A 57,671-nucleotide genomic window follows, 5' to 3' on the forward strand; every position below is an offset into this window, starting at 1 on the left:
TTTGTTTTTCAAGCAGAAGTGGGCATACGAGATTCCACTACTTCTCGTGGGCTCGGAGATGTGGATAAGAGTCAGCCCTCCCTCCAACCGACAAGAGCCGCACCACGATGAAGGCATTTCTAATTGATCGCTATGGCAAGAATAACGGGCGCATTGGCGAAGTGCCCGCCCCCGTGGTGGGCGCCCACGACGTCTTGATCGAGGTACACGCCAGCAGCGTCAACGTGCTGGATTCGAAGATCAGCAAAGGCGAATTCAAACTGATCCTGCCCTATGCATTTCCGCTGGTGCTGGGCAATGACCTGGCCGGCGTAGTGGTTCGGATTGGAGCACAGGTGACGGGGTTCAAGCCGGGAGACGAGGTCTACGCTCGCCCGCCTGAAGCACGGATCGGAACGTTCGCCGAATTGATCGCTGTGGACGAAAACGCGGTTGCACGCAAACCCGCCAATACCACCATGGCACAAGCCGCGTCCCTCCCCTTGGTTGCACTGACCGCCTGGCAAGTGCTGGTCGAAACCGCCCAACTGAAAAAGGGCCAGAAAATACTGATCCACGCCGGCTCCGGCGGCGTCGGCACCCTCGCCATCCAGCTCGCCAAACACCTCGGCGCCTTTGTCGCGACCACCACCAGCACCGCGAATGTCGAATGGGTGAAGGCACTCGGGGCCGATGCAGTGATCGACTACACACAGCAGAACTTCGAGAGTGTCCTGTACGACTATGACGTGGTGTTGAACAGCCTCGGCGCCGATGTACTGGAGAAGTCACTCAAGGTCCTCAAGCCCGGCGGCCAGCTCATTTCCATCTCAGGCCCACCCACTGCACAGTTCGCGCAGGAGCAAAGGTTGTCCTGGCCATTGCAGCAAGTCATGCGCCTGCTGAGCCTTGGCATTCGTCGCAAAGCGCGCAAGCAGGATGTCAGCTATGGGTTCGTGTTCATGCGGGCCAATGGCGCTCAACTGCAACAAATCACCGCGCTCGTTGAGGACGGAATCATCAAGCCTGTGGTTGATCGCTCCTTCACCTTTGAATCAACGGCAGAGGCGTTGAAGTACGTCGAGCAGGGACGCGCCAAGGGCAAGGTCGTTGTTACGCTCAAATGACGACGCCACAGATCGATGAGCTAACCGCAGGGGCTGAGCAACTTTCACTGCCTCAGCGGTCATCATCCGAGGTGAACATCGAGGCCAAGGCACCTTACTTCCCGAGAGTCTCTGAGCAACGTTGGTTCCGACCGCGATCAACTCAGTTCAATGGCCAAGCAGGCCCGCGAGGCGATAGTGTCAGAAACGTTGTCGGTAGTGGCGGACCGAGGTTACTTCAAAAGCGAACAAATCCTCGCTTGTCACGATGCCTGCATCACCGCCCATGTGCCCAAACCGATGACCTCTGGAGCCAAGGTTGACGGGCGCTTCAATAACGATGCCTTCATCTATGACGCGGCAAAAAACGAATACATTTGCCCCCCTGGCGAGGCGCTGATCTGACCCTACTCCTACGTTGAAAAAAGCCTGAATCTGCACCGTTACTGGAGCTCGAAATGCCAGGGCTGCACGTTGAAAGCACAGGATCCAAGACGATGAAGACCATGAGCGTTTTTACACACTCTGGGCCAGTAGCATCCATTCAGGCCACCAGCAATGCTTCATCGATTTCAACCGAAGAAGCCATCCCCTCCCGATCTACTCGCAACGCCTCCCCTCTGAGCCGCCGTCAGCTTGCGATCAAATGCAATCCATCAAAATCGATGCCCACAGTTGAGATGCCAGGTTCTCACCTTCTACCCCATGCCCGATTCACACCTCACATCCCTCGTTAAAAGCCATTTCACGCGTCTTTCCAACCCCACAAACCGCCTCTCGACTTCACCCCAGATAATTAACTTCAAGTAAACAGTGTAATAACCAAGACCCCATTCAATCCTTTTAGCTCAGCTGATAATTTTAATTCAGCGCCTTAACCACATTCATTATATGGAATTGCCCCTTGGGCATGCCGGCGTCCTTTCGCACAACCAAAAGCTCCAAAACAAAAAAACAAGCCTTGAGATGCAGTGAGGAAACCAAAGTGGATAAAGACTCAGCCGTTGATTCGCTGACTGATGTGATGGCCAAGTTCACGGCCTATATCGGCAAGCGCCTGCCCACCGACGTGAAGAAAAAGACCGCCCAGTTGCGCGCAGCGGAAACCAATCCATTGGCCATTGCTGTCTATGACTCCATGGCCGAGAACCAGGACTACGCCGACAAGCTGGATCGGCCCAGCTGTCAGGACACTGGGGTGATTCAGTACTTCATCAGCGCTGGCGCCCGGTTCCCGCTGTTGGGCGAGCTGGAGAGCATCCTCGAAAACGCCACGCGCGAGGCCACCATCAAGGGCCCCCTGCGCCATAACGCAGTGGAGACCTTTATTGAGAAGAACACCGGCACCAACACTGGCTCGAAGATTCCGTGGCTGGACTGGGAGATCATTCCGGATGCCGACTATGCCTTGATCGATGTGTACATGGCCGGTGGCGGTTGCACGTTGCCTGGCTCGGCGAAGGTGTTGATGCCTGGTCAGGGTTATGAAGGCATCACCGAGTTTGTCTTTGACGTCATTACGTCGCGCGGCGTCAATGCCTGCCCGCCGCTGTTGGTTGGCGTGGGCGTCTCGACGTCGGTGGAGACGGCTGCCCGTTTGTCCAAGCGGGCGATTCTGCGCCCGGTGGACTCCAGCCACCCGAACGAAAGCGCGGCACTCATGGAGCAATTGCTGGAGGAAGGGTTGAACGAGGTGGGCATCGGCCCACAGGGCCTGACCGGTAACAGCAGTGTGATGGGGGTGAACATCGAGTCATCGGCGCGTCACCCTTCCACCATTGGCGTGGCCGTGTCCACCGGTTGCTGGGCACATCGGCGCGGCAAGATCCGCATCAACGCCGACCTGTCCTACGACATCCTCTCCCATGAAGGAGTAGTACTGTGATCAAAGTCCTTAATACCCCTATCAAGGACGAGGACCTGGCCGGTCTGAACGTCGGTGACGTGGTGTACCTCACAGGCCAACTGGTGACCTGCCGTGACGTGGCGCACCGCCGCCTGATCGAGCTCAAGCGCGAGCTACCGGTAGACTTGCGCGGTGGCGCGATATTCCATGCCGGCCCCATCGTGCGCAAGAAAGATGATGGCAACTTCGAGATGGTGTCCATCGGGCCGACCACCAGCATGCGCATGGAAAAATTCGAGAAGCAGTTTATCGAACAAACCGGGGTCAAACTGATCATCGGCAAAGGCGGCATGGGGCCTGAAACAACCGCTGGCTGCCTGGAAAACAAGGCGGTGCATGCGGTGTTCCCGGGTGGTTGCGCGGTATTGGCCGCCACCAAGGTGGAGGAAATCGAGCGCGCCGAGTGGCAGGACCTGGGCATGCCGGAAACCCTTTGGGTGAACCGGGTACGCGAGTTCGGCCCACTGATCATTTCCATCGACACCAAGGGCAACAACCTCTTCGAACAGAACAAGGTGCGCTTCAACGAGCGCAAAGGCTCGATCATCGAGAAGATCAACGCCCAGGTACGCTTCATTAAATGATCCGCGGGTAGGTAATTTTGTTCACTTAAGTACAAACAGATCACCTGTGGCGAGGGAGCTTGCTCCCTCGCCACAGGTTGTGCTTCCCGATCCCCCGTAATGCCCTCAGCAACACCCTTTCCTGCAAATGCCCTGAGCCTTCCTGGCACTCCTGGACTGCACGTCCTTCAACCACCCTCCTCTGCGGAAAAACCAGGCCCGCGATCCTCACGGCTCGTGCCCGGCCAATCGCTCACGCCTGCGAAAACGGCATAGACACAAAGGCTTTTCGCGCAGGATCGGCTGGAGTATATGTATTGAAACGCAAGCGATGGTTTAGCGTAAAACAACGCGATAATTAATCTGGAGTCATGAATGACGAACACCCAGGACTTGGGTTTTTTCTTCCTGCTGGCTAAACAGGGCAGCCTGGTCGCCACCGCCAGGGAGCTTGGCGTGACGCCACCGGCCGTCAGTAAACGCCTGGCTTCGCTGGAAGCACGGCTGGGGGTTCAGCTTGTCAACCGCACTACCCGCTCCATGAGCCTTACCCCCGAGGGTGAACTGTATTACGCGCATACCGCGCGCATTCTTACCCAGGTCGACGAAATGGAGCAGCTGGTCTGCAGCAGCCGCGCCACACCCAAGGGGCTGATCCGGGTGAACGCATCGCTGGGTTTCGGTCGCCGGCATATCGGTCCTGCGCTGGCGGCTTTCTACGCCCGTTATCCGGAGGTGGAAATCCAGCTGGAAATCAGTGACCACCCGTTGGATCTCGCCACCCACGGCTTCGACTTGGGCATTCGCTTCGGCACGCTGCCGGACGCTGCGCTACATGCCCGCAAAATTGCCTCAAACCGACGCTTGCTGTGCGCTTCGCCGATTTATCTGGATAAGCATGGGACCCCGGAGAAACTCTCCGACCTGCAAAACCATAACTGCATTTTCATTCGACAGAACGAATCTCCCTACGGTGTATGGAACTTCAACAACGGCGGGCGGACCGAGAGCATCAAGGTTCGCGGGGCCCTGGGTTGCAACGACGGTGAGGTCGCCCTGAACTGGGCGCTGGAGGGTTACGGTGTGCTGCTGCGCGCCGAGTGGGACATCGCCCGCTATGTGCGCAGCGGGCGGCTGCGTCTGGTGATGGAGGACCATACCCCCACCCGCGCAGACGTGTATGCGGTTTACCCGCAGCAACTGCACCTGTCAGCCCGGGTACGCAGCCTGATCGACTTTCTGATCGAGCGCTTCAAGCAGATCGATAACATCGAAGACCGCGGATAAAAAAAGCTGTCGACTCCACGGGGAAATCGACAGCTCAATGACGACCTTTCGATCAGATGTGGGAGGCTGTTTTCACACCACCCAATGGATGGGCATTTTCAGGCTGCAAGGTGAAGCTCGGGGCCTTGGCGGCTGCCACCTCCTCCACCACCTGCTCTTCACCATCGAGTACCCGTTTCAGCCGCGCTGTATCCAGCGCCCCCACCCACTTCGCAATGGCCAGGCACCCTACCCCGTTGCCGATGGTATTGGTGATGGCGCGGGCCTCGGACATGAATCGATCGACGCCCAGCAGCAGCACCATGCCTGACACCGGAATGTTGCCCAGGGAGGCCAGCGTCGCGGCGAGGATGATGAAGCCCGAGCCACTCACCCCCGCCGAACCCTTGGAGGTAAACATCAACACCGCCAGGACAATCAACTGGTCGGTCAAGGTCAATGGCGTGTTGGTCGCCTGAGCGATGAAGATGGCGGCGATGGTGTAGTAGATGGCCTGGCCGTCCGGGTTGAAGCTCAGCCCGGCGGGAATCATCATGCCGGCCACCGGCTTGGAGCACCCTGCCTGTTCCATTTTGGTGATCATCTGTGGCAGCACCGACTCCGAGGAACTGGTGCCCAGTACGGTGAACAGCTCTTCCTTGATGTAGCGCAGGAACTTCCACAAGCTGAACCCGCTGTAGCGGCAGATCGGCCCTAGCACGAAGATCACGAACACCACGCAGGTCAGGTACACACAGGCCATCAGCTTGCCCAACGAGAACATCGAGCCGAAACCGTATTTACCGATGGTGAAAGCAATGGCCCCGAACGCGCCGAGGGGCGCCAGACGCATCACCATGTTGACGATGTTGAACATGCCGCGCATGAGGCTGTCGATGACGTCGATGAAGATCCTGGCGCGGGGACCGGCATTGGCCAGGGCTACGCCGAGCAGGATAGAGAACAGCAGGATCTGCAGCACATTCCCCTTGGCGAAAGCATCGACGATGGTGTCCGGAATGATGCTCAGGATGAAATCCATGAACGAGTTGTGCGGTGCCTGGGTGGTGTAGGTGGCAATGCTGGAGGTGTCCAGTGCCTTGGGGTCGATGTTCATGCCGGCACCAGGCTTGAACACATCCACCACGATCAGGCCGATGGCCAGGGCCAAGGTGGACACCACTTCGAAGTAGAGCAATGCGCGCACGCCCACGCGCCCCAGTTCCTTCATGTTTTCCATGCGTGCGATGCCGCTGACCACTGTCAGGAAGATCACCGGGGCGAGGAGCATCTTGATCAGTTTGATGAAGCCGTCGCCGATGGGTTTGAGCGCTGTCCCTGTTTCGGGAAACAGCACCCCGACGATAGCGCCGAGTACGACGGCGATGAGTACTTGTACATAGAGTTTGCCGAGTATGCGTTTCATGGCGGACCCTGAATTTTTATTGTTGTCAGGAAATGCCCGGGAGTCCGGTTCGAGTGACCGGCCCCCGTGGCGCAATAGCACGATCAGGAAGTGTTTAACGCCGCAGCAGCGCAATGACTGCATCGGTCACCTGGCGAGTGGTGGCCGTGCCGCCCAGGTCAGGGGTATGCACGCCCGCCTCGGTCACGGCTTCGATGGCCGACATCAACTGACGCGATGCCTGCACCTCGCCCAGGTGTTCGAGCATCATGGCGGCGGTCCAGAAGGTCGCGATCGGGTTGGCCACGCCTTTGCCGGTGATGTCAAAGGCGGAGCCGTGGATGGGCTCGAACATCGACGGGAATTTCTTGCCCGGGTTGAGGTTGGCGGTGGGCGCGATGCCCAGGCTGCCCGACAGCGCAGCAGCCAGGTCCGAGAGAATGTCGGCGTGCAGGTTGGTGGCCACGATCACATCCAGGGTGGATGGCTTGAGCACCATGCGGGTGGTCACGGCGTCTACCAGCTCCTTGTCGATTTTCACGTCAGGGAAGTCCTTCGCCACTTCGTAGAAAATCTCATCCCACAGCACCATGCCATGGCGCTGGGCATTGGATTTGGTGACCATGGTCAGGTGCTTGCGTGGCCGGGTACGCGCCAGCTCGAAGGCAAAGCGATGGATTCGCTCGACACCGGCACGGGTAAACACCGAAACCTCGGTAGCCACCTCTTCCGGCAAGCCCCGATGCACCCGGCCACCGTTGCCGGAGTACTCGCCTTCGGAGTTTTCGCGGATCACCACCCAATCGATCTCGTGGCCGTTGTTCAGTGGGCTTTTTACACCCGGCAACACGCGAGCCGGACGCACGTTGGCGTACTGGTCGAAGCCTTGGCAGATCGGCAGGCGCAGCCCCCAGAGGGAGACGTGGTCCGGCACATTCAGCGCCCCCACGGCGCCAAAGAAAATGGAATCGAATGTCTTGAGTTCTTCCAGGCCACCTTCGGGAATGTAGTGGCCGTTTTTCAGGAAGTTGTCAGAGTTCCAGTCAAAGTGCTTGAAGTCCAGGGCAAAGGTACCCAGGCATTCGGCCAGTGCCTTGAGCACTTCAACACCCGCGTCGATCACCTCCACGCCGATACCGTCACCAGGAACCGCTGCAATTTTGTAAGTGTTCATCGTCAACTCCACCTTTTATTTTCGTGCGCCTTCGAAGGGAGATCAGCCGGCGTGTGGCTGGAATATACGAAGTGAGCAACAGGCGTTGGTTAACTCAAAATCACTACATTATTAAATTCAATTCATTAATTCCTGTTGGGCTTGCTGGTTTATTCAGAGTGACTGCGACAGGCAGCTCTGGGTCCAGGCAGCCCGTACGTCAACGCAAGTTCCAAGGCCGGTAACAAGGGGTATAACTATCAGAACAAAAGGCGGGTCACCCGGAACAGGCCCTCCAACGGCAGCGCCCGGACCGAGCGCCCCAAGCCTGATCGGCGCCTGCGGCGCGGAGCGATGTGATGAGTTGCAGAGCATGGCGATGGGCTTGCAAGAGCCTTCTTGGCTGCATCGGGCTGACCTTGCTGGTCGCTCCACTGTGCGCCAGCGCCATGTACAAATGCCAGGCCAGGGACGGAGCCATCAGCTACAGCAGCCAAGCCATCGCCAGCGCCCGCTGCACTCGCCTCAATGGCATGGCGGGCACGGGTGTCGGCGCCAAGGCAAAGGCCCTGCCACGGGTTGTGCGGGACGATAACTCAGACGCGGTGCGGGTTCGGGTGTTCACCTTCATCCACAGGGGTGTTCGTCAATATGTGAGCCGCCGCCCCGTCGGGATTTCCGCACGGGTCGATGTCATCGATCTCTATTTCATCAAGGGCTGCTACCTGTGCAAGGCGCCGAAGGATTTCAAGGTCGCCTCACTGCGCCTGGACACCCAATCCTATCGGCGGGAGATCGAAGCCGCTTCGGGCCTTTATGGTGTCGACCGGGCGCTGGTCCGCGCAGTGATACATGCCGAATCGGCGTTTCGCCCCTACGCCATTTCCGAAGCTGGCGCCCAGGGGCTGATGCAGTTGATGCCTGCCACCGCCGCGCGTTTCGCCGTGGACGATCCGTTCGACGCACGACAGAACATTCGTGGCGGCGTGCGCTACCTGGCCTGGCTGCTCAAGCGCTTCAACGGCAACCAGGTGCTGGCGTTGGCAGGTTACAACGCCGGCGAAGCGTCCGTGGTCGAGTACAACGGGGTGCCCCCCTACGCCGAGACGCAATCCTACGTCACCCTCGTGCAGTCCTTGACCGAACGCTATCGCAACCATCGCTAGTGCCCTGGGGCGCATAACCCGCAACAGGTAATACGCCGGGCGGGGGAATGGCTCAAGCGAATCTTCTCGATCAGCGGTCGCTATCGGCTGTGGATTCAACCGGTCGTTGCAACAGATTGGCTGAATCGTTCAGCGGGTGTTTCGCAATTCCGTGTTTTCCGAGGGCGGCTATTGAGCTGCCTTGATTCTCCATCAGCAATTGCGATGAATAGAGCTACGCTTGTCTGCAATGGAGGGACTTTGCGCAGTCCTTCATAGGGCAGCGGAGCCAAAAGACATGGGAATTGAACAGGATGTTTATCCTGCGGCCACCGTTCTGGTGGTCGATGACACACCAGACAACTTGATGCTGATGACCGACCTGCTCAAGGACAGGTATAGGGTCAAGGCCGCCAACTGCGGCGAAACGGCGTTGCGCGTGCTGCAAAACAATCCACTGCCGGATCTGATCCTGCTCGACATCATGATGCCGGGGTTGTCGGGTCATGACGTCGCCCGGCTGCTGCAGCAAGATCCGCGCACCCGCCATATTCCGATCATTTTTCTCACTGCCCTGGCGTCAATGGAAAACGAAATCCAGGGCCTGGAGCTGGGCGCGGTCGACTACATCACCAAGCCGATCAGTCCGCCATTGGTCCTGGCCCGGGTGCAGACCCAACTGAAGATCAAGGCCGCGGCTGACTTCCTTCGCGATCAGAACGACTTCCTCGAACAGGAAGTCCAGCGCCGTACCCGTGAGGTGGTAGCCATTCAGGATGTCACTATCCAGGCGATGGCTTCGCTGGCAGAGACCCGCGACAACGAGACGGGCAACCACATCCGTCGTACCCAACACTACGTCAGGCTGCTGGCTGAACTGTTGCGCGATCATCCGCGTTTCAATCCGTTCCTGGACGATGACAGCATCCGCCAGCTGTTCAGGTCGGCACCGCTGCACGATATCGGCAAGATCGGCATTGCTGATCACATCCTGCTTAAACCGGGGCGATTCACCCCGGAAGAATTTGAAATCATGAAGACCCACACCACCCTGGGGCGCGATGCCATTCAGCGTGCCGAGGATCAGTTGGGCCTTTCGGTGGACTTTCTGCGCATGGCCAAGGAAATCGCCTACAGCCACCAGGAGAAGTGGGATGGCAGCGGCTACCCGCAGGGACTGGTTGGCGAAGAAATCCCTATGAGTGCCCGATTGATGGCGGTTGCAGATGTCTATGACGCACTGATCAGTCGTCGTGTGTACAAGGCTGGAATGCCGCATGAACAGGCCGTGGAGATCATTCGGCAGGGGCGCGCGAGCCACTTCGACCCAGACGTCTGTGATGCCTTCCTTGCCAACGCCGAGCAATTCCATGTCATTGCCGAGCGCTTTGCCGACAGCGATCAGGACATGGCCATGCTGGTCGACCTGCAACGCACTCTCCAGAAACCCTGAACGGTCAACGCGCCGGTTTTTCATCAGCGGGAATTGCCATGACCCGAGTACTCGCTCAACTTGAACGTCTGCCTCTTCGTATCAAGCTGATCCTCGGCTTCGCGACGCTAGGGGCGCTGGTTCTGGTGCTCGGCGTGCAGAGCCTGCGTACCCAGGATTTGTTGAAAGCGGATATGCAGAGGCTGTACCAGCATGAGTTAGCGGGTATTGAACCCTTGCAGGAAGCGCGGGTGCAGATGTCGCATCTCATGCAGGGATTGCAGCATGCCGTCGGCAGCAGCAGCGAAGATGATCGTAGCAAGGGCGTCGAGCAATTTCGTGAGGCTCGACAACATCTTCAAGAAGCGTTGCTGCAAACACAACCGACCCTCTGGCGCGAGGAAAATCAAGAGCGATTCGCCACCTTCGAGGTTTTGTTGAAGCGTTTGCTGCACGACGGTGAGACAGCACTGGAACTGGCCGATAAAGGGGAGCAAGCGCAAGCCTTGCGGCTGATCAATAGCATCGGGTTCCAGGGGGTGGATGAGCGAGGGGACAACTTGCTCAAGCAGATGGCGCAAATCAAACAGGCGTCCATTCATAATACGGCCAAACAGATCGCAGAATTTGCCGGGCGCAGCACCCGGCTCACCTATCAATTGCTGCTCGGCGGCCTGACACTGGCGCTGTTGATGGGCTGGTTGATCAGCCGTTCGATTCGCCTGCCCCTTTACCGGGTTCGCGCCGCCGTTGACGAGCTGACCGCCGGCCGACTGGACGGGACGATTCCCCATACCGATCTGCAAAATGAAACCGGTGATCTGGCGCGTGCAATCGCGACGCTGCAGACCGAGTCGCAACAATTGGAACGCCAACGCTGGGTCAAGGCGCAAACCGAGCAACTCCAGGCTGACTTGCCACAAGCGGAAACGCCACGCGAGCTGGCCCAGGTCTTTTTGCGCCATATGGCGAACATGCTCGGCATCTGCCGGGGCGTGCTCTATAGCGTGCAAGAGCAGGATGAAAGCCTGCAGCTGATTGGCGGTTACGCGACCGATCCCGATTACCCGCCGGCGCCGACGGTGGCTCTGGGAGCCGGGCTTCTAGGGCAATGCGCGCTGGATCGAGCGCCCCGTGAATTGCAGGGGCTGACGCAGCCGCTCGGACGGTTGCATTCGCAGTTGGGTGAAGTGCCGGCCAGCTATCTGCTGGTGCAGCCGGTATTGCGCGGTGAACGTCTGCTCGGTGTGCTCGAGCTGGCGGGTCATCAACCGCTGGGGGCCCGTGAACAGTCGCTGTTGCAGGAGGCCATGCCACGCCTGGCCGGAGCCATGGCGGTGATGGAGCGTCATCTGGCGGTGCAATCCTTGCTGAGCGAGACCCGGCGCCAGGCCGACGAAATGGGTCAGCAGGCCTTGCGGCTTGAGCTTCAATCGAAGGAGCTGGAGGCACAACAGACTGCGTTGCGTGCCACCAAGGCCTGGTATCGCGCGATCCTCGAGGCGGCACCGGACGGCATGATCGTCATCAATGCCGAGGGCGAAATCCTGATCACCAACCCGCAACTGGACACGCTGTTCGGTTATGCCACGGGTGAGTTGGTGGGCGAGACCATCGAGCGGCTGGTGCCTGATGCGGCGCGCGGCCGGCATGTGACGTTGCGCAATGGCTTCATCGCCCATGGCAGCACCCGGCAGATGGGCGCGAAACTGGATGACCTCAAAGGCCTTCGCAAGGATGGCAGCCAGTTTTCCGTGGAGATCGGCCTGTCGCACTTGCCGCTTCTGGAGGGGCGAGGCACCTGTATCTGCGCTTCGGTTCGTGATGTCAGCGAGCGACGGCAGATGCAAGCGGCACTCAAATCCAGCGAAACGCAGTTGCGTGCAGTATTGGACAGCAGTCCGGTGGCCATGCTGATCCGTGGCGATGATGGCCGCCTGAGCTACTGCAACCCGGAGCTGGAGGGCCTGTTCGGCGTCAGCCGCGAGCAACTTGGCGAGATGGACGAAAGTCGCTTCTGGTGCGATGCACAAGCGCGCGGCCGCTTCCTGGACGCGGCCGCCAAGGGCGCGGTTTTAAACTTCGAGGCCAGCCTGCAGCGCGATGGTGGAAAGCGTTTCGAGGTCTTGCTCTCGGCCGTCCCCCTGACACTCGGTGAGCGCAACATCAGCGCCAGTTGGTATTACGACATCACCGACCGCAAGGCCGCCGAGGCGCTAGTACAGCACGCCCGGGAGATCGCCGAAGAGGCGACACGGGCCAAAAGCGAATTCCTCGCCAACATGAGCCATGAAATCCGCACGCCGATGAATGCCATTATCGGCATGAGTCACCTGGCGCTGCGCACCAACCTCGATAACCGGCAACGCAACTACATTGTGAAAGTGCATCGCTCGGCGGAGAACCTGCTGGGGATCATCAACGACATCCTCGATTTCTCCAAGATCGAAGCCGGCAGGATGGACCTGGAGCGTATTCCGTTCCGCCTGGAAGACGTGCTGGAGAATTTCACCAACGTGGTGGGCCTGAGGGCCGAGGATAAAGGCCTGGAGCTGCTCTACAGCACGGTTGCCGATTTGCCGACCGCACTGATTGGCGACCCGTTGCGGCTGGGCCAGGTCCTGGCCAACCTGGGCAACAACGCGACGAAGTTCACCGAACAGGGTGAAATCGTGCTGGGTATCGAGCGCCTCGGGAGTGACGAGGGCAAGGCCGAGCTGCATTTCTGGGTGCGCGACACGGGCATCGGCATGAGCGAAGAGCAATGCCAGAGAATTTTTCAGTCTTTCATCCAGGCCGATAGTTCCACGACTCGCAAGTACGGAGGGACCGGCCTGGGACTGGCGATCTCCAAGCGCCTGGTGGAGATGATGGGAGGCCGCATCTGGGTCGAAAGTGTGCTGGGAAGTGGTTCGACGTTTCACTTTTGCGTGAGTCTGGACATGCAGGCAGATGCTCCTGCGCGACGCATGTTCACCGCCGATGAGCTGCTGGGCATCCGCGTGCTGGTGGTCGATGACAACGCCAGTGCCCGGGAAATTCTTTCGGGCATGGCGCACAGCTTCGGTGTCGAAGTGGACGTCGCCGAAAGTGGTCGCATGGCCTTGCGCATGCTGGCGCAGGCCGAGAAAGATTCACTGCCTTTCGACCTGGTCCTGATGGACTGGCGGATGCCGGGCATGGATGGGGTGGAGACGGTCCGCCAGATGCGCTGCGCCAACCTGGCACGCACACCGTCAGTCATCATGGTCACCGCCCTTGATCGCGAGGAGTTACTTGAACAGGCCAGGCACCAGGACGTCCATCTGCCGGTGGTGCTGACCAAGCCGGTCACTCCGTCCACCTTGCTGGAAGCCTTAGGCACAGTGTTCGGCAAAGTGCCGCAAACCGGTACCCGCGCCCATGAGCGCAACGAGCAGAGCGCTGACAACATGGCACGCCTGAAGGGTGCGCGCCTGCTGCTGGTGGAGGACAACGAACTGAACAGGGAGCTGGCGTGCGACTTGTTGCAAGAGGCAGGCATCGAGCTCGAGCTGGCAGATGATGGCCAACAGGCACTCGACAGGTTGGCCCGGGACGGCGATTTCGACGGTGTGCTGATGGACTGCCAGATGCCGGTGATGGACGGCTATACCGCGACCCGCAGGATTCGCCAGCAATCGGACTTCGCGGCGTTGCCGATCATCGCCATGACCGCCGACGCCATGGCCGGGGACCGCGAACGCGCCCTGGCCTGCGGCATGAATGACCACCTGTCCAAGCCATTGGACGTAGACGGCATGTTCGCCACGCTGGCCAGGTGGATCAAGCCACGGCCCGGGCGTGGCGGCCGGGCGCGGGAGGTGACCGTTGCCGAGACATCCGGACAGTTGCCCGCCGAGCTTGCAGGTATCGATCAGGTCGCCGGACTGGCTGCCTGTTCGGGCAAGACGGCCCTTTACTTGCGACTGTTGCGCACATTCCATGGGACCCAGAAGAACTTCGTCGAACAGTTCAAAACGGCAATCACCGATGCCGATCCGACGGCGGCTGTTCGAATGGCTCACACGTTGCGTGGTAACGCGGGGAACATCGGCGCCAAGGCGCTGGCACAGGCTGCAGCACGGCTGGAGCAAGCGTGCCGGACTGGCGAGCCGAGCGATGGAGTGCAAGCTCACTTGACCGAGGTCAGGCGGTGTTTGATCCCCGTATTGAGCGCGCTGGCCCTTTTGCCCGAGGAACAAACGGCTTCAGGGGCGCAGCCGCCGCAGCCCGAGGCGGAGCTCAGTGACCGGCTCACCCGGCTCGAGCAATTATTGGCCGAGAGTGACACCGCAGCCATTGAGGCGCTTGATGAGTTACGGCGGCTGTCTCTCGGTGATGCATTGGCCAGGCGTCTGAACCGGGTGGCGCAGCAACTTGAGCGCTTCGACTTTGATCGGGCCCTGGCGTTGCTGCAAGGGGAAATCGAACGCTCCGCCCTGCCCCCTGAATGACCGTCGCTTGGGAACTCCGGGGTTTGAATCAATCACCTTTTGCAGGCATCAAATGGCTGACTGCCATGGTCGTTTTCAGTCCCTCACGACAGGCAGCTGTCGGCCAGGAACTGTCGCCGACGAGCGGCAGCCTTGCGGTGGCCCAATGCGCTAGCCTTTAAACGCTTGCCCGAGCAGCCAGCGAGTCCATTGGACGGTGCATGCCGCCTGCAGGCATCACGACCGCCATCAATTCCCGGAAGAGGCACCGTGGCCAAATACCTGATCTCTTTTCCAAGCGCGGCGATGGTTGTGCCCGATGGCGAATGGGGAGCGGTGCGCCGCGACTCACACGCTGTGATTGATGAGGCGAAAACCGCCGGTGTCTACGTCTTCGGCGGCGGAATCGACGACGGCGTACCGCCCATACTCGTCTCGGCTGACGGCGCGGTTGCAATGGGCGGCTATCCTTGGGCGCCCACGCTCGACGGCGGTTTCACTGTGCTGGAACTGACTTCGCGCGATGAAGCCATAGCGTGGGCAGCGCGCCTCGCCAAGGCCTGTCGCTGTGACCAGGAACTGCGCGTCTTCGGGTTCGACCCGCAGTCCTGAGGGCAGCACTGAAACCGGCAAGTGCGGCCTGACACTTCATTCATTGCAGATCATCACAGGTACGCCCCACCATGCGAAATCCACTCAAGCATTCAAGAGTTCGTTCTGGTTTTTTACTGGGTGTTATCTCAATGGGGCTGACCGCTTGCACCAGCGACGAGAACATGACTGCAGCGACTAAAGAAATTACTCGACCACCTGTCGATGACAGCGAGACGTCGTCTGTGCGAATCACAACCAGTTGGCTGCAACACTCACTTAGCCAAACGGGTTGCCTTCAGCACGCCAGAGCGGCTCTTACAAAAGCGAGATATTTTGTTGAAGCAGGAGACAGATCAGTCTATGGGTTGCGTGAAGGCATGACTTTTGCGATTCGCTGCGACTACGAAGGCGTTGCTTTTCTCGCCGTAGCTTATCGCCACAGGCCAAGTACTCAAACCCAGGATCGGATCCTGAATGAAATCACCAGGCTGTTTTAAGGACTGCAGACGAGCGCTACAGGGGCTCGCCCGCAGGGTGGCCAATGCCGGTCCTCTTCCCTGAGGCAAAGCATTGGACTTACCCTTCCCGGACGGTACCTGGAATAGTCATCGAGGGATTCTTGCGTCACTTGCGATCGGTTGAATCCACAGTCAATCGCCCTGTTCACAACAGACAGCATTCGGCCAATGGCTGTCCTTTATGAACGGCAGCAATGGTCAAAGGACAATCGTTTGCGGTAATGCGATGCCAAGGGCGGAAATAACACGTTCGTCGATAACCCGCCCGATCAGAGCGTTGCCTTGGCTGATGTTCCCTGAAGATAATGCCTCGCGATCGCTTTCATCTGCTCGGAGGACATTGCCGCGCCATGCCCTCCGTGAATGCACTGCACCTCCAGATCGATCAAACGTTGCATCGTCTGACGGTAAAGAGCCTGATTCGAGCAGGGCAGGTTATCGACCAGACCACCGATATAGATGACGTCACCACTGAAAAGTACACCTGCCGATTCGTCGAACAGGCCGATGGAACCATGAGAGTGGCCGGGTAAATGAAGTACCCGCAGCTGTTTGTCTCCCAGATCGATGATGTCTCCCTCCTCCACAGTTTGGGTCAATGGAGCCGGCCTGATGCAATAGTGCTCAGGCGTCCAGTTCAGGCACGGTGATTGCTGCACTGCGCCAGGCAAGCTGCGAAACACATGAGCCAAAGTCTCCTGATCAACCATCCGGGCAAAATGTTCCGCCTCGGCAGGGTGCCCGAGTCGTGTTTCGAACTCATGGAAACCGCCGATATGATCGGCATGAATATGGGTAGCCACCGCAACAAGCCGCTTACCTTCTTCCAGAGTCAGGGCCGGTCGCAAGGGAACCAACCCCATGCCAAAATCAATCACCAGATCTGCATCGCGCCCTCGCACGTGAAAGAGGTTGGCGGCAAAGTAGCGGTGCACATGAGGCTCGCTCAAGCGAGTGATGCCATTGCCCAGGTCCTGCCTTTCGTACCATTCATCCCTCATGGGCCACCTCAATGCAGAAGCTGGCCAAGAAATCGCTGGGTGCGTTCGTGGCTTGGCTGGGTGAATATCTGATCAGGGGAACCGCACTCGACGATTTGACCTGCGTCCATGAAGACAACCTTGTCGGCCACCTTGCGAGCAAATCCCATTTCGTGGGTAACACACACCATGGTCATCCCCTCTTCCGCCAGTTGAACCATGGTGTCGAGCACCTCTTTGATCATCTCCGGGTCCAGCGCCGAGGTCGGTTCATCGAACAGCATCACCCGGGGATTCATGCACAAGGCTCGTGCAATGGCGACTCGCTGCTGTTGGCCTCCCGAGAGTTTGGCGGGATAGCAATGGGCTTTGTCCGGGATGCGTACCCGCTCCAGGTAATGCATGGCCAGCTCTTCTGCTTCTCGGCGAGACATCTTGCGTACCCAACGTGGCGCCAGTGTGCAGTTCTCAAGGATAGTGAGGTGGGGAAATAGATTGAAATGCTGAAACACCATACCCACTTCACTACGCACCCGGTCGATGCGTTTGAGTTGGCCGGTAAGCTCCACACCGTCGACGACGATTCGTCCTTCCTGGTGTTCTTCAAGGCGATTGATGCAGCGAATCAGGCTGGACTTTCCGGAGCCGGAGGGCCCGCAAATGACCACACGTTCGCCTTGCTGGACATCCAGATCAACGTTTTTCAGTACCTGGAACGCTCCGTACCATTTGCCAAGCCCCCGAATTTCCACCGCAGTAGGCTGAGTCTTGGCAAGCTTGACTGGCGTATCAATGGACAGTTTCATGGTGTCTCCTGTTTTGCCGAAAACCGCTCTTAGCGGTAGCCGTTGGAAAGAACGCGCTCGACGCGCATCTGCATGCCCGTCAATACCGAGACCAGCAACATGTAGTAAACCAGCGCGGCGCTGTACCACTCCAGGAACTGAAAGCTCGTGGCAATTGCAAACTGGGTGGTGGTCATCAACTCATTCAAAGAGATAATGGTCGCCAGGGAAGTGGCCTTGAGCAGTGAGATGAACTCGTTAACCAAAGCGGGTAGCGCAATACGCAAGGCTTGCGGCAACACCACCAGCATGAACACTTGCCATCGATGCAAACCCAATGCCGCTGCGCCTTCGCGCTGGCCGCTGCTCACCGCAGCAAATGCACTGCGAAATATCTCGGTCAGATAAGCGATCTGTATTAGCGTTAGAGCAATGAATGCCGCCAGAAAAGGCGTGAACCAGCCGCCACGAAAACTGGGGATCAGCTGCGGTAGCCCATTCCAGATAAACAGCAAGACCAGCAACGCCGGAGCACCACGGAACAACCACACATAACTGGCCATCGACCAGCGCACGCCGCGCCGCGACGAAGTTGCACAGGAGCCGGTGAACAGCGAAACCACCATCGACAACGCCATCACGCCAACCGACAACACAAGGGTCAACAGCGCCCCTTTAGCCAGCGGCCAGCCGAATACGGCGCCCAAAAATAACGAAGAATCAAACACCATGACGCTCACCCTTACTGCTGAGCCAATTGGACGTCTGTCGACTGGGTCGGCAAATTCCACTTGGTGAGCAGCGTTTTCAGCTCACCACTTTGCTGCAAGGCACCCAGCGCATTGTTGAGTTGTTGCAAATCGGCAGGGTTCTTGCGCAGGTAAAGTCCAAACAGTTCAGCGTCTGGATAGGTATAGGTAATCTGTAGTTGCCCTGGCACCTGGGTACTACGATAAGCCGCTGTTGTATCCTGGGTGATCGTCGCCGTTGCTCGCCCTACGAGAACCTGCTGGATCACCGCCGAAGCCGACGGGTACGTCTGCATGCTGATGGGCTTACGACCGCTTTCTACCAGTTGTTTGTTGAGAGCCTTCACCGTTTCCTCGTAGGTGGTGCCCGCCTCGATAGCGATCACCTTGCCGCTCAGATCCTCCGGTTTGCGGGTTTGTTCATCCCGTGCCGACGTCACCATGACCTTGGACGATTTGAAATAGCCAACACCGTCGTAGCGCTTCAAACGTTCGCTGGTAAGGGTCATGCCGCTGGCAACGACATCACAGCGTTCTGAGTCGAGAGACGGCAACAAACCTTTGAAATCGCCCACAACCAACTGGAGTTTTACGCCCCAGTGTTTGGCCAGCGCAGCCATGACATCCACCTCAAAACCAACCATCTGGGTGTCGCCGGGCTTGGCGTAGAACTCCATCGGTGGAAACTCGCCGGCAGTACAGACTTTTAATGTGTCGCCCTGAACGAACGAAGGTTTCGTGCTGCTCAAATCAGCTGCAACAGCCAAGCTGCTGGCCATACCCAAACCCAGGAAAACTGCGGCTACTTGGTTCATGACATTTCTCTTGTTGTTTTGATGGTTTAGAGGAGCAATGCGGTAACGCAGCGCAATGGTGCTGGCGACAAAGAGGGCAAACAAGCTAAACTTTTTATAAGATTATTATTTAGAAAAACTAAAACACAGGTATAGCAATGGCGCTCCCTCCCCTCCATAGTTTTCGGGTATTCGAATGTGTCGCACGACTGGGCAATATCGCCGCGGCGGCAGTGGAGTTGCATGTCACCACGGGCGCAATCAGTCAGCAGCTTCGGGTTCTGCAAAGTGGGCTGGGTAAGGAGTTATTCGAGAAGAAAGGTCGACGACTTGTCCTGACCGACAATGGCCGTCTCTTGCAACATCGGGTAGCCAACGCGATTTGCGAAATCCAGGATGGGGTGCGGCAGCTGTCCAGTAAACATCCAGGAGAACGGCAGAAAATCGAACTGACGCTTTCTATCCCCAGCGTGCATGGCGTAACTTGGCTTGCCACGCGGCTGTTCGCGTTCATGGATGAAAATCCACACATCAAGTTGAATGTCATCACCGCAAGTTACTTCAATACAGTCGATTGGCGACGCGCCGATCTGGCGGTGATTTACGGCGTCCCTCCCTGGCCTGGCTTCTGGTGGCGATTAGTGCATGGGATCCGCATGACACCGGTATGTAGCCCCCAACTATTGCGTGGCCCCAAGGCCATTCGAAGCGTGTCCGACCTGGCTCATTATCGTTTACTTCATGAAGACGATGGCGCGCAGTGGCGCCGCTGGCTTTCCGAGGCCCGATTTGGGCTATCGAGTGACTCGGATATTTACTTCGATGATTTCGGCATGGTTCTGCAAGCTGCTCGCGATGGGTACGGCGTGGCACTCAGTGATGAGGTTGTGTCCGCCCGCGATCTCGATGAAGGCCGACTGGTACAGCCTCTCGCCCTTGCCGTGCCGGCTTTGCAGAACTATTACTGCGTGTGCAGCGAAGGCAATCGCGATCGTGAGGAAGTAAGCAATTTCATCGAGTGGCTGATTGCGCAGTCGCGGCCACCTGTAACACCTCAGGCGTAAACAGCCTTTAGCAGGGAGCTGGCACATTCGACAACATGACGGCTCCCCCCCTGAATTCGAGTGTGACCGTCAGCTTTGGGTCCAGAATGTGTAAAAACGCTTCGCCAATATTGAAGTGGGCGCATCTACGTTAAATCTGAAATTTATCGACACGTCAGCAGATGGGGATTTCGCGTAGAGGCGCGATTTCCAGTCCGGTTTTGAGTACCGGTCGCACTCAAAAACGTTTTTACACACCCTCGACCCATAGCGCCCCGTCACAGCGTCTGGAAAACCTGACGCTACTCATCCACGCTGACACCCGATCCGCCTGATTCGCTGGGGACATCCTTCAGCTTGGGCAACCCATCCTTGATGCGCAGCCTGGCCTCCTGATAGTGGACATGAACGCCTGGCGAATACACGAGATCCGGGATGACGGCGGCATACACGTCGATGAGCCCCATCCCCGGGTGTTCGGTGAAGAGGTGCCCGCCGCAACGCTTGCACCACTTGCGATAACTCTGCGGTGTCTTGTTGTAGGTGCCAATGTTGTCAGCCCCCCGGGTTATTTGCACCGCCTCGGGTTTCCACAGCGTGAAGGCATTGACCGGCGCTGCTGACCAATGTCGACACGACTCGCAATGGCAATAGCCCATTGCAGCCGGCTCACCGCTGACGGTGAACTCGACTGCGCCGCAAAAACAACTGCCTTTGTAAGACCTTTGAATGCTCATGGAATGACTCCTTCATCAGTTGTTACGCATACCGTCGAAGTTGAGATGGATCGCCTGAGCGTTGGTGACTTTCACCCGTCGATATAGCGCACCGCTGTCGCCGGCGTGCGTCGCACCTGCAGTTCGAAAATGTCAGGGCGCGCATAGTGCCCGGTGACGTCGAGCGTGCGCCGCGCTGGCGCCACGAGTGAGACGTCGATGTCCGCATACAGAATGCCTGTCTCTCGGTGCAGTGGACCGGCTGTGATCCGGCCTTGAGGGTTGACCACCACCGAGTCGCCGTCGTTGATCCACTCTTGCGGATCGGGAAACAGTTGCATGCGAGCCGGAAAGTCATCGGGAATGTCGCTGCCGCGCAGCGAGGTGCCACTGCCGAGCACCCAGCATCGCCCTTCGAGTGCAATGTGACGCATCGTGCTGATCCAACCCTCGCCGGTGTCGTACGTGGGGGCGACGTAGATTTCCACGCCCTGGGCATACAATGAATAGCGCGCCAGGGGCATGTAGTTTTCCCAGCAGATGAGCGTACCAATGCGGCCGACGGGTGTATCGACCGTACGCAACCCTGACGCATCACCGAAACCGTGGACCATGCGCTCGGGGTTCGTTGGCATCAGCTTGCGATGCCGGTTGAGCACTTCGCCGTCCGTACCGATAACGACTACGCTGTTGTAGAGCGTGCCGCCTCCATTACGCCCCTCGCATTCATTGATGCCGCATACGATTGTCACGGCATGAGCGCTGGCGGCCTCGCACAATTCGTTCAGGTCACCGTTCGCGATATCGACGGCGTTGGCCAGCAGACGCGTGTGCAACTGGCCCATTAAAGCTCCGTCTTTTCCCGCCGCCAGCCGCCAGATCCACGACGGGTAACCTGGAATGAACGATTCGGGTAAAACAATCAACGAGGCTCCCGCCGCCGCGGCCTCAGCGACCGATTGCACGGCTCGGGCGATCGTCGCGCTGCGATCGAGCAGCACTGGCGGCCGCTGAATGATGGCTATCTTGGTCATGACGTTCTCCTGAGACAGTGGGTTTCGCAGGTTTGAGCGTGCACGTGGCGAAGTCGCGAGGCTAGTTCAGAAACTGAAGCGTTGTAGTTGCGGAGTACAGGCGATGGACGAAAGCTACGGTCAGTTTTGTACGGTCGCGCGTGGTGCTGAAGCACTGTGCGAGCGCTGGACGCCTTTGGTCGTGCGCGAGCTGCTATGTGGCAGTAAGCGCTTCAATGAACTGCACCGCGGCGTACCACGGATGTCCACCAGCTTGCTGGCACAGCGGCTGCGCCACCTGGAAGATATCGGTGTCGTACATCGCACAGCCGCAGGCAAGGTCTGGGAGTACAGCCTGACCGAGGCAGGCGAGGAATTGCGCCCCATCATAATGGCGCTAGGCCACTGGGGCGCACGCTGGATAGGTAGCCGCCTTCGCGATAACGAACTCGATGCGGGCCTGCTCATGTGGGACGTGCGCCGGTTCGCGCGCATCGAGATGTTCCCGTCCCGGTCGGTGGTCATCCACTTCAGGTTCCGCGACGCGCGCTCCGGCGAGAAAGAATGGTGGCTTGTGGTCGAACATGGTGTGGCAGATCTGTGCCGCGATGACCCCGGACGCGAACTCACGCTCGTCGTAGACTCTAGCGTGCGCGCGTTGACCGAGGTGTGGACTGGCGACCGCACACCCAGGGAGGTTCTTCAGTCGCGGGAGCTGCGTGTAGACGGCGCTGTGCAGGATGCGGAAAACTTGTGGCGCTGGCTTGGCACGAGTGCGTTCGCCGGTTCCCGGAGCGCTGCAATCCAGCCTTTGCAGTCGCCATAGAGAACTGTCCGCTTGTGGCCATCAGCCAATTGCAGACTTCAACGCTGGCGCACGGTTATGATCGCGGATACCCAGGCGCCCTTGGACCCACGCTCATGCCAGCCTCGAAAATCCTCCCCTCCCCCGCGCCGCTGCTCAAACCCGGTGAGACGGTGGTGTTGTTCGACGGTGTCTGCAAGCTGTGCAATGGCTGGGTGAGGTTCGTGATTCGCCATGACCGCCAGCGGCGCGTGCGGTTGGCGGCGGTTCAGTCACCCGAGGGGCAGGCGCTGCTCGCCTGGGCAGGTTTGCCCATGGATCAATTCCACAGCATGGCGGTGATCCGCGACCGATTCTACTGGGAGCGTTCCCAAGCATTTTTCGAAATCTTTGCCCAGTTGCCCGCCATCTGGCGCCCTGTGAACCTGTTGCGCATCATCCCTCGCCAACTTCGAGATTGGGCCTACAACCGCATTGCGCTCAATCGCTATCGGCTCTTCGGGAAATACGACACCTGCCTGTTGCCGGATCCGGATCATGAACAGCGCTTTTTGAAAGCGCCCCGGTGAACGCCTTAGGGCGACATCACGAGCTGGATCATTACCCGGCTTGAAGCTATACCGAAAGGGTTCCGGGCGGAGATGGACCACAGGCTCGATTAGCGACTGAGGAGAATTTCACGGTGTCGAATCAGCTGGTCATACGCAACATGACCCGTCCCGAACTGGACGAACTCGTCGAGTGGGCTGCCCGTGAGGGCTGGAACCCCGGCCTTCACGATGCCGAGCTGTTCTGGGCCACGGACCCTGCCGCCTTCATCGCGGCGTCCCGGGGCGAGGAATTGATCGGCGGTGGCGCCATCACCTCCTACCATGGCGAATTCGGTTTCATGGGTTTTTTCATCGTCCGGCCTGAGTATCGCAGCCAGGGCCTGGGCAATACCCTCTGGCACGCACGCCGCGAGCGGCTCCTCGCCCGCCTGCGCCCGGGCGCGAGCATCGGCATGGACGGCGTCTTCGCGATGCAGGATTACTACGCCAAGGGTGGTTTCGTCTTCTCCCATCGCAACCTGCGTTTTCGTGCCGAGATCACCGAGCGCCCGACGACCTCCCAGGCAGACGACCAGGACATCGTCCCGTTGGCCGCCTTCCCGTTCGATCAGGTGGTCGATTACGACCGCACCTGCTTCCCCGCCGCGCGCGCAACCTTCCTGAGCGGGTGGATAACCCAGGCCGATGCACTCGCCGTGGGTTGTCGGCGCGAAGGCAGGCTGAGCGGCTATGGCGTAATAAGGCGCTGCCGGGAAGGCTGCAAGATCGGCCCCTTGTTCGCCGATGACGCCCAAGCGGCCAATGCCCTCTACGCGCGCCTGGCGGAATTTGCGCAAGGTGGCCCGCTGTTTCTCGATGCCCCGGAAAACAACCCCGCCGCCATGGCGCTCGTGCGCCAACAGGGCATGACCGAGGTGTTCGGCTGCGCACGCATGTACCTCGGCCCTCCTCCGGCGATCGCGCACGAACGTGTGTTCGGCGTCACCACCTTCGAGCTGGGCTGATGTCCGCCCGCGACCTCATCGGTTATGGCGGCCGTCCACCCCACCCGCGATGGCCCGGTGAGGCGCGCGTCGCCGTCCAGTTCGTACTCAACATCGAAGAAGGCGCGGAATCCTGCGTCCTCAATGGCGATCCCCAGTCCGAAGCCTGGCTTCACGAGCTACCCGGCCGCCCGCCCCGTGTTGGGGAGCCGGACTTGAGCGTCGAGGGCATGTACGAATACGGATCGCGCGCAGGGGTGTGGCGCATTCTGGAACTGTTCCGCGCCCGAGGCCTGCCGCTGACCGCCTTCGCCGTCGGCCGGGCACTGGAACTCACCCCGGCGATCGGCCATGCGCTCTGCGCGGCCGGGCATGAGATTGCCGGGCATGGCTACCGTTGGCTGGACTATCGCGACATGCCTGAAGATCAGGAGCGGCACCATATCCGCCTCACCCTCGACGTGATCGAGCAGGTCTGCGGTAAACGCCCCGTCGGTTGGTACACAGGAAGGGTCAGCCAGAACACCCGCCGCCTGTTGCGTGAGGAAGGCGGGTTTCTCTACAGCTCGGACGCCTACAACGATGACCTGCCCTATTGGCTCCCAGGCTCGCCCGCCCACCTGGTGATCCCTTACACACTGGTCAACAACGACGCCCGCTATCTGCTGCCGAACGGCTTCGCCTGCGGTGAAGACTTCTTCCGGCTGCTCAAGGACGCGTTCGACCTGCTGTGGCAGGAAGGCGCGCAACACCCGAAGATGATGAGCGTCGGCCTGCATGGGCGGATCAGTGGCCATCCCGGTCGTGCGATGGCGCTGGCGCGCTTTCTCGATTACGTGCAAGGCCACGACGCGGTGTGGATCTGCCGGCGCGAAGAGATTGCCAGGCACTGGATAGCCCGGTTCCCCGCCTGAGTGGGGTTCGGAACGGGCTGAGCCATGCTGGCTTATCAATGTCGCGCTTTTCTCAGGGCCAAGTCGCGTTTAAATCCGAAGGTGATACCGCGAGTGAGTAGTTAGGCGTATGAGTTGGAGGAGTTGCGATGACAACAATCGATGTGAAATCCCGATTTGAAGCAAAGCTTCTTCGTCCGGCTAAGCCGGATAATGATGCGTCGTGGGCGTTCGTAGTACTGCCAAGAGACGCGAGTGAACAGCTTCCGAGGCGAGGAAGGACGACAGTTGAAGGCACAATCAATGGGCACCCTTTCCAGGCGACCCTTGAGCCGGATGGTCAGCTGAGCCATTGGCTGCAGGTCAGTAGAGAGTTACTCGAAGCCGCAGGCATAGCCGTTGGGGATGTCGTTACACTAGAGCTAACCCCTGTGAAGAAAGAACCCGAGCCAGACATCCCAGCCGATTTTCAGGAGGCTCTGGAAGCCACTCCTGAGGCTCGTAAGGTTTGGAACAATACGACGACCATCGCACGAGTAGACTGGATACATTGGATTACGTCAGCCAAGCAACTCAAGACGCGCGCAAAACGAATTGGTGATGCTTGCGATATGCTTGCATCCGGCAAGAAGCAGGTTTGCTGTTTCGACCAATCCGGCTACTACAGCAAGGCCTTCCGTGCGCCCGAGGGTGAAATTCTTTAAATGGAACATTCCGTGGAATGCGCCTGACAATGCGTTGTGGCCCTTCGCGACGGGCAGAAATCGGCCAGAAATTGCCACTCAAGGATCTCGGCTTAAAGCCTCCCTCGTTGGTGATCTCATCCGCATTATGTTTACCTCCCGACATCGACAGGCCAACGTCACTTCACCTTCTCGATGTCACCGGGCTTCCAGCTCTTATCGATAGCGGGTTCCTTCGGGCCGTAGAGTCGGATGATGGCGAAATAACCTTTGCCTGGCACAGTGGCGAGCCAGTTGGCTTTCTTGCCTTCGGGTGCTTTGGGTCCGAGGTAGAGGTCGGTGCTGCCGTCGGCGTTCTGCACCGGCTTGTCACGCGAACCGAGCGAGGGGAACGGCTGGCCGTTGTCGAGACCGGAAGCATTGGCGGCATCGTAAAGCGTCACCGACCAGAACAAGGCGGCAGGAATGTTGGCCGGCAGGTTCAGGCGATAGCTGGTGTCACCCGACAAGGGCGTGCCCCCGCTGTCGGTGAAACTGATCATGTATTTGGCACCCTTGCCCGGGGTTTGGGACATCATTCCCGGGCTTATCGAGTAGTAGTTGGTGAACATCCAGATTCGAGCATCGAGGGCCAGGTACGGATAGGCTCCGGCGACATTTTCCCAGCTGTCATTCTTCGACCCGCCCGGATTCGCGGGAGTACCGTCGGCGAAAGGATTAAGCCACTGGCGGTCTGGATAGACTCTGAACGAGAGACCGCTCACCTTGTCTGAAAAGCCAATGACACGGCTCATTTCGTAGCCGGTCTTGGCGGCCCGATCGAGGATCTCGCGTGTTTGCGCATCAGGATTGAACGGTTGCCCCTTGACGATGCCGATCGCCGCCAGCATGCCGAGCCAATCGGGACCGGCGAGGTTGGCGCCTTCACTGTCCACAAGCAGCTTGAGCTGATCGAAGGCATTGCCGTCGCTGCTCGGCAGCATGTTGACCGGGACGCCGGAGGCATCGGGGTATGTCATCGGTTTCGCCCCGGCCGCGCCGTTCAGTGGATATATCTTTGTCTGTTCAAGATGCGTAACTGCCGGCGTCAGATTCTTCGGGTCTTTATAGAACCCGCGCAGAAAGACAAAGACATTGTTTGTGGCAGAGCGGTACACGTAATAGCCGTCCGGCACTTCGCCCTTGTAGCTAGGTGGCAAGAGGAGAAACTTGCCGCCCTTTCCCTCATCCGGTCCAAACAGACCAACGTCACCGAAGAACTTGCCACCATCGACCGGGATGGGACGCTGCCAGACATCCAGCAGGATGCCTTGCAACTCAGGCGGCGCTTCCATCACCATCGGTCCATCCCTTCCCAAGTCGATGTAGCTCATCGCGTAAAGGACATCGGAGTTGGGGGTCGTTACCAGGGTCTTGGCGTCAAGTCTGCGCTTCCAGATCGGCAAGACGTTGTAGCCGGCGCCGAATGTCTTTTCCGAGCCCACCTGCATGCCGAGGGTGTTGATCAAAGGCAGCGCCCAGAGATACGTCTGCGTCGCCCGTTGAAAAAGCAGCTCGTCGCGTAGTATCTGCGCGGCCTCCTGTGTGGGTCGGCCTTGCGTGAACGGCAGGTCGGCGAGTTTATTGAAGCTGGCTTGCTGAGCGCAGGCCTGCGTTGCCAATTCGCTCATTACTAACGCGCTCACGAGTGCAGCGGCGATCGAGTTCTTTGGATTCATGGTTGCGTCCTCTGCCGTTTGATCACTTCACCGTCGCGATGGCCGGTGGCTGCCACGTGCCGTCGAGTATGGCTTTGTCGGCCCAATAGGCACGGATGTAGAGCGAGAATGGGCCGCTGGGGGCCGGCAGCCAATTACTTTCCTTGTCCTTGCCGGGCGTCTTGGCGCCGGCATAGAGCGTCAGCGACCCGTCCGGGTTGTATTTGAGATTCTTGTTCTTCGTGCCCAGCGAATTGCGCGTTAGCGCGTTGGGATGAAACAGGTGGACGTCGTTGTATAGCGTGAGCGACCAGAAGCCCTTGACCGGTGGCAGCTGGCCCTTGCCAAAGGTGACGGCATAGGTGTTGTTTCCGTTGAGTTGCTTGCCCTGGCTATCGTTGTCCGTGTAGATGTATTTCGTCTCTTCCGGGCGGTTGTCGTACATGTTCGACTTGGCAGAGGCGGTCCGGTTGAGGTAGTCGGTTCCCCATTGGGCGTTGTTCACGGGCGAATTCCAACCATTGCCGGCGGCACGACCGTTGTTGCTCCACCGCAGGAACGGGGAAATCATCTCGTGCTCAGCCTCGACAGCGGTTGCCTTGAGCGTCTGCATGATTTTCGGGTCCTTGGCGGCTGCGTCCAGAACACTGCCGATCCAGCTATAGAGGGCTTCCTCGCCTGGCAGCGGCGGCACGCTTTTCATCACCGCCGGTAGTTCGTCGAAGAAGGTGTCCGGGTTTACCCACGAGGCCTCCCCTTTGCCGGTGGTCTTCGGCGTGGGGAAATGCGGTAGTTTGCTCCAGTCCTTGGACTTGATCTTGCCGTCGAACTCCGACAACGGGTAGTAGACGATCTGGCTGATCACCGGCTGGACGGCTTTTTGGTCCTCAGCGCTGTCATCGATGAAGATACGCGGAACGACAAAGGCCAGCGACGTGGACGAGCGCACCACGGCCGTAATGCCGGCTGGAGTTTCGCCCTTCCAGTTTGGGCCGACCATCATGTAGAAGCCGGGTTTGGTGCCGTAGGCCTTACCGATCTCGGAAAATTCGTCGGTGCGCGCGTCATAGTGGGCGTAGACCCAGAAACGATCACCGAAATCCGGGACCTGGAAGACGATGGGCTCTTTGTCCAGCGTCATGAAGCCGGCGCCGTACGCGACATCCTGGTTGGGGCAAGCGATGAAGGTTTGGTCCGGGCTGACGTACCCGGTCAACATTGCGTTCCGGTTGAATGCGATCGGTATCACGCCGCCCAGCAAGCCGGGTTCGGGGGCCTTCGAAAAAGCGTTGCCGCGGTTGGCCATGTTGACCAGCGGCCAGCCCCACAGGTAGGCCATGCGCCCCACCGATTGCACGTAGGCCGTGGTCATGGCGGTGCCGCTCGCCGGGCCGGGAACTTCGCTGGCGGTTGTAGGGATCGCCACCTGCTGCGCCTGAGCGTTACCCGCCAGCATCAGGAAGGCTGCCCCGACGCCCAGTAAAACGGTTAAGGATCGACGATCAGTTTCCTTGACCCGATAATTTCCTCGGCTGGCAGCGCAAGATTCAGTCGACATGTTCAACCTCCAAACTCCGTGAATACGTGAATGGATGCCGAAAGACATGCGGAAAAGAAGGGGTCAAACTGTGGCGACTGGACCCCTGCGACAGCACCGCGGCGGCACGCCGTTTGATTGTAGCAGCCCAAAATCAGGCAGCTTGGGCCATTCAGCCAGCGTTCCACCGGTGCAGCCGCTACCGTTCGCCTCCGGTCTGCCTCTAGCTCAACTGCCCCCCCCTCATTCGTTGACTGATTGCTTTCGGCGCTATCGCTCAAGACTTCGAGGGGCAGTTGTGGGTCACCGCTCCTCAAGAGTCTTGATTTAGGTTGACTGACTTCCTCAGGGCGTGAAGCGGTCACTCGAAACATTGATCAACGTAAACCTGCAGGAATTTATCCTCTAGGGACACTCTGAATCCCGAGGACTTGTTGCCGGAGTTTTGCACTCGGTTTTTGCCGCCGCCAACCCATTAAAATCACCGGTCCAGCGCCGGCGTTTTCGTTATCGTCACGCAGCGTACAACCAGCCCGTCAGGCTCATTGGCCTGGCCGCTATTCACTGCGCAGAGCCGCCACCGGATGCAGGCGGGCCGCCCGCAGTGCTGGCGCCAGGCCGGCGAGAATGCCGAGCACCGCCGCCAGCAGCAGTGCCAGCAGCAGAAACATTGGCTGCAGCGCCAGGGGCAGGCTCGGCATGGCCAGGTGCAGTAGCCCGAGCAGCAGGCCCATCAACAGCAGTCCCAGCAGACCACCGGCCAGGGACAGCAGCGTCGCTTCGGCGAGAAACAGCCCGAGCACCTGCCGCGGACTGGCACCAATCGCCCGCAGCAGGCCGATTTCCGCCGTGCGCTCGCCCACAGTGGTGGTCATGATGGTGAGAATGCCGACGGCGCCGACCAACAGGGAAATGCCCCCCAAGGCACCGATGGCCAGGCTCAGGGTGCCGAGAACGCGGTTGAAGCTGCGCAACATGTCGTCCTGGGTGCTCAGGCTGAAGTCCTCCTCGCCGTGCCGTTCGCCGAGCACCTGGCGAATCTGCTGACTCAACGCCCGCGAAGTGGTGCCGGCGCCGAACACCACATGGACTTTGACCACCCCGGTGCGGTTGAACAGGCTTTCGGCCCAATCCACCGGGATATAGGCGATATCATCGAGGTTGAAGCCGAGCAACTGGCCCTTCTGCGCCATCACGCCGATCACCCGGAAACGCACGCCACCGACGCGGATCAGCTCGCCCAGCGGATTGCGTGCACCGAACAGCTCGACTCGCAACTGATGGCCGAGCACCACATAAGGCGGCGAACGACCGTCACGGGCCACGGGCAGGAACTCACCCATGCTCAGCCGCATGCGCCAGGCCTGCGCCAGCTGATGGCCGCCACCGAGAATGTCGCTGCGCCGGCTCAGTTGACCGAACTGGATATCCCCGCTGCCCGGAATGATCGGCACCGCCGCCTCGACATGCGGCAAGCGCCGCAGGGCGTCGGTATCACTGATGGTCAGTGGCCGTACGCTGCCGAGCAGACCGCCGAGGCCACTGGTCTGGGTCTTGCCCGGGCGCACGGTGATGATCCGCGTACCAAACTGCGAGAAGTTCTCCAGCACATAGCCGCGCACGCCTTCGCCTATGGCCGTGAGCAGCGTCACGGCGGCTATCCCGATCGCTACCCCGAGCAGAGTCAGCAGGCTGCGCAAAGGTCGACAGGTCAGCGCCGAGCTGGTCAGCCGGAAACCATCTTGCCAGCGCATCAGTGCGCTCCCGGCGGGCGTAGCGCCGCCACCGGCTCCAGCGCCGCGGCCCGAGCGGCCGGCAGCCAGGCGAACAGCAGCGCCGTGACGAGTGCCAGCAGCACCGCGCTAGCCCGCGCCCACCAGGGTGCATAGAGCGGCAGATCGAACGCCAGGCGCCCCAGCCAGAGCAAGGTTTCGGCCAGCAGCAGCCCCGCCAGCGCCCCCGCCAGGGCGAGCAGCGCCGCCTCGCCGAGGAACAACAGGCGCAGCTGCGCCGCCGTCACACCTATGGCTTTGAGCAGGCCGATCTCGGCGCTGCGCTGGCTCACCGCAATCCAGGTCACGTTCATGATCAGGATGCCTGCCACCAGCAGGCTGATCGCGGCAATCCCGGCCACCGCCAGGGTCAGCACCGTGAGTATCTCGTCGAAGGCGCTGAGAAGGCTGTCCTGGCTGATCAGGGTGATGTCTTCCTCACCCTCGTGGCGCTCCTTGAGCGCGGCGAGTATCAGCCGTTTGCTGCGCTCGAGAAAGCTCGGTCCACTCACCTCGACAAACACACGCAACAGCCCCTCGCGATTGAACAAGGCCTGGGCACTGGCCACCGGGATGATCAACATTTCGGCGAAATCCATCCCCAGGGATTCGCCCCGCTCACTGAGGATACCGACCACCCGAAAGCGCCGGTCGCCGGCGCGCAACCATTCACCCAGGGCCGGACGCGCACCGAATAGCTCGCGCCGGAGTTTGCCGCCGATCACGCAGACGGCCTCGGCCTGCCCAGGGTCCAGCTCCGGCAGGGGCTGGCCCTGGACGACCGTCAGTTGGCGAATGGCGAAGAAGTCCCGGGTGGTGCCCAGGGTCAGCACCTCACGATTGCGGTTGCCGACTATCACCTCCATCTGCCCGGCCTGCATCGGCGCGACCCGGCGGATGCCCGGCAACCGGGTGATGGCCTGGACGTCCTGCAAGGTCAACTCGTGCGGTGTCAGGCCGGTGAGCGGCGGCATGCGCCCCGTGGTTTCCTTGCGCCCCGGGAAAACGATCAGGATGTCGCGCCCGAGCACCGAGAACTCGTTCAGGACGAAGGCCCGCGCGCCCGCGCCGAGACCGGTGAGCAGATTGACCGCCACCACCCCGATAGCGATGGCCAGCAGCAGCATCAGGCTGCGCGAGCGATGCCCACGCAAGGCGCCGAGCCAGAAGGCCAGGGCATCGGCGGCGCGCATCAGGCCAGCGCCTGCTGCGACGCAGCACTGTGGATCCGCCCGTCACGCATGTGTAACTGGCGGTGCGCGCGGGCGCCCAGGCTGGCGTCGTGGGTCACCACTATCAGGGTCAGCCCCTCGTCGTTGAGCTCCTCCAGCAGGCTGAAGACTTCGGCGCCGGCCTGGCTATCGAGATTGCCGGTGGGCTCGTCGGCCAACAACAGCGCCGGTTGCATGACCATCGCCCGGGCGATGGCGACGCGCTGGCGCTGACCACCGGACAGCTCGCCCGGGCGGTGGGCAATACGATCGCCCAGCCCCAGGCGCGCCACCAATTGGCTGCTGCGCTTGTGCCGTTGCGCCGCGCCGATGCCGGCGAGGACCATCGGCAGCTCGATGTTCTCCAACACCGTCAGCCGTGCGATCAGGTGGTAGGACTGGAACACGAAACCTATCAGTTGGCTGCGCAATTGGGCGCGCCGCGCCTCGCTCAGCGTCGCCGTGGCCTCGCCCTGCAGCCAGTATTCGCCGGCGCTCGGCGCATCGAGCAAACCGAGGATGTTCAGCAGGGTCGACTTGCCCGAGCCCGACGGGCCCATCACCGCCATGTAGTCACCGGCGGCGATGTCCAGGTCCAGGCCGTCCAGCCCCATCACCTGCTGCTCGCCCAACTGGAAGCTGCGGCTGCCGCCGCGCAGGCGGATCATTGCTCAGTCTCCGCCGCATCCACCGGGATCACCGACACGGTGTCCTTGAGCCCTTCCTGCTCGAGGCTGGCGACTATGCGCGCGTCCTCGTCCAGCCCTGCGAGCACCTCGGTCCAGCGCCAGTTGCTCAACCCGGTTTGCACCTCCACCTCGCGCAACACCCGGGCGCTGGGGTCATAGCGCAGCACGCGCTGCCCCTCCAGCAGGGTCTCGGTGGGGATGCGCAAAGCACGTTCGCGCTGCTCCAGGAGGATCTCGACATCGGCGCTATAGCCGGTGAGCAGGACCAGATCGGCCGGCGGTTGGTCGAAGCGCACCTCGACATCGACGGTGCGCGCCTGTTTCTCCAGTTCACGCACATAGGGCGCGATGCGGCTGACGCGGCCGGCGAATTGCTGGCCACGAAAGGCATCCAGGGTGATCCGCACCGCGGTTCCGGGGCGAACCCGGGCAGCGTCCACTTCATCGATCGGCGCCTCGACATACAGGCAGCTGTCGTCGATCAGGTCGACCGCCGGCGGCGTGGGAATACCCGGCGGCGAAGGGGTGACGAACTCGCCGAGTTCGCCGTTGATTTCTGCGACTATGCCGGCGAATGGCGCGCGCAGGGTCGTCTGCTCCAGCAGTGAACGCTGTAACTGCAGGCTGGCGTCGGCCTCGCGGATCAGCACGGCACTGGCATTGCACATCAGCTTCGCCAGGTTAGCCTTGGTCTCGGCCTGATCGAGGCGATCGGCGGCAACCAGCTTGCGGTCGGCCAGTTGGCCCAGGCGATCGAGGTCGCGCCGGTCCAGATGAGCCTGCTGGCAGCGCTGTTCGCGGGCGTTGCGTTGGGCCTCCAACCGCGCCTCGGCTTCCTGCAACCGGGCCTGCTGCTCGACCTGCCGCAAGCGCATGAGCACCTGACCCGCCTGGACCCGCTGGCCCTCGGCGATCAGCAACTCGGCAACCTGGCCGCCGACATTGAAGGACAAATGCGAGCGCCGACAGGACTTCAGCGTACCCGCGCGGGTGTTGGCAACCAGCGTCTCCACCGGCCCGCGCTCAACCTCCAGCAGCCTGACCGGCAACGGCTGTGGTCGACTCAACCAGCCGCCCAGCACCACCAGACAGGCCAGCATCGACGAGCCAATCAATAATCTGCGCATGGACTTCACCTCCTCCCCACATGGCTTGAGCCTAGGTCAGGAGGGTAAAAGAACAACGCGAAACGTCATTTATCCGACGCTTTTCAGACGAGCGTCAGACTAGCGCCAGATAAATGGCGAATGAGATTTATTTCTCTCGCAACGGCTGTTCGCCAGCCATGCCAACTCAATAGAATTCCTTGCCGCGGCGACGCTGCGACGTCGAAATATCTCCGCAAACTGTGCCACGCTTTGCCCATACCTGAATGTCTTCAAGCGGCCAGAAGCAGTCATTCAAACTGCCCAATTAAAGACTCATACACAAAAGAGTCAGGTCGAGAAACAACTCGAACATGCGGCGTGCTTGAAAGGCCCTGCGCAAGGGCTAATTCAACTCAGACTGAACGCTGAGCAATAGTCAGTAATATCCCGAAGCTCACGAGTAGGCCGCCAAAAACCCGGTCAATCCATTGCCGTGCAGCCACCAATTTCTCGCGCACCATTCCCGCTGAGAAGCAAAGCGCGACGAGGCTGAACCACATTGCGTGCGCCCCAGCGATAAACAGCCCATATGCAATTTGCATTGTCAGGGCGGTGTCCGGTTGTATTACCCCCATGAACAGACTGACGATGAAGATCGATGTTTTCGGATTCAACGCGTTCGTGAGAAATCCCGTCCGCAGAGCTGCCAGGTCGGACATGGCGGGTGGCGGTGCGTCTAGCTGTTCGATAGCCGGCTTGGAACGAAGCATTTGGATGCCTAGATAGACGAGATACGCAGCTCCAGCCAGCTTCAGCGCATTGAACAACCAAGGCGTTTGTTGAAGCACTAACCCTAGTCCGAGCAGCGTATAGCAGACGTGGACAAGCACCCCCATACCAATTCCTGCAGCTGTGAGGACGCCCGCCCGTCGAGACAGCAGCAATCCGTTGCGAGAAACCATGGCGAAATCTGGCCCAGGACTGATGCATGCGAGTATTGTAATGGTGATTACTGCTATCCATTCGCTCATGCGACACCCTTCAATTATTGGTAGTAGAAAGTGATTTTTACAGATCCTGCTCTTTGGTAATAACGATGGTTTCTGATGAACATAGTGACTTCAAATCACTAATCACCGAGGCTCGCCTGCCTTCTCTGCTCGCGTTGCGTTGCTTCGAATCCGCCGGACGGTTCGAAAACTTCGCACGCGCGGCTGACGAACTGCACCTGACACCAGGAGCCATAAGTCGAGCAGTGCGCTTGCTTGAAGAGGATCTGGGCGTTGACCTGTTCGAGCGGCGTAACCGAAGGGTTTTTTTAACTGACGCCGGCAAACGCCTGGCGAAAGCAGTTAGTGAAGGGCTTGGATTGATGAACCAGGCAGTTCGCGAGATACGCACCGACGCCCGTCGTACCCGCCAGCTTGTCCTGTCCTGCGAGCCAACGCTTTTAATGCGATGGTTGATTCCTCGCTGGAACGACTTCCAAACACAACATCGGGGGCTAGACATTCATTTAGTGGCCGGCGGCGGCATCTTTTCATTCGACCATGGCATCGACTTGGCCATTCGGCGGGACGATTTTCCTCGCCCCTCCGACTATCATGCTGAGACCCTATTCCCTGAGAAGATCGGCCCTGTATGCCGGCCGGAAAAGGTAGATCAATGGTTTGGCAAAAGCAGGAAATACCTGCGTTCCTCGGCCCCGCTGCTTCAGACTAATAGCCGACCTACAGCTTGGCAGGAGTGGGCTACTGCAAAAGGACTGCCCGCTCCTGCCATGGAGATGCAATCTTTTGAGCACTTTTATTTCAGCATCCAGGCGGCTGTCGCGGGCCTGGGGGTGGCCATTGGCCCATGGCACTTAGTGCATGACGATATCCAGAGCGGCGTTTTAGCCGCACCATTAGGATTTATTGAAGACGGCTCACGCTATTGCCTGTTATCTCCCACCCCCCCACAGCCAGGCAGCTTGGAAATGGATTTACTTAATTGGTTGCAGACAGTGCGCTGAGTCTTGTCGAGGCGCAGCGCTTGTCAGCACTGGCGCCTCATCGCCAAATGGCTCTCCCCCTTCGGTGGAAGGCTATTGAAATTCCCCGTTATCGCGCGCTCTTGGATCCATCAGGTACTCCCGTGAGAAGTTGTTCACACGCTCGTATCGCTGCGTCATGGTGCGGCAACAAAGCTTGTTCCGGAAGATTCGCGACTGTGTTCATCCATGGGTCCTCGACTGCGGTTCGCCGCCCTGCAAGTGTTTCAACCACGGCAAGACCGCAGAATGGTCCCATCAGCGGATCGTAGCCCCCCTCATGCACAGCGACGACCCGCGATTTGCACACTTCTTCAGCCAGATTCATCACCTGAGTCGTCAGCTCGCGATATGCCCCGGAGTACAAGAGTTGGCGGCCAAAGGGGTCCATCGCAGCGGAGTCAAATCCGCTCGCAATCACGATGAGATCCGGTTGAAAACGGCGGACCGCAGGCATTACGATACGCTCGAACGCGCCCAGGTAGGCCCCTCGGCCCGACCCTGCGGGTAGTGGAATATTCAGGTTGGCACCTAGTCCGGGACCCGTTCCGATGTCTTGTACCTTTCCGCGTCCGATGGGGTAAAGGTCGTCCTGGTGAAGAGAGATCGTCAGCACCGACGGATCGTCATAAAAAAGGGTCTCGGTCCCGTTACCATGATGAACATCCCAGTCGATGACCGCGACTCGTTTCACCGCTCCTGTTTGCTGCAGATGGCGGATTCCGACCGCGGTGTTGTGGAATATGCAATAGCCCATCCCCTGACTGGCAATCGCATGATGTCCTGGCGGTCGAATGAGCGCGTAGGCGTTCGTCACAGTACCCGATACGACTGCATTGAACGCCGAGATGACAGCGCCCGCTGCAAGTCTGGCAATGTCTGCCGATCCTGGTCCGACGGGCGTTTCACCGTCGCCTGCATCGCTCCAGACAGGACCGGTCGGGTTCAGGATTCGATCGACATACTCCGGAGTGTGTACCCGCAACAGATCGGCTTCAGAGGCCGGAGTGAAGGGTAGCGGAACAAGATATTGATCAAGGCCGCTTCGCTTGACGAGGCTTGCAAAGCGTCGCTTGGTATCGCCCTTCTCAGGATGGTCGATGGGTTCCTGCCACGGTAGGCTCCAAGCCCGCGTGTCATGAGTCATAAATCTTTCGTCCCAAATCCAGCCGGTTGTCGTCATGGTTCTAACTCTACTTTTTCGTGTCGATAGGGATAAATTCTTTGTCCGAAACATCGGGCTGCCTTCATAGCTCGCCAGCTATTCCTTCTTTTTCCACCAGGCTTCGTTCGTAGCTCAAATCAAGAGACCGAGATGTGAGTAAATAGAGGAGGCTTGCGACTACAAGACCTACAAACATCGAGATGTCGATATCACCCATCCGGTGAGCTATCCATCCGGTGAAAGGCTCGGTGACAAAAAACGGCACCATCGTCACCAGTGCTCCGATATAGGCGACGTTTCCTTGCCATCCCCACCGCCCGTAAATACCGGCCGGATTGAAGAGTTCGCGGATCGAATAACACCCCTTGCGAACGATATAAAAGTCCACCAGGTTTATTGCAGTCCATGGTGTGAACAGATAGGCCAGAAACACCAATACGTTTCCGTAGAAAACATTGAATTGTTCCTCCCCGACCATTGCCGCGACAACGCCTACGGACAGGGTCATCGCGACGATTGTGATGCCCCTCAAAAACAACGATGGCCGGACCCGACGGAAACAGTCAACGATCGAGATCAGGGTCAAGCTGCCTCCGTAAGCGTTGAGCGCCATCACCACCAGAAGACCGATGAACAACAATGCGACGGCTATTCGACCACCTCCTGCCATCAGGGCGTCGCCACCTTGTGCGATCGCCATGATGACGGATACGCCGGGGGTCGCTGCCGCGAGCAAGGAGCCAAGGCCAATCACCCACAGCGCTGATATCGCTGAAGGCAGATAGGTCCACAGGAACGACGATCGAGTGGAAACGGTGGGTGGGAGGTAGCGGGAGTAGTCCGATACGTATGGTGCCCAACCAAGCTGGAAACCTGCGACGATCACGAAGGTGGTCGCGAACGAATGCCATTGAATGGGCCCCGGAGTGAAAGCACCCGAAGGAATCCCGCCCCGCGCCACCGCAGCAAAGGTGAGTATCACGACCGTCAAGGCCAGCGGTGCGACCAGGAATCGGTTAACCCGATGGATCCACCGGTAGCCGAACAGCGCCAAGGTGCCGGCGATCAATACCGCGATTGGGAACCCCCAGGAAGTTGGAATCCCGAGGAGAAAATGCAGACTCGATCCTGCCAGGATCGCGTCGGCGACGTTGTAGTTGAAGTAGTTCACAAAGGCGAAGACCCACACCGTGATCGCAGCCCCCAAAAATCCGAACTGTGCTCTGGACTGAACTAACTGCGGTAGGCCTAGGTGAGGCCCCTGCGAAGAATGCAGAGCCATGAAAAGGGTACCGAACAGTGAACCGAACACAGTGGCAACCAGAGTCCAGAACAGTGAACCGCCAAGCGCCAGTGTGGTAACGCCGGTAGCCATTGCGGTCAGGTTGATGTTGGCAACTAACCAGACCGCACCGAGATGTCGCACCGTGCCATGACGCTCCGCCACCGGTACGAAATCTACAGAACGCCGTTCCGCACCATCGAGTCGGCCCTGCTGAATGACAGGCGTCACCGTGGCTGTTTTCCCGTTTGATGTCGTTCCCATTTTCTTGTTTTCCTAATTGAGATTGATCGGGGCTGAATCACTGAGGCTTCATTCATCAAGCTTTCTGGAGAACCCTCCAATTGCTGGTCAATCGCAGTGACTTTTATTACCTGTACAGCTCAAAGGAGAACGAAAGCTTGATTATGCGAAGCTTCGTTGCCCGGTAACGCTGTGACTCAACCCGCCACCATCGGTAGCTGTTGTCCCTTGGCATTTTCCAATAACGCGGCCGCTAGCCGATTTCGCTCGCTGGAATAGTCTCGGGTGATATTGGGGCCGCGTTGCCGGGTGGCCCATTGCGGATCTGCCAGTAACTCGGCGCCCTGCGCCTCCGGCAGGTGACGGCCACGGATCAGATCGGACAGCCGCTCGGCCAGCATCAGTGTTGGTGCCTGCAAGTCGCCAGCTGTGGCAGCGGGCATCAGCGAGGCATCTACCACCCGCAGCGCCTCCACGCCGCGCACCCGACCGTCGGGGAATGTCACCGCAGCTTCGTCGCTGCCCATACGACAAGTGCCGCAGGGATGGTAGGCGCTTTCCAACTTCTGCTTGAGAAAGGCATCTATGGCCGCATCGTCCTGCACTGCCGCGCCCGGGGCCAGTTCTCGGCCCCGATAAGGGGCGAAGGCCGGCTGGGCAAAGATCTCCCGCGTCAGGCGCACGCAGGCCCTGAACTCCGTCCAGTCATCGCTATGGGTCATGTAGTTGAAGCGTACTCGCGGCAAACTTTCCGGACGGGCGTCACGCAGCCTGACCCAACCGCGGCTCTTCGAACGCTTTGTGCCGACATGCACCTGGAAGCCATGCCCGGCGGCGAGTGTCTGCCCGTCATAGGAGATGGCCAGCGGCAGGAAGTGAAACTGGATGTCGGGATAAACGATGCCCGCCCGGCTGCGAATATGACCGCCGCTCTCGAAGTGGTTGGTCGCACCAGGCCCGCGCCGGGTAGCGAGCCACTCGATGCCGATCCTGGCCTTGCCCAGAAGGCTCTGGGTGGGAAACAGGCTAACCGGCTGGGTGCACTCCATCTGGAGGTAGAGCTCCATATGATCCATCAGGTTTTCGCCCACTTCGGGTGAGTCATGGATCACCGCAATACCCTGCTGCGCGAGCTCCCTCGCAGGTCCCACGCCCGAGCGCTTGAGGATCACCGGAGACATGATGGCCCCAGCTGACAGGATGACTTCCCGCGTGGCCATGGCTCGGGCAGGCTTGCCCGCTACCGAAAACAAAACACCGGTTGCTCGTCGGCCATCGAACATCACCCGGTCAACCAGGCCGCCCTTGATTACACGTACGTTCCCCCGGGCGATGGCAGGCCGCAGATAGGCCCGGGCAGCGCTCATGCGGCGCCCGTCGCAAACGTTCATTTCCATCGGTCCGAAGCCTTCGTGCTGCCGATTGTTCATGTTGTCACTTAAAGCGTAGCCGGCCTCGTTCCCGGCTTTGACGAAGGCCCGATAGAGTGGATTGGTTTCCGGCCCCCGCTTGATGTGCATCGGCCCATTGACCCCGCGCAGAGAGCCTCCGCCCTCGACGTTTTCCAGACGCTGGAAGTAAGGGAGCACGTTGGACCAGCGCCAGCCATCGGCACCCAGCGCCTCCCATAGCTCATAATCCATGGGGTTTCCGCGAACCCAACACATGCCGTTGATCGACGATGAGCCACCCAGCCCTTTGCCACGGGGCAGGTTCACTTGCCGCCCGTCCAGGCCAGGCTCCGGCTCGGTCTTCATGCCCCAGTTGAAGCGTTTGGTGTTCATCGGGATCGACAGTGCGGCCGGCATCGACACGAAGAGTGAGACATCGCTGCCACCCGCCTCGATCACCAAAATCCGCAAGTCCGGATCTTCACCAAGGCGATTGGCCATAACGCAACCGGCTGCGCCGGCACCGACGATGATGTAGTCATAGCGCCCTTCGTCTTGCGGGCTGGATAACGATGTTTGCTTAAGAGTCGACATGGTAATGATTCCCACAGACGTAATGCTGGAGGCAGACCCATTCACCCCGCTCGGCAATGTCCGCGCCAGGTTCGGGGTCCGGGTTGGTTTAAAGGAGCGATTGCTCAGTTTGGGCTTTGCGATTGATTGTTATGACTCGCACCCAACTCTTCAGCTGGCTAACCGACAATCACGTAAAACTTCAGCATCGGAACTGGCTGGCGCCACACGCCACGAAACCCCTTGGGCACCAGAAAGGAATCACCTTGGGTATAGGTTTCGCAGAAACCGTCTGCTTCGAGAGTGACCTCACCCTCCAGTACCACCATGAACTCATCAGCCGGATAGTTCTCGTAACGCTCGGTGTAGGGTTCGCAGCGCCAGATACCCGACTTCACCGGTGGTTCGCTACGGCAGAAGTAAGCATGATCCAGGCCCATCGGGCGGCCTTCGATCAGCTCGGCATGTTCAAGAGCCTCGTTCGGCAATTGCTGCCAGTCAGTTGGACCAGTCGAAGAAAAACGGATTGGTAGGAGCATTATGAAACCTCGGAATTGCGTGTTGGGATTGACGTCCAAGCTAAAGTCAGGCTCCTATACGGGCAAGTGACAAGATTTCAGCCTGAGTCACTTGAGGTTACGGAGCGCCTTCTTGAGAAAACATCAGTCGCTAACAGCGCTTCGCGCCTTCGAGGCCGTTGCCCGACTCAATAGCATTTCGTCCGCTGCGGAAGAGCTGCATGTAACGCGTCCAGCAGTGTCAAAACAGGTTACGCAGTTGGAGAGCGACATGGGCTGCCCCCTGCTCCAGCGTACGGGCAATGTGATCCGCCTGACTTCGGCGGGCCGCGAGTTGTTTGCGGCCCTGCAACAGGCCTTCGAGTTGATCCAGCTGACCACCGATACCATCAGCCGCCGGGCACGGCGGGGAGAGCATCTACGGGTGTTGGTATGCCGTGACTTCGCGTCAAGCTGGCTGGCCGGCCAGGTTGGGAAGTTTCTGGTTGCCAATCCCGGGATATCCGTAGAAATCACCGCCGAAAACAACTTTAGCTTCCGCCTCGATGAGGATTTCGACTTCCGAATTTTCTATGGTATGCACGGAGCCAGGGCGGGCGGAGGGTTGGAAGAAACTGAGCTGTGCCGCTGGATCGACGTTCTGGTCTGCACCCGCGCCTTTGCAGAAACCTATTTAGGAGAGGGCCACAAGCCTTGCGAGGCGCCTTACCTGATCGATGCCAATTACGATGTCTGGGACGAGTGGTGTACCCTGACCGGGCTGGATCCTGGCGGTCCGCGTCACCAGCAGACAGTGTTCAACGAAACCACCCTGTGCCTATCGGTCGCCGCATCAGGTGGCGGTCTGACCATCGGCGACAGCTTCCTTGCATTACCCGCCATCCAAACAGGCGAGCTGATCGTCCCCTACCCACTGGGCCTGGTCAGCGCGCAGAACTACAGTCTGTTCAAACCCAAGGCAAGACCGAACTCACCGGCTAGCCAAAAATTTGAGACCTGGCTACGCGGTGCAATAGATGCCTACCAAGTGACAGTGCGGCAAGCGCTCGCGGAAAAAGGCATTCGAGTAGTGGAGCGCACCGATGCTATCGACCAAAGCGCCCCTATCGGCTGAGCGTGCTGGACCAATTACGGAACTCACCGTTATTAGAGCGTCGCTTCTGGCCACGCCATGTCTGGCGGGCTTCCAATTCAGCAGTTTGAGCCGTGGTGACCTAGGTCTATTTCTTTTTTCTCGCGTCACTCATTAATGCTTGATGGGTGAGCGGGACAGAGTAAGGCAGAAACCGGCCAGGAGCGGTCACTCCAGTCCTGTTTGCGCGAAACCTTGGAATTGGCCAACACGCCCTCATAACAATGGCTATACACAACGTCCCCGAGAGGAAGGACAGACCATGACCAGACAAACCGAAACTGCCATTCTCGCCGGCGGCTGCTTCTGGGGCATGCAGGATCTGCTGCGGCGCTATCCCGGTGTGCTGCACACGCGGGTCGGTTATACCGGCGGCGATGTGCCGAATGCCACCTATCGCAACCATGGCAACCACGCCGAAGCCATCGAGATCGTCTTCGACCCTGCCGTGATCAGCTACCGGCAGATCCTCGAGTTCTTCTTCCAGATACACGACCCAAGCACGCCCAACCGTCAGGGTAATGACCAGGGCCCCAGCTATCGTTCGGCGATCTATTACCTGAATGAACAGCAACGCGACATTGCCGAAGACACCGCTGCCGATGTCGATGCTTCACACCTTTGGCCGGGCCGAGTAGTCACCGAAATAGAACCGGCCGGGCCTTTTTGGGAAGCGGAACCAGAGCACCAGGATTACCTCGAACGCATACCGAATGGCTACACATGCCACTTCATCCGCCCGAACTGGAAGCTCCCCAAGCGCGCCTGAACGTCGAGTTCATGAGGCGCAGAGCAGACCGATTCTGACCGCTGGCTGCCTTTCGCGAAGGGCAGCTTTGGATTGGCTCCTGACTTCAAAACCATCGCCGACTTTCGCAAAGACAACGGCAAAGCCATTCGCAGCGTCTGTCGTCAGTTCGTAGTGCTTAGTCGCAACCTCAATCTTTTCTCTGCGATGAGGGTTCGCCGACAGACAGTTGAGCATCCTTACGGACCACTCAAATATTGGATGAGAGAAAACGCGGTTGCAGAAAGGATCTGAGTTGACCATGGTGCTCAATCATGAAGAGCACTGGCAGAATCCCATCGCCTGCGCCATCTTGGGTGCGACAAAGCCCTGGCAATTCAGGGCTTTGTAGTTTCTGAAGTTTGCGTTTTCCACTCAGTCTTTTTTGGATCCTTTGCGCACCTTTTCAGTCGTTTGCGCAACGCCAGACCTCCGATACCAAATCCGAACCCATTCGAAAGCACATGCGTTAGTGCCATCTTCCGGGGCTTCAGGGCGACCAGGTCGAGCCAGCCCGGTTGCCGCGTCATCGGGATTCACAGGATTAAGCGTTGGGGGCACGACCTGATCGCGAAGCGCCAATACGCCCTCTCTTTAAGTGGATCCGGGCGCTTAGGTCACTTCTGCTGTTTCAGTTTGCCTCTGACTGACATGACTGATCTTGAACCAGATGGAATACATCGCCGGCAGGAACACCAGTGTCACGATGGTTCCCACGAACGTACCTCCGATCAGTGTGTAAGCCAGGGTTCCCCAGAAGACGGAGTGCGTCAGCGGAATGAACGCCAGGATGGCTGCCAGCGCTGTGAGCAGCACCGGGCGAGCGCGCTGTACTGTGGCTTCGATCACTGCATGGAACGGATCCAGCCCTTCTTGTGCGTTGTGATGGATTTGCCCAATCAGAATCAGCGTATTACGCATCAGAATGCCGGACAGGGCGATCAGCCCCACCAACGCATTGATACCAAACGGCTGCTGGAAGACCAGCAGTGTCGGGACCACACCAATCAGCCCGAGTGGCGAGGTGAGGAACACCATGATCATCGCCGAGACCGAACGCACTTGCAGGATGATGATCAGTAGCGTGACGGCAATCATGATCGGCAACAGCGGCAGTATCGCCTGACCGGCCTTGCCCGACTCCTCGATAGCCCCCGACTGCTCGATACGATAGCCATCCGGCAACTTGCCGATCACCGGTTGCAGTTCCTTCATGATCACGTTTGAAACGTCCGGTGGCTGCAAGCCTTCGGCAATGTCGCCACGCACAGTAATGGTCGGCGTGCGGTCACGACGCCGAAGGACGGGATCCTCCATGCGCACGTCCACTGCCCCTACCTGGGACAGCGGAATTCGCTGGCCCGCCGTGCCCACTAGCGTAAAGCCTTCTATTTTTGCAGGGTCGAGCCGGATATCACCCGCAGCACGTCCGATCACTTGCACCGAACGAATGTCTTCGCGAACGGCCGTGATCGGCACCCCTGCCAGCAGGAACTGCAACTGCTGTGCGACAGCACTGGAGGTCAGCCCCACCGCCTGCAAGCGGTCCTGATCCAGGGTGAAATGCAGCGTTGGTGTCAGCGGTCCCCAGTCAGTGTTGACGGTTCGCATCAAGGGGCTCGCCTGCATCACTGCCTGTACCTGAGCGGCGATCTCGCGCAATGTCGACGGGTCAGGCCCCATCACCCGATAGGCGACAGGAAAAGGTGAATATGGACCAAACACCAACTGCGTAACCCTGACACGCGCTTGCGGGGCAAGCCCTTCAGCGACGGCCTCGCGAATACGGAACTTGAGGGCCTCCCGTGCCTCCTGACTCTCCGTCAACACCACAATCTTGGCGAATGACGGATCAGGGAGCTCCGGCGCCATGGCCAGGTAGAAACGCGGCGCACCTTGTCCGATATAGGCCGTGACGATTTTTGCTTCATCCTGCTTTTGTAGCCAGGCCTCAACTTTGGCGGTGGTGAGGCTGGTCTGCTCGATTGAGGTTCCATAGGGCATTTGCACTTCGACCAACACTTCAGGTCGATCCGAGGTGGGGAAGAACTGCTTCTTGACCAGGCTCATGCCGACAATCGCCAGGACAAACGTTGCGATAACAGTACCGGCCACCAGCCATTTGTGGGCGATGACGCGCGTCAAAATCCGGCGGAAACGGTTGTAGTTGGCGGTGTTGTAAATGGCCGCCTGCCCCCCTTCGACCTTTTCGATCTTCGGCAACATTTTCACCCCCAGATAGGGAGTAAAGGCCACCGCAACCACCCATGAGGCAATCAGGGCAATGCCCACGATCCAGAACATGTTGCTGGTGTACTCGCCGGCAGTCGACTGTGCGAAGCCGTTGGGCAAAAAGCCGATAGCGGTCACCAGGGTGCCGGAAAGCATCGGTGCGGCCGTATGACTCCAGGCATAGGCTGACGCTTTGATGCGGTCGTAGCCTTCCTCCATTTTCACCACCATCATCTCGATCGCAATGATGGCGTCGTCCACCAGCAGCCCCAGTGCCAGAATCAGCGACCCGAGGGTAATACGGTCAAAGTTCTTGCCCGTGGCCGCCATCACCACAAACACCACGGCCAGGGTCAGCGGCACCGCCGCCGCCACGACAATACCGACATGCCAGCCCATGCTGAGAAAGCACACCAGCATCACAACCAGCAAGGCGACGAAGAACTTGATCATGAATTCGTCGACGGCCGAACTGATATTCACAGACTGGTCGGTGACCTTGGTAAGCGTCATGCCCAGCGGCATGCCTTCATTGATCCTGGTCGTCTCCACGTCCAGTGCCTTGCCCAGATCAAGACCGTTCCAGCCCTCGCGCATCACGACACCCAGTAACAGCGCTTGCTCACCGTTATTACGCACCAGGAAGGTCGCCGGATCTTCGTAACCACGCTCGACCGTCGCCACGTCCGAGAGCTTCAAGGTTCGCCCCTGAATCGCAAGCGGTGTGTCACGAATCTTCTGCATCTTGTCGAAGGCACCGTCAAGACGCAGGAAGACTTCTGGCCCCTTGGTTTCAATGGAGCCGGCTGGCGTGAGCACGTTCTGATTATTCAGCGCGGCAAAAATATCCTGGGGAGATACGCCCAGCGTGGCCAGCCGATCATGGGAGAAGGAGACAAAGATGCGTTCACTCTGCTCACCAATGATGTTGACCTTTTTCACACCCGGCACATGCAACAGGCGCTGGCGCAGCGATTCCGCATCACGTACCAGCAATCGCTGCGGCTCGCCTTTGGCTTTCAAGGCAAACAGAGCAAAGGTCACATCTGAAAACTCGTCGTTGACCATCGGGCCAATCACACCGGCCGGAAGTTTGATCGCCTCATCGTCGAGCTTTTTGCGCGTCTGGTAGAACTCCTCCTGCACTTGGGAGGGCGGAGTGCGATCGAGCAGTGTCACCACGGTGAAGGCGAGACCCGGACGGGTGTAGGTTTCCGTGCGGTCGTACCATTTCAATTCTTGCAGACGTTTTTCCAGTGGCTCGGCGACCTGGTCCTGCATCTCCTGCGCCGTAGCGCCCGGCCACGCCGTGATGACCGTCAGCTGCTTGACCGTAAACGGCGGGTCTTCCGCACGCCCCAGTTGGAAAAACGCCAGGATCCCTGCGACACCGATCAGGAAGATCAGGAACACCGTGATCGAACGCTCGCGAACGGCGAGCGCCGAAAGATTGAAGCGCCCCTGGCTCATGGATGGCTCCCGGCAACTTCGACGTCACCCTGTCGAGTCAGCCTCACCTCTTCACCCTCACGCAGCAGATGTGCACCTAACGCGACAACTTGCTCCCCGACCTTGAGATCACCTGCAACTCGCGCTGCATCATCGCTCACGCTCAAAATACGGACGGGTCTCCAAGTCACCTTCGCGGGTTTGCCCGCAATAATCCAGACGCCGGCACCTTTGCCCGGGTCATAGACAGCAGCCAGCGGCACTTGCAACACCTGACCATTTGCGCTGCCTTCGGCGATCCGCATAGTGACAGTGGAACCTAACGGCGCATTGGCCAGCGCGCCCTCGAGCACATACCGCGCCTCAAATGTGCGCGTCATGCGATCGGCCGAATCGGAAAGCAACCTCAGCCTGGCTGTCACTGCATCCGTGGCGTTGCCATAAAGCGTTGCCTGCGCGGTGGAACCTGCCGCCGGACGCAGCGTTTCGGGCAAGTGCACAATGGCTTCGCGCTGCCCTGCCCGCGCCAGTCGAACCACAGCCTGCCCCGGGCTGACGACTTGTCCTGGCTCGGCAAGTGTCTCCACCACTACTGCGTCGGAATCAGCAAACAACACGGCGTAACCCGACGCATTGCGAGCGACGTCTGCCTGCGCTTGCGCCGCACTGAGCTGTGCTTTTGCGGTATCAGCCGCGGCTTTGACCTGATCGTACGCCGAGGCAGAAATGGCTCCGGCGGCAACCAGGTCGCGATATCGAGCCTCGTCATCCGCTGTTTGTCTGGCTCGCGCCCGAGCGGCCATGACCGACTCTTGCTGTGCCCGCGCCTGCAACCCGAGATCGATCGGGTCGAGGCGCATGAGTGGCTGACCCCGCTTGACCGTCTGGCCAGTGTCAACCAGGCGCTCAAGTATCTTGCCCGAGACCCGAAAGCCCAGGTCAGCCTGAACGCGGGCGACCACGATGCCAGTGAAAGATCGTGAAGCCTCGGACGCCCCCTGAACCGCAGAGGACCTCACCAAAGGAGCGTGCGTGCGTGGGTCATCAACGACGGATGAGTCGCCACACGCCGTCAGGACGAGAGGCAACAGACAAACGGCAATCGGGACAGGTAGAAGCCGGCGCATGGGTTCCCTTACTCAACAATTGGACATTGCCCAGTATTTTCTGCATGGTGACCACTTATGTCAATGGTCACAAGATAACTGACAGACAGCGAGAAACAATAGACTTCATTGATTGACAGAATGTGACCTTTAATTAATATGGTCACAATCAATCCTCATTGAAGGAACCCAAATGCCTCCTCTGCACCCTATCGCTCTTTTGGTGACCGCCAGTTTGATGGCCGGCTGTGCGGTCGGTCCGGACTATCAACGACCGCCCCTCCCTCTTTCCGATCGTTATCTGGGTCAACCCGCTGTCGAGCACAGGCCCGCAACCGTGCCGACCAGTCTCGTGAGCTGGTGGGATAGTTTTGGAGATCCCGTGCTGACCGACTTCGTCTCCAAGGCTCTTGAACAGAACCTGGATCTGGCGCAAGCGGCAGCGCGAGTCACACAGGCACGGGCAGGATTGGGTGCCGCAAATGCCGCCTTGCTGCCCTCCGGGAGCATCGATGGTCAGGCCGCGCGCTCCTACCAATCCATCGAGACGCCACTCGGCCAGGTTTTGAACTCGATGCCTGGCTATGATCGGTACGCAAGTTCTTACGAGCTCAACCTCAATGCTGGCTGGGAAGTTGATGTCTTTGGCGGCCTGAGACGCGGACGCGAAGCCGCACTCGCCGAGTACCAGGCCTGCGAGGCGGGCGCGACCGCCACGCGATTGGCGGTTGCAGCACAGACGGCCGATATCTACATCACTATCCGTGGATTGCAGGCCCGGCTGGACATTGCCAAGCGACAAGTCGAAACCCGGCAGGGACTGCTGGAGAAAGTCCGCTTGCTCTACGGCAAGGGCCTCGCTGCCAACTACCAGGTTCAGCAGACTGAGGGAGAGTTAGCGCAAGTCCAGGCGACAGTACCAGTGCTCCAGACTGGCCTGGACGCTGCCATGAATGCACTGGATGTCATGCTCGGCACACCGCCTGGCACTCACCGCACGCAACTGGCAGATACGGGGAGCATTCCTCTTGTGCCGCAGATCAAGGCCTGGGGAACACCGGCCGATCTGCTGCGCCGCAGGCCAGACCTGATCGTGGCTGAACGCCGCCTGGCAGCCTCTAATGCGCGCATCGGCGTGGCGATTGCCGAGTACTACCCGAAATTCTCGCTCAGCGCATTGCTGGGTAGTGCCACCGCTGTATCCGGCGGCAACCTTTTCACCGGCGGCGCCAATCAGTCGGCGGGTGCACTGGGGCTGCGCTGGAGGCTTTTTGACTTTGGCCGCATAAACGCTCAAATCGATCAAGCCAAGGGACAGGAAGCCGAAGCGCTGGCCGCTTACCGCCAGTCGGTTTTACGCGCCACTGAGGATGTCGAGAATGCCTTCTCCGCTCTGGTGAATCGCGACACTCAGGCAACCACTCTCGCTGGAGGCGAGACCTCTCTGACACAGGCTCGCCAATCGTCGTTCATTGCCTACGAAAAAGGCACGGCCAGTCTGATTGATGTTCTGCACGCCGACGAAACGATGCTGCAGGCTTCCGATGCCCGAGCGCAGGCGCGGACGGAATCGGCACGGGCCGCGGTTGCGGCATTCAAGGCGCTCGGCGGCGGCTGGCAACCTCCTGAAACCCTGCCTGTTGCGTCGCGATGAAGCTCGCCAGCGGTGCAGTGTCCAGGCTTCAACCTTTCTCTCTGAGAAATGGCCCGATATACAGGTCCTTGAGCGTCTGGATTCGGGAGGCAACACGCACTCCCGACCCGACATTTGCGATGTGACAACGCTCAGCTAGAAACGGTAGCTGACGGAAGTACCGAGCCCGCTCGCACTGTTCTTGTATTTGGCACTGTATGCACCTCTCGTTGCCGAGCTGTCATTGACCTCTACGCTCTCCTCCCAAAGGTAGGAATAAGCGAGGTCGATCGTGACATTTTCCACCGGCGTCCAGCCGGCACCGAAGCTGACAACCTCTCGGTCGCCCGTAGGAATCCGGGGCCCGCGATTGGTGTTGTTGGTGGGTGACTGATCAACCGAAAACCCGCCACGAAGCACCCATTGATTATTCAATTGATACGCAGCACCAATAGCGTGAGCCCACGTGTCATGCCAGTTCTGCTCTTCGGTAATCGTGGTAACTGACCTTGGAGTGATAGGTCAGCCCCAGGCGGGTCTGATCTGTCGCCTGCACCAGCACACCGGCGTTGAATCCAAGTGCGGTGTCATCGCCAGTGCTTTTGAGCTTGCCGTCATTACGTCCCGGGCTTAGTGGATTGGGCACCATCCCCGATATCTCACCGCCGATACGGTTAATGGTCGGACCGAATCCGATCGAAATATTTTCGTTAAAGGCGTAGCTGATGGTCGGCTGGAAAGTCAGTGTGGTGACTTCGCTCTTGTTGGCGTAATAGCGTCCGGCAAAACCACTGCCGTAGTCGGTAATCAACCCAAAAGGCACATAAAACCCGACGCCGAATGCCCAATGGTCATCGATGGGTTTGACGTAATACCCCATTGGTACGGTGGTCGTGGGCACCATGTCGCCCTCTTCCGTCCCTCCAAACGTATTGCGAGTCTGGCTGATATCAGACTTGGCGAACAGCGTGGCCGCCCCCACGTTGGCCTGCTCTCGTTTAAGCCGCGCCATGCCCGCCGGATTGCCGAAGAGGGTACTGGCGTCTTGCGCAGATGAAGATCGACCGGCAAAACCGGATCCCATCCCGCTGATGCTTTGTTCGTTGAGCGCGAAGCCACCGGCAAGCACATTGGAGGACGCAAGCACGACTGCCAGGCCAACGGGGCTCTTGAGTTTTATTTTTTTCATGGCCTGGACTCTATGGGTGTCACTAAAAGAGAACATCGAGAACTACAGCGCCCCATATTATCCACGTGACCAATTCGATCAATAGTCACAAACAGCAAAGTTGATAGTCTTCCCGGCACTCATGTACCGGGAACAGAAAACGCAATGAAGGGGATGTCGCCTCGACTCAAATCACCTGAATATTTTGTTCAGTGACGCGTCAAGGCATGAGGCTGCGCAAGATGAGGTTGGAGGTCAGCGTGGGCGCTTGCTCAATAAAGTCCAGATTGTGTTGCAGCAGCAGAGGATTGACGAAAGGTCGCAGCGCCAGATTGATCGACTCTACGGTTTCGTCCAGCGGGGTTTTGCGCTCGAACTCTCCAATTTCTCGCCCTTGACGCACGATGTCAAAGATAAAGCTCTTGATCTGTGCTTCATAAACCTGGGCACTGTTCCAGCCCTCCGAAGCGGAAAATGCCGCGATGTCGTAGAGCTTGCGATCATTGAAGAAGAGGTCCACACCCGTGGCAATGACGGTTTTTACCAGTCTGCGGAAACGCTCGGTTGGTGAAATCGCGTCTGCATTAACAGCCTGTTCGACTGCCGCAACAATCTGCCCCAAACAGTTTGAGCAGATCGCTTCGCCGATCGCCTGCTTGGAATCAAAGAATTTATAGATGTACGCTTTGGAAAAACCGATGGCCTTCGCCAGGTCGGAAACCGTGGTTTTACCGTAGCCATACTGACTGAAGTGCTCATTGGCAGCAGCGACAATCTGGTCTCGAATGTCGTGCTCCGCTGGGCCACGAGTGCTCGGCGAGGAGGTAGGTATTGATGGCTGATTCATGACAGCAGCTTACTCATCCTATCGTAGACTGACAACTCGTGACTCCACAGGAATATGGTCACAATACCGCCGCCTTACGTTGTTTAGAAGTGGGCGTGCAGGGCGTCATGACATCAGGGTCAGTAATTGAGGTCATGCCCTAACTCATTCTGCATCCATTCCAGAAATCTTCTCACCCTTGGAAAATTTGCATGGGCTCTGGGGAAAACCAGGTGGTGTGCAGTGATTGGGGCGCTCAACTCAGGCGCTACCTCGACCAGCGCGCCACGCGCCAGATAGTCCTGCGCAAGCAGCGTGCTTTCCAACGCAAATCCTAAACCGTGGCTGGCCGCCTCCAATGTCATGTAGGAACGGTCAAAGCTGAGTGTGTAGGGTCTTTCGGGGCGTGACAGACCATGTTGAGCAAACAGCTGCGGCCACTTGATCAACGTGGCCTCCGACAGGATCAGATTGCAGTCCAGTAAATCCGCGACCGCCCGGATGGGGCGTTTTTCCAGAAGCTTCGGGGACGCCAGCACGGCAATCTTTTCATTGCGGATCGTCCGTACTTCGTAGCTGGGCCAATTGGGCATGCCGTGGCGGATGTCCACATCGATCTTGTCACGACTGAAGTGTAGCGACTCGTAGGAGCACGAGAGGTTGAGCTGGATATCGGGATGACTCTGGCGAAATTGCTCCAGGCGCGGCATCAGCCACAGCAAGCCGAAACTGGGCGACGAGTGCAGTCGCAGGCAATCGAGGCTGACATCGCTGGTGGCCCGTTCGGTGGCCACCGCCAGACTGTGCAGGATGCCGGACACCTCAGTGAGGTACTGCTCGCCGACTGGCGTCAATGTCACGCCCCTGGCCGTTCTGAGAAATAGCTGCCGGCCGATCATGGCCTCGAGTTTGGCCAGTTGGTGGCTGACTGCCGAGGGCGTCAGGTCGAGCAGTTCGGCGGCGCGGGCGACGTTGCCGAAGCGTGCCGTCTGTTCGAAGGCCTGAATGGCTTTCAGTGGTGGAAGGATCGGAGGTGCATCGCCAGGTGAACTCATGATTATTGTTTTTCCGCTGCAAGTGGCTTGGGCCGGGCGTTCAGCTATTCAAACATTGGAAGAGTTGGTTGGCGAGTGCTGAATTTTTTTCAGCATCGAGTGACATTCGCCTTATTGCTCAGGGTCAGCGTGGAGAACAAGCTGAGTCATCGGTTCTTCGTGGATCGACCCAATAAAAACAATCAGAGGTACTCTTCCATGCTTCTCAAAGGCAAAGTTGCGATCATCACCGGTGCAGCTTCCGCACGTGGCATCGGCCGCGCTACGGCAACGACCTTCGCGCAACAAGGCGCTCGCGTCGTGATCCTCGACCTGGATGAATCCGCTGCACGGGATGCCGCCGCCTCCCTGGGCGAAGGTCATCTCGGCCTCGCCGCCAACGTTGCTGACGAATCGCAAGTCCAGCAGGCCGTCGCCAAAATCATCGAGCACTTCGGTCGCATCGACATTCTGGTCAATAACGCCGGCATCACCCAGCCCCTCAAGACCCTGGATATCCGCCCCTCTGATTACGACAAGGTGCTGGACGTCAGCCTGCGCGGCACCCTGCTCATGTCACAGGCGGTGATTCCGCTGATGCGCCAGCAGTCGGGCGGCAGCATCGTGTGCATGTCGTCGGTCTCCGCTCAACGCGGCGGCGGCATTTTCGGTGGCCCGCATTACAGCGCCGCCAAGGCCGGCGTGCTGGGCCTGGCCAAGGCCATGGCGCGAGAACTGGGGCCGGACAAGGTTCGCGTCAACTCCATCGCCCCCGGTTTGATCCACACCGACATCACCGGTGGCCTGATGCAGGACGAACGTCGTCACGCGATCATCGACGGCATCCCGTTGGGACGTCTGGGTGAGGCTCAGGATGTCGCCAACGCCGCGTTGTTCCTGGCCAGCGACCTATCCTCTTACCTGACCGGCATCACCCTGGATGTGAACGGCGGCATGCTGATTCACTGAATACACCTGAGCGGGCCTGCGCGGCCCGTGCGGTTCTGGATCGACGATGCAGCCAGGCTTGATTGCCTGGCGGTCAATAAAAACAAGAGATCAGACCATCATGACTACCCTGTCGCTCGAAGCGGTTTCGACCGTGCGCTCCAACGCCTACCGTAAAACCGCGTGGCGCCTGATGCCCTTTCTGATGCTGTGCTACCTGTGCGCCTATCTGGATCGGGTCAACGTCGGTTTTGCCAAACTGCAAATGATGAACGATCTGGCGCTCAGCGAAACGGTTTACGGACTGGGCGCGGGCATGTTCTTCATCGGCTATTTCCTCTGCGAAGTTCCCAGCAACATCATCCTGCACAAGGTCGGTGCGCGGGTCTGGATCGCTCGCATCATGATCACCTGGGGCATCGTCTCCGCCCTGTTCGCCTTCGTCGAAACCGCGTGGCAATTCTATGCCTTGCGCTTTCTGCTTGGCATTGCCGAAGCGGGTCTTGCGCCGGGTCTGCTGCTGTACCTGACCTACTGGTTTCCGTCCTATCGGCGTGCGCGCATGACCGTGTTGTGGTTTATCGCCATTCCGCTGTCGGGCATGGTCGGTGGCCCGCTCTCCGGCTGGATCATGAATCACTTCGCCGGCATGCATGGCTGGGCCGGCTGGCAGTGGATGTTCGTGCTCGAAGCTGTGCCCACCGTTCTTATCGGCTTGCTGGTACTGAGCTATCTCAAGGATGGCGTACACCAGGCCACCTGGCTCGATGACGACGAAAAAGCACTGATCCGCCGCGAACTGGCCGAGGATGACCAGCAGAAAATCACCCATGCGTCGGTGGGCGAGTTTATTCGCGACCGTCGTCTGTGGTTGCTCGCAGGCATCTACTTCTGCGTTGTAATGGGCCAGTACGCGATCACCTTCTGGCTACCGACACTGGTACGCAACGCCGGGGTTTCCGATCCGCTGCACATCGGTTTCCTGACCAGTCTGCCCTACCTCTGCGCCATTGTGGCGATGCTGCTGGTCGGTCGCAGTGGCGACAAACACCGCGAGCGACGCTGGCACCTGATCGCCCCGATGATTGCCGGCGCACTCGGCCTGACCCTCGCCGCATTGCTGGGCGGCAATATCGTCCTGTCCATCCTGAGCCTGTGCCTGGCGGCGTCCGGCATTCTGTCGGCGACGTCGCTGTTCTGGATGCTGCCCACCACATTGCTCGGCGGAGTTTCCGCCGCCGCGGGCATTGCGGCAATCAACAGCTTCGCCAACCTCGCCGGGTTCTGCTCGCCTTACCTGATCGGCTGGATCACCACACAGACAGGTTCCAGCGCCATCGGCATGTACCTGATCACCGGCGCTCTGGTGTTCGGCGCCACGCTGGTGCTGCGAATTCCCGCCGCCTCGGTCAATCGTTGATTTATTGGAGCTTTCACCATGACTGCCAATCCTTCACTCGTTACACCCAAGACGCTGACAGAGCGTGCCCATAACATTCGCCGCCACGCGTTGCGCATGGGGCAAGTTCAGGGGCAAGGCTATGTCGGCCAAGCTCTCGGTGCCGCCGACCTGCTGGCCGTGTCCTACTTCCATGCCTTGGACTATCGGCCTGAAGACCCGCAATGGGAGGGCCGCGATCGCTTCTACCTGTCGATCGGTCACTACGCGATTGCGCTGTATGCGGCCCTGATCGAAGCCGAAATCATCCCGCTCGATGAGCTGGAAACCTACGGCGCGGACGACAGTCGTTTGCCGATGTCAGGCATGGCCGCCTACACCCCGGGCATGGAAATCACCGGCGGTTCGCTGGGCCAGGGCCTGGGCATCGCGGTCGGTGCCTGCCTGGGCCTCAAGCGCAAAGGCTCACCCTCCTTCGTCTACAACTTGCTTTCAGACGGCGAGCTGAATGAAGGCTCGACCTGGGAAGCCGTGATGTCGGCTTCGCACTGGAAGCTCGACAACCTGATCGCCATCGTCGACGTCAACAACCAGCAAGCCGACGGTTACTCCAGCGAGATCCTGTCCTTTGAACCCATCGTCGATCGCTGGCAAGCCTTTGGCTGGTTCACTCAGCGCGTCGATGGCAATGACCTCGACGCACTGGTCACCGCGTTCGATGCCGCGCGCAATCATTCCGGCAGCCAGCCACGGGTGATCATCTGCGACACCAAAATGGGTAAAGGCGTGCCCTTCCTGGAAACACGCGAGAAGACGCACTTCATCCGCGTGGAAGAACACGAATGGGATCTGGCACTGCGCAATCTTGAAGAAGGAAAAAACCAATGAACAACGCCGCCAACACACCGACGCCGACTGCCGAACCGATCAAGAAACGCCTGACCACCTCGGCGATGATCGCCTCCATAGCTTCGGAAGGCCAAGCCACTAAATCCGCGCCTTTCGGTCATGCGCTCGCGGCGCTGGCTGATCAGCGCCAGGACATCGTCGGTCTGTCCGCCGACCTGTCCAAGTACACCGACCTGCACATCTTCGCCAAGGCACATCCCGACCGTTTCTATCAAATGGGCATGGCCGAGCAACTGCTGATGAGTGCGGCAGCGGGGATGGCCCGCGAAGGTTTCGTGCCTTTCGCCACGACCTACGCGGTGTTCGCTTCGCGCCGCGCCTATGACTTCATCTGCATGGCGATCGCCGAGGAAAACCTCAACGTCAAGATCGTTTGCGGCCTGCCCGGCCTCACCACCGGCTATGGACCCAGCCACCAGGCCACGGACGACCTGGCGATCTTCCGGGCCATGCCCAACCTGATGATCGTCGATCCCTGCGATGCCCTGGAAATCGAGCAGGCCGTACCCGCCATTGCCGCGCATCAAGGGCCGGTGTACATGCGCCTGCTGCGCGGCAATGTACCGCTGGTGCTGGACGAGTACGGCTATAAATTCGAGATCGGCAAGGCCAAGACCCTGCGCACCGGTAACGATGTGTTGATCATCTCCACCGGCCTGATGACCATGCGTGCACTGGAAGCGGCCAAAGAACTGCAAGCGGACGGCGTCGATGTTGCCGTGCTGCACGTTCCGACGATCAAACCACTGGATGAACAAACCATTCTCGCCGAGGCAAGAAAGTCAGGTCGACTGGTGGTCACAGCAGAGAACAGTTCGATTATTGGCGGTCTCGGCGAGGCCGTTGCCGGGGTGCTGCTGCGCAATGGGGTGACGCCAACCTTCAGGCAGATCGCATTGCCCGATGCATTCCTCGATGCCGGTGCCCTGCCGACGTTGCATGATCGCTATGGCATTTCGACTCAGGCAGTCTGCGCTCAAATCAAAGCCTGGCTTTGACCGCTGAATGACAGGAGCGCTTATGGATAGGCGCTCCATAGTGAGGTTTCAGGATGTTCGCCTCGAGTCGTTTCTTGCCATCCCCTTATGAATGCTCTTGGAAGAAAGCGGCGCGGCGGCAAACGCCGGCCAAAAGCAGTCGGTGTTTCGGACTGTGCGACAGATTTCGAAAGAAAGCTGCAAGCCCCGCTACGCTTAAGGGCTTGCGACTCATTGCCGATACGCCCCTCAAGCTTGCGAGACGTTTTCTACCGGTAGGCCTGCCGTGTTGATTACGGAACACCTCAACTTTGCCAGCCTCTCTGGCATCTTTCGGCCGGACTTTGCTCGACTCTCTGGCAAATTGCGTAAACTTTGGCGTCCCGGGCTGCATCTGCAGCAGCTTTGGCAGCATCTCTGGCTGCATCTGCGCCTGCCTTGCCGGCGTCCCTGGCTGCATCCGCAGCGGCCCTGGCAGCATCCCTTGTGGCATCCGCGCCCGCTACGCCAGCAGCTCTTGCTACGTCCCTGGCTGCATCCGCCTGAGTTCTGGCGGCGTCCCTGGTTGCATTTGCAGTGGCTATTGCCGAATCCCGGACTGCATCCGCATCAGCTTTGGCAGCGTCCCGGACTGCATCTGCGTCGTTCACGGCAGCGTCTGCGCCATTGTTGTCTGCGTCGTTGTCATGCGCATTGCCATTGCCTGCTACACCATCATCGCCTGCCGCATCATGATCGCCTGCTGCACCATCATCGCCTGCCCCATCATGATCGCCTGCCGCATCATGATCACCACCCTTTCCATCGCCTCCTGCTCCATGATCACCACCCTTTCCATCGCCTCCTGCTCCATGATCACCACCCTTTCCATCGCCTCCTGCTCCATGATCGCCACCCTTTCCATCGCCTCCTGCTCCATGATCGCCACCCTTTCCATCACCTCCTGCTCCATGATCGCCACCCTTTCCATCGCTTCCTGCTCCATGATCACCACCCTTTCCATCGCCTCCTGCTCCATGATCACCACCCTTTCCTTGGCCGCTGCCACCCTGACCACCGTCGCTGCCACCTTCTTTGGCATACACGCTGGAGAAACTGCCGATGTAATCGGGCACCAATACAGTCGATGCCGACAGGACTGCGCCAATTGCCAGAGCCAATAAACATTTATTGAGCTGCATGTTCCAACCTCCGGTTGGAGTTGCGTAGTCATGTCCGTATCGAACGCAATATCCAGTAAGTTCCCGGCCGCCCATTTGAGCGGCCAGCCAACCGACACGGTCATCAATCTGCAGCTTTAACGAGCAACTGCGGTTTGCGCATGATCCTTCAACACCAGTCAGTATCGCTTCGCGGG

The 57,671-nt window shown here is 59.2% G+C and carries 47 protein-coding genes and 4 pseudogenes; 25 read left to right on the plus strand and 26 right to left on the minus strand.

Going from position 1 to position 57,671, the window contains the following annotated elements:
* The first annotated feature begins 107 nt into the window (after positions 1 to 107).
* The 5 genes and pseudogenes from Q8X48_RS20605 (at position 108) to Q8X48_RS20625 (ending at position 4,841) form a co-directional block, all read left to right on the plus strand.
* On the plus strand, positions 108 to 1,106 hold the full coding sequence (locus Q8X48_RS20605; RefSeq protein WP_407801879.1) for an NADP-dependent oxidoreductase: 999 nt from the start codon (positions 108 to 110) through the stop codon (positions 1,104 to 1,106).
* 117 nt (positions 1,107 to 1,223) lie between these two features.
* Positions 1,224 to 1,571: pseudogene (locus Q8X48_RS20610) on the plus strand (IS5/IS1182 family transposase); the annotation flags it as partial.
* A 499-nt stretch (positions 1,572 to 2,070) separates the two neighbouring features.
* The gene (ttdA, locus tag Q8X48_RS20615; protein WP_008004557.1) at positions 2,071 to 2,970 is read left to right on the plus strand and encodes a L(+)-tartrate dehydratase subunit alpha; all 900 of its coding nucleotides are present in this window, start codon (positions 2,071 to 2,073) and stop codon (positions 2,968 to 2,970) included.
* Positions 2,967 to 3,575, plus strand: coding sequence for a L(+)-tartrate dehydratase subunit beta (gene ttdB, locus Q8X48_RS20620; RefSeq protein WP_007972978.1), 609 nt, complete (start codon positions 2,967 to 2,969; stop codon positions 3,573 to 3,575). The genes ttdA and ttdB overlap by 4 nt, the downstream gene beginning before the upstream one ends.
* 354 nt (positions 3,576 to 3,929) lie before the next feature.
* Complete coding sequence (locus tag Q8X48_RS20625; protein ID WP_407801788.1) at positions 3,930 to 4,841, plus strand: LysR family transcriptional regulator; 912 nt, start codon at positions 3,930 to 3,932, stop codon at positions 4,839 to 4,841.
* 52 nt (positions 4,842 to 4,893) lie between these two features.
* Here the strand turns inward: Q8X48_RS20625 and Q8X48_RS20630 are convergent, their stop codons facing one another.
* Both Q8X48_RS20630 and Q8X48_RS20635 read right to left on the minus strand, forming a co-directional pair.
* Complete coding sequence (locus Q8X48_RS20630) at positions 4,894 to 6,246, minus strand: dicarboxylate/amino acid:cation symporter (RefSeq protein ID WP_007972982.1); 1,353 nt, start codon at positions 6,244 to 6,246, stop codon at positions 4,894 to 4,896.
* Positions 6,247 to 6,340: 94 nt separating this feature from the next.
* A complete protein-coding gene (locus tag Q8X48_RS20635; RefSeq protein WP_116582194.1) occupies positions 6,341 to 7,399 on the minus strand; it encodes a tartrate dehydrogenase in 1,059 nt (352 codons plus the stop codon).
* A 338-nt stretch (positions 7,400 to 7,737) separates the two neighbouring features.
* On the opposite strand from Q8X48_RS20635, the gene Q8X48_RS20640 reads away from it, so the two are divergent.
* From Q8X48_RS20640 to Q8X48_RS20660, 5 genes are all read left to right on the plus strand, one after another.
* Positions 7,738 to 8,544, plus strand: coding sequence for a lytic transglycosylase domain-containing protein (locus Q8X48_RS20640; protein ID WP_407801789.1), 807 nt, complete (start codon positions 7,738 to 7,740; stop codon positions 8,542 to 8,544).
* Positions 8,545 to 8,821: 277 nt separating this feature from the next.
* On the plus strand, positions 8,822 to 9,976 hold the full coding sequence (locus tag Q8X48_RS20645; protein WP_407801790.1) for an HD domain-containing phosphohydrolase: 1,155 nt from the start codon (positions 8,822 to 8,824) through the stop codon (positions 9,974 to 9,976).
* 38 nt (positions 9,977 to 10,014) lie between these two features.
* Complete coding sequence (locus tag Q8X48_RS20650; RefSeq protein ID WP_407801791.1) at positions 10,015 to 14,430, plus strand: response regulator; 4,416 nt, start codon at positions 10,015 to 10,017, stop codon at positions 14,428 to 14,430.
* A 249-nt stretch (positions 14,431 to 14,679) separates the two neighbouring features.
* Positions 14,680 to 15,021, plus strand: coding sequence for a YciI family protein (locus Q8X48_RS20655; RefSeq protein WP_407801792.1), 342 nt, complete (start codon positions 14,680 to 14,682; stop codon positions 15,019 to 15,021).
* A 71-nt stretch (positions 15,022 to 15,092) separates the two neighbouring features.
* Entirely contained in the window at positions 15,093 to 15,500 is a 408-nt protein-coding gene (locus Q8X48_RS20660; protein WP_172435749.1) for a hypothetical protein, read from the plus strand.
* Between the two features lie 290 nt (positions 15,501 to 15,790).
* Here Q8X48_RS20660 and Q8X48_RS20665 read toward each other — a convergent pair whose 3' ends face one another.
* From Q8X48_RS20665 to Q8X48_RS20680, 4 genes are read right to left on the minus strand one after another with little or no spacing between them, the layout of a single operon-like run.
* A complete protein-coding gene (locus Q8X48_RS20665; RefSeq protein ID WP_407801794.1) occupies positions 15,791 to 16,522 on the minus strand; it encodes an MBL fold metallo-hydrolase in 732 nt (243 codons plus the stop codon).
* Between the two features lie 8 nt (positions 16,523 to 16,530).
* Positions 16,531 to 17,307, minus strand: a complete 777-nt coding sequence (locus Q8X48_RS20670; RefSeq protein WP_407801795.1) for an amino acid ABC transporter ATP-binding protein — start codon at positions 17,305 to 17,307, stop codon at positions 16,531 to 16,533.
* Positions 17,308 to 17,336: 29 nt separating this feature from the next.
* Positions 17,337 to 18,077, minus strand: coding sequence for an amino acid ABC transporter permease (locus tag Q8X48_RS20675; RefSeq protein WP_407801796.1), 741 nt, complete (start codon positions 18,075 to 18,077; stop codon positions 17,337 to 17,339).
* Positions 18,029 to 18,850, minus strand: a complete 822-nt coding sequence (locus Q8X48_RS20680; RefSeq protein WP_407801797.1) for an ABC transporter substrate-binding protein — start codon at positions 18,848 to 18,850, stop codon at positions 18,029 to 18,031. The genes Q8X48_RS20675 and Q8X48_RS20680 overlap by 49 nt, the downstream gene beginning before the upstream one ends.
* A gap of 137 nt (positions 18,851 to 18,987) precedes the next feature.
* Between Q8X48_RS20680 and Q8X48_RS20685 the strand changes: the two genes are divergently transcribed.
* Entirely contained in the window at positions 18,988 to 19,893 is a 906-nt protein-coding gene (locus tag Q8X48_RS20685) for a LysR substrate-binding domain-containing protein (protein WP_407801798.1), read from the plus strand.
* 281 nt (positions 19,894 to 20,174) lie between these two features.
* Here Q8X48_RS20685 and Q8X48_RS20690 read toward each other — a convergent pair whose 3' ends face one another.
* The gene (locus tag Q8X48_RS20690; protein WP_407801799.1) at positions 20,175 to 20,609 is read right to left on the minus strand and encodes a GFA family protein; all 435 of its coding nucleotides are present in this window, start codon (positions 20,607 to 20,609) and stop codon (positions 20,175 to 20,177) included.
* Positions 20,610 to 20,680: 71 nt separating this feature from the next.
* Positions 20,681 to 21,622 (minus strand): carbon-nitrogen hydrolase family protein, encoded by a 942-nt coding sequence (locus Q8X48_RS20695; RefSeq protein WP_407801800.1) that lies wholly within the window; start codon positions 21,620 to 21,622, stop codon positions 20,681 to 20,683.
* 103 nt (positions 21,623 to 21,725) lie between these two features.
* Between Q8X48_RS20695 and Q8X48_RS20700 the strand changes: the two genes are divergently transcribed.
* The 5 genes from Q8X48_RS20700 (at position 21,726) to Q8X48_RS20720 (ending at position 25,537) form a co-directional block, all read left to right on the plus strand.
* Positions 21,726 to 22,427 carry a winged helix-turn-helix transcriptional regulator gene (locus Q8X48_RS20700; RefSeq protein WP_407801801.1) on the plus strand — a complete coding sequence of 234 codons (702 nt, stop codon included), beginning with the start codon at positions 21,726 to 21,728 and terminating at the stop codon, positions 22,425 to 22,427.
* A gap of 95 nt (positions 22,428 to 22,522) precedes the next feature.
* The gene (locus tag Q8X48_RS20705) at positions 22,523 to 22,975 is read left to right on the plus strand and encodes a thiol-disulfide oxidoreductase DCC family protein (RefSeq protein ID WP_407801880.1); all 453 of its coding nucleotides are present in this window, start codon (positions 22,523 to 22,525) and stop codon (positions 22,973 to 22,975) included.
* 113 nt (positions 22,976 to 23,088) lie between these two features.
* A complete protein-coding gene (locus Q8X48_RS20710; RefSeq protein ID WP_407801802.1) occupies positions 23,089 to 23,961 on the plus strand; it encodes a GNAT family N-acetyltransferase in 873 nt (290 codons plus the stop codon).
* Positions 23,961 to 24,854 (plus strand): allantoinase PuuE, encoded by an 894-nt coding sequence (puuE, locus tag Q8X48_RS20715; protein ID WP_407801803.1) that lies wholly within the window; start codon positions 23,961 to 23,963, stop codon positions 24,852 to 24,854. The genes Q8X48_RS20710 and puuE overlap by 1 nt, the downstream gene beginning before the upstream one ends.
* Before the next feature lie 128 nt (positions 24,855 to 24,982).
* Entirely contained in the window at positions 24,983 to 25,537 is a 555-nt protein-coding gene (locus Q8X48_RS20720; protein ID WP_407801805.1) for a YdeI/OmpD-associated family protein, read from the plus strand.
* Positions 25,538 to 25,695: 158 nt separating this feature from the next.
* Here the strand turns inward: Q8X48_RS20720 and Q8X48_RS20725 are convergent, their stop codons facing one another.
* From Q8X48_RS20725 to Q8X48_RS20755, 7 genes are all read right to left on the minus strand, one after another.
* Positions 25,696 to 27,234, minus strand: a complete 1,539-nt coding sequence (locus tag Q8X48_RS20725; protein ID WP_407801806.1) for a DUF1254 domain-containing protein — start codon at positions 27,232 to 27,234, stop codon at positions 25,696 to 25,698.
* 22 nt (positions 27,235 to 27,256) lie between these two features.
* Complete coding sequence (locus Q8X48_RS20730; RefSeq protein WP_407801808.1) at positions 27,257 to 28,771, minus strand: DUF1254 domain-containing protein; 1,515 nt, start codon at positions 28,769 to 28,771, stop codon at positions 27,257 to 27,259.
* A 536-nt stretch (positions 28,772 to 29,307) separates the two neighbouring features.
* Complete coding sequence (locus Q8X48_RS20735; protein WP_407801809.1) at positions 29,308 to 30,504, minus strand: ABC transporter permease; 1,197 nt, start codon at positions 30,502 to 30,504, stop codon at positions 29,308 to 29,310.
* The gene (locus Q8X48_RS20740) at positions 30,504 to 31,715 is read right to left on the minus strand and encodes an ABC transporter permease (RefSeq protein WP_407801811.1); all 1,212 of its coding nucleotides are present in this window, start codon (positions 31,713 to 31,715) and stop codon (positions 30,504 to 30,506) included. Before Q8X48_RS20740 ends, Q8X48_RS20735 begins: the two co-directional genes overlap by 1 nt.
* Positions 31,715 to 32,401, minus strand: a complete 687-nt coding sequence (locus tag Q8X48_RS20745; protein WP_407801812.1) for an ABC transporter ATP-binding protein — start codon at positions 32,399 to 32,401, stop codon at positions 31,715 to 31,717. Before Q8X48_RS20745 ends, Q8X48_RS20740 begins: the two co-directional genes overlap by 1 nt.
* Entirely contained in the window at positions 32,398 to 33,549 is a 1,152-nt protein-coding gene (locus tag Q8X48_RS20750; RefSeq protein WP_407801813.1) for an efflux RND transporter periplasmic adaptor subunit, read from the minus strand. The genes Q8X48_RS20745 and Q8X48_RS20750 overlap by 4 nt, the downstream gene beginning before the upstream one ends.
* Positions 33,550 to 33,923: 374 nt before the next feature.
* Complete coding sequence (locus Q8X48_RS20755) at positions 33,924 to 34,541, minus strand: LysE family translocator (protein ID WP_407801815.1); 618 nt, start codon at positions 34,539 to 34,541, stop codon at positions 33,924 to 33,926.
* A 65-nt stretch (positions 34,542 to 34,606) separates the two neighbouring features.
* Here Q8X48_RS20755 and Q8X48_RS20760 point away from each other — a divergent pair, with 65 nt between their 5' ends.
* The gene (locus Q8X48_RS20760) at positions 34,607 to 35,524 is read left to right on the plus strand and encodes a LysR family transcriptional regulator (protein WP_407801816.1); all 918 of its coding nucleotides are present in this window, start codon (positions 34,607 to 34,609) and stop codon (positions 35,522 to 35,524) included.
* A gap of 88 nt (positions 35,525 to 35,612) precedes the next feature.
* On the opposite strand, the gene Q8X48_RS20765 is transcribed toward Q8X48_RS20760, so the two are convergent.
* From Q8X48_RS20765 to Q8X48_RS20780, 4 genes are all read right to left on the minus strand, one after another.
* Entirely contained in the window at positions 35,613 to 36,725 is a 1,113-nt protein-coding gene (locus Q8X48_RS20765; RefSeq protein WP_407801817.1) for a class II histone deacetylase, read from the minus strand.
* A 64-nt stretch (positions 36,726 to 36,789) separates the two neighbouring features.
* Positions 36,790 to 38,253, minus strand: a complete 1,464-nt coding sequence (locus tag Q8X48_RS20770) for a purine-cytosine permease family protein (protein WP_407801818.1) — start codon at positions 38,251 to 38,253, stop codon at positions 36,790 to 36,792.
* Between the two features lie 176 nt (positions 38,254 to 38,429).
* Positions 38,430 to 40,217 (minus strand): choline dehydrogenase, encoded by a 1,788-nt coding sequence (locus Q8X48_RS20775; protein ID WP_407801819.1) that lies wholly within the window; start codon positions 40,215 to 40,217, stop codon positions 38,430 to 38,432.
* Positions 40,218 to 40,375: 158 nt separating this feature from the next.
* On the minus strand, positions 40,376 to 40,735 hold the full coding sequence (locus Q8X48_RS20780; protein WP_407801820.1) for a cupin domain-containing protein: 360 nt from the start codon (positions 40,733 to 40,735) through the stop codon (positions 40,376 to 40,378).
* A gap of 112 nt (positions 40,736 to 40,847) precedes the next feature.
* Here Q8X48_RS20780 and Q8X48_RS20785 point away from each other — a divergent pair, with 112 nt between their 5' ends.
* The 3 genes and pseudogenes from Q8X48_RS20785 to Q8X48_RS20795 form a co-directional block, all read left to right on the plus strand.
* Entirely contained in the window at positions 40,848 to 41,828 is a 981-nt protein-coding gene (locus Q8X48_RS20785; protein ID WP_407801821.1) for a LysR family transcriptional regulator, read from the plus strand.
* A 280-nt stretch (positions 41,829 to 42,108) separates the two neighbouring features.
* Positions 42,109 to 42,615 carry a peptide-methionine (S)-S-oxide reductase MsrA gene (gene msrA, locus Q8X48_RS20790; protein WP_007973026.1) on the plus strand — a complete coding sequence of 169 codons (507 nt, stop codon included), beginning with the start codon at positions 42,109 to 42,111 and terminating at the stop codon, positions 42,613 to 42,615.
* A 72-nt stretch (positions 42,616 to 42,687) separates the two neighbouring features.
* Positions 42,688 to 42,798, plus strand: a pseudogene (locus tag Q8X48_RS20795) (hypothetical protein); the annotation flags it as partial.
* Between the two features lie 173 nt (positions 42,799 to 42,971).
* On the opposite strand, the pseudogene Q8X48_RS20800 reads toward Q8X48_RS20795, so the two are convergent.
* The 3 genes and pseudogenes from Q8X48_RS20800 to Q8X48_RS20810 all read right to left on the minus strand — a co-directional run.
* Positions 42,972 to 43,218, minus strand: a pseudogene (locus Q8X48_RS20800) (hypothetical protein); the annotation flags it as partial.
* Positions 43,219 to 43,245: 27 nt separating this feature from the next.
* Positions 43,246 to 46,335: an efflux RND transporter permease subunit gene (locus Q8X48_RS20805; protein WP_407801822.1), complete on the minus strand. Its 3,090-nt coding sequence runs from the start codon at positions 46,333 to 46,335 to the stop codon at positions 43,246 to 43,248.
* The gene (locus tag Q8X48_RS20810; RefSeq protein WP_407801823.1) at positions 46,332 to 47,441 is read right to left on the minus strand and encodes an efflux RND transporter periplasmic adaptor subunit; all 1,110 of its coding nucleotides are present in this window, start codon (positions 47,439 to 47,441) and stop codon (positions 46,332 to 46,334) included. Before Q8X48_RS20810 ends, Q8X48_RS20805 begins: the two co-directional genes overlap by 4 nt.
* Before the next feature lie 172 nt (positions 47,442 to 47,613).
* On the opposite strand from Q8X48_RS20810, the gene Q8X48_RS20815 reads away from it, so the two are divergent.
* Positions 47,614 to 49,074: an efflux transporter outer membrane subunit gene (locus Q8X48_RS20815; RefSeq protein ID WP_407801824.1), complete on the plus strand. Its 1,461-nt coding sequence runs from the start codon at positions 47,614 to 47,616 to the stop codon at positions 49,072 to 49,074.
* 135 nt (positions 49,075 to 49,209) lie between these two features.
* Here Q8X48_RS20815 and Q8X48_RS20820 read toward each other — a convergent pair.
* The 3 genes and pseudogenes from Q8X48_RS20820 to Q8X48_RS20830 all read right to left on the minus strand — a co-directional run bounded on the left by Q8X48_RS20820 (position 49,210) and on the right by Q8X48_RS20830 (position 52,102).
* Positions 49,210 to 50,242: pseudogene (locus Q8X48_RS20820) on the minus strand (OmpP1/FadL family transporter).
* Positions 50,243 to 50,441: 199 nt separating this feature from the next.
* Positions 50,442 to 51,068 carry a TetR/AcrR family transcriptional regulator gene (locus Q8X48_RS20825; protein WP_407801825.1) on the minus strand — a complete coding sequence of 209 codons (627 nt, stop codon included), beginning with the start codon at positions 51,066 to 51,068 and terminating at the stop codon, positions 50,442 to 50,444.
* A gap of 119 nt (positions 51,069 to 51,187) precedes the next feature.
* Complete coding sequence (locus Q8X48_RS20830; RefSeq protein ID WP_218483947.1) at positions 51,188 to 52,102, minus strand: LysR substrate-binding domain-containing protein; 915 nt, start codon at positions 52,100 to 52,102, stop codon at positions 51,188 to 51,190.
* Between the two features lie 198 nt (positions 52,103 to 52,300).
* Between Q8X48_RS20830 and Q8X48_RS20835 the strand changes: the two genes are divergently transcribed.
* The 4 genes from Q8X48_RS20835 to Q8X48_RS20850 all read left to right on the plus strand — a co-directional run bounded on the left by Q8X48_RS20835 (position 52,301) and on the right by Q8X48_RS20850 (position 56,335).
* The gene (locus Q8X48_RS20835) at positions 52,301 to 53,050 is read left to right on the plus strand and encodes an SDR family NAD(P)-dependent oxidoreductase (protein WP_126045405.1); all 750 of its coding nucleotides are present in this window, start codon (positions 52,301 to 52,303) and stop codon (positions 53,048 to 53,050) included.
* Between the two features lie 100 nt (positions 53,051 to 53,150).
* Positions 53,151 to 54,449 (plus strand): MFS transporter, encoded by a 1,299-nt coding sequence (locus Q8X48_RS20840; protein ID WP_407801826.1) that lies wholly within the window; start codon positions 53,151 to 53,153, stop codon positions 54,447 to 54,449.
* A gap of 18 nt (positions 54,450 to 54,467) precedes the next feature.
* Positions 54,468 to 55,316, plus strand: a complete 849-nt coding sequence (locus Q8X48_RS20845) for a transketolase (protein ID WP_015094658.1) — start codon at positions 54,468 to 54,470, stop codon at positions 55,314 to 55,316.
* Positions 55,313 to 56,335, plus strand: a complete 1,023-nt coding sequence (locus tag Q8X48_RS20850; RefSeq protein ID WP_407801827.1) for a transketolase family protein — start codon at positions 55,313 to 55,315, stop codon at positions 56,333 to 56,335. The genes Q8X48_RS20845 and Q8X48_RS20850 overlap by 4 nt, the downstream gene beginning before the upstream one ends.
* Positions 56,336 to 57,020: 685 nt before the next feature.
* On the opposite strand, the gene Q8X48_RS20855 is transcribed toward Q8X48_RS20850, so the two are convergent.
* Complete coding sequence (locus tag Q8X48_RS20855; RefSeq protein ID WP_407801828.1) at positions 57,021 to 57,395, minus strand: hypothetical protein; 375 nt, start codon at positions 57,393 to 57,395, stop codon at positions 57,021 to 57,023.
* Between the last annotated feature and the right edge of the window lie 276 nt (positions 57,396 to 57,671).

The sequence above is a fragment of the Pseudomonas sp. QLc11A genome (assembly GCF_052112305.1).
In the GTDB taxonomy this organism is placed as follows: Bacteria; Pseudomonadota; Gammaproteobacteria; order Pseudomonadales; family Pseudomonadaceae; genus Aquipseudomonas; species Aquipseudomonas laurylsulfatiphila.

Coding starts and splice junctions, on each gene's coding strand:
- Q8X48_RS20750 (WP_407801813.1), bottom strand. CDS start 33,549: ATGCGCAGATTATTGATTGGCTCGTCGATGCTGGCCTGTCTGGTGGTG.
- Q8X48_RS20605 (WP_407801879.1), top strand. CDS start 108: ATGAAGGCATTTCTAATTGATCGCTATGGCAAGAATAACGGGCGCATT.
- Q8X48_RS20825 (WP_407801825.1), bottom strand. CDS start 51,068: ATGAATCAGCCATCAATACCTACCTCCTCGCCGAGCACTCGTGGCCCA.
- Q8X48_RS20670 (WP_407801795.1), bottom strand. CDS start 17,307: ATGAAACTGTCCATTGATACGCCAGTCAAGCTTGCCAAGACTCAGCCT.
- Q8X48_RS20770 (WP_407801818.1), bottom strand. CDS start 38,253: ATGGGAACGACATCAAACGGGAAAACAGCCACGGTGACGCCTGTCATT.
- Q8X48_RS20760 (WP_407801816.1), top strand. CDS start 34,607: ATGGTTTCTGATGAACATAGTGACTTCAAATCACTAATCACCGAGGCT.
- Q8X48_RS20700 (WP_407801801.1), top strand. CDS start 21,726: ATGGACGAAAGCTACGGTCAGTTTTGTACGGTCGCGCGTGGTGCTGAA.
- Q8X48_RS20650 (WP_407801791.1), top strand. CDS start 10,015: ATGACCCGAGTACTCGCTCAACTTGAACGTCTGCCTCTTCGTATCAAG.
- Q8X48_RS20780 (WP_407801820.1), bottom strand. CDS start 40,735: ATGCTCCTACCAATCCGTTTTTCTTCGACTGGTCCAACTGACTGGCAG.
- Q8X48_RS20645 (WP_407801790.1), top strand. CDS start 8,822: ATGGGAATTGAACAGGATGTTTATCCTGCGGCCACCGTTCTGGTGGTC.
- Q8X48_RS20765 (WP_407801817.1), bottom strand. CDS start 36,725: ATGACGACAACCGGCTGGATTTGGGACGAAAGATTTATGACTCATGAC.
- Q8X48_RS20625 (WP_407801788.1), top strand. CDS start 3,930: ATGACGAACACCCAGGACTTGGGTTTTTTCTTCCTGCTGGCTAAACAG.
- Q8X48_RS20775 (WP_407801819.1), bottom strand. CDS start 40,217: ATGTCGACTCTTAAGCAAACATCGTTATCCAGCCCGCAAGACGAAGGG.
- Q8X48_RS20630 (WP_007972982.1), bottom strand. CDS start 6,246: ATGAAACGCATACTCGGCAAACTCTATGTACAAGTACTCATCGCCGTC.
- puuE (WP_407801803.1), top strand. CDS start 23,961: ATGTCCGCCCGCGACCTCATCGGTTATGGCGGCCGTCCACCCCACCCG.
- Q8X48_RS20840 (WP_407801826.1), top strand. CDS start 53,151: ATGACTACCCTGTCGCTCGAAGCGGTTTCGACCGTGCGCTCCAACGCC.
- Q8X48_RS20730 (WP_407801808.1), bottom strand. CDS start 28,771: ATGTCGACTGAATCTTGCGCTGCCAGCCGAGGAAATTATCGGGTCAAG.
- Q8X48_RS20665 (WP_407801794.1), bottom strand. CDS start 16,522: ATGAGGGATGAATGGTACGAAAGGCAGGACCTGGGCAATGGCATCACT.
- Q8X48_RS20850 (WP_407801827.1), top strand. CDS start 55,313: ATGAACAACGCCGCCAACACACCGACGCCGACTGCCGAACCGATCAAG.
- Q8X48_RS20805 (WP_407801822.1), bottom strand. CDS start 46,335: ATGAGCCAGGGGCGCTTCAATCTTTCGGCGCTCGCCGTTCGCGAGCGT.
- Q8X48_RS20635 (WP_116582194.1), bottom strand. CDS start 7,399: ATGAACACTTACAAAATTGCAGCGGTTCCTGGTGACGGTATCGGCGTG.
- Q8X48_RS20835 (WP_126045405.1), top strand. CDS start 52,301: ATGCTTCTCAAAGGCAAAGTTGCGATCATCACCGGTGCAGCTTCCGCA.
- Q8X48_RS20815 (WP_407801824.1), top strand. CDS start 47,614: ATGCCTCCTCTGCACCCTATCGCTCTTTTGGTGACCGCCAGTTTGATG.
- Q8X48_RS20720 (WP_407801805.1), top strand. CDS start 24,983: ATGACAACAATCGATGTGAAATCCCGATTTGAAGCAAAGCTTCTTCGT.
- Q8X48_RS20690 (WP_407801799.1), bottom strand. CDS start 20,609: ATGAGCATTCAAAGGTCTTACAAAGGCAGTTGTTTTTGCGGCGCAGTC.
- Q8X48_RS20660 (WP_172435749.1), top strand. CDS start 15,093: ATGCGAAATCCACTCAAGCATTCAAGAGTTCGTTCTGGTTTTTTACTG.
- Q8X48_RS20735 (WP_407801809.1), bottom strand. CDS start 30,504: ATGCGCTGGCAAGATGGTTTCCGGCTGACCAGCTCGGCGCTGACCTGT.
- Q8X48_RS20685 (WP_407801798.1), top strand. CDS start 18,988: ATGGCGCTCCCTCCCCTCCATAGTTTTCGGGTATTCGAATGTGTCGCA.
- Q8X48_RS20745 (WP_407801812.1), bottom strand. CDS start 32,401: ATGATCCGCCTGCGCGGCGGCAGCCGCAGCTTCCAGTTGGGCGAGCAG.
- Q8X48_RS20695 (WP_407801800.1), bottom strand. CDS start 21,622: ATGACCAAGATAGCCATCATTCAGCGGCCGCCAGTGCTGCTCGATCGC.
- Q8X48_RS20705 (WP_407801880.1), top strand. CDS start 22,523: ATGCCAGCCTCGAAAATCCTCCCCTCCCCCGCGCCGCTGCTCAAACCC.
- Q8X48_RS20755 (WP_407801815.1), bottom strand. CDS start 34,541: ATGAGCGAATGGATAGCAGTAATCACCATTACAATACTCGCATGCATC.
- Q8X48_RS20810 (WP_407801823.1), bottom strand. CDS start 47,441: ATGCGCCGGCTTCTACCTGTCCCGATTGCCGTTTGTCTGTTGCCTCTC.
- Q8X48_RS20725 (WP_407801806.1), bottom strand. CDS start 27,234: ATGAATCCAAAGAACTCGATCGCCGCTGCACTCGTGAGCGCGTTAGTA.
- Q8X48_RS20680 (WP_407801797.1), bottom strand. CDS start 18,850: ATGAACCAAGTAGCCGCAGTTTTCCTGGGTTTGGGTATGGCCAGCAGC.
- Q8X48_RS20640 (WP_407801789.1), top strand. CDS start 7,738: ATGAGTTGCAGAGCATGGCGATGGGCTTGCAAGAGCCTTCTTGGCTGC.
- Q8X48_RS20740 (WP_407801811.1), bottom strand. CDS start 31,715: ATGCGCGCCGCCGATGCCCTGGCCTTCTGGCTCGGCGCCTTGCGTGGG.
- Q8X48_RS20855 (WP_407801828.1), bottom strand. CDS start 57,395: ATGCCAAAGAAGGTGGCAGCGACGGTGGTCAGGGTGGCAGCGGCCAAG.
- Q8X48_RS20830 (WP_218483947.1), bottom strand. CDS start 52,102: ATGAGTTCACCTGGCGATGCACCTCCGATCCTTCCACCACTGAAAGCC.
- Q8X48_RS20845 (WP_015094658.1), top strand. CDS start 54,468: ATGACTGCCAATCCTTCACTCGTTACACCCAAGACGCTGACAGAGCGT.
- msrA (WP_007973026.1), top strand. CDS start 42,109: ATGACCAGACAAACCGAAACTGCCATTCTCGCCGGCGGCTGCTTCTGG.